The 54,920-nt window shown below is 68.6% G+C and carries 55 protein-coding genes (1 of these 55 running past the window's edge); 25 read left to right on the top strand and 30 right to left on the bottom strand.

Going from position 1 to position 54,920, the window contains the following annotated elements:
* Positions 1-106, bottom strand: the 5' end (the start) of a protein-coding gene (locus QCD75_RS15250; protein ID WP_301230056.1) for a hypothetical protein. 245 nt of this gene lie to the left of the window's left edge; 106 of the gene's 351 nt are visible here — the first part of the coding sequence; it begins with the start codon at positions 104-106; the stop codon falls past the left edge of the window.
* A 12-nt stretch (positions 107-118) separates the two neighbouring features.
* Positions 119-880, bottom strand: a complete 762-nt coding sequence (locus tag QCD75_RS15245) for a FadR/GntR family transcriptional regulator (RefSeq protein WP_301230055.1) — start codon at positions 878-880, stop codon at positions 119-121.
* 222 nt (positions 881-1,102) lie between these two features.
* Here QCD75_RS15245 and QCD75_RS15240 point away from each other — a divergent pair, with 222 nt between their 5' ends.
* From QCD75_RS15240 to QCD75_RS15225, 4 genes are all read left to right on the top strand, one after another.
* Positions 1,103-2,176, top strand: a complete 1,074-nt coding sequence (locus QCD75_RS15240) for an ABC transporter ATP-binding protein (protein ID WP_301230054.1) — start codon at positions 1,103-1,105, stop codon at positions 2,174-2,176.
* A 63-nt stretch (positions 2,177-2,239) separates the two neighbouring features.
* A complete protein-coding gene (locus QCD75_RS15235; protein ID WP_301230052.1) occupies positions 2,240-3,427 on the top strand; it encodes an ABC transporter substrate-binding protein in 1,188 nt (395 codons plus the stop codon).
* Between the two features lie 55 nt (positions 3,428-3,482).
* The gene (locus QCD75_RS15230; RefSeq protein WP_367400659.1) at positions 3,483-4,358 is read left to right on the top strand and encodes an ABC transporter permease; all 876 of its coding nucleotides are present in this window, start codon (positions 3,483-3,485) and stop codon (positions 4,356-4,358) included.
* A gap of 88 nt (positions 4,359-4,446) precedes the next feature.
* Entirely contained in the window at positions 4,447-5,274 is an 828-nt protein-coding gene (locus tag QCD75_RS15225; protein ID WP_301230048.1) for an ABC transporter permease, read from the top strand.
* Here the strand turns inward: QCD75_RS15225 and QCD75_RS15220 are convergent.
* The gene (locus QCD75_RS15220) at positions 5,271-5,951 is read right to left on the bottom strand and encodes a HutD/Ves family protein (RefSeq protein WP_301230046.1); all 681 of its coding nucleotides are present in this window, start codon (positions 5,949-5,951) and stop codon (positions 5,271-5,273) included. The two genes, QCD75_RS15225 and QCD75_RS15220, sit on opposite strands and share 4 nt — an antisense overlap.
* Before the next feature lie 190 nt (positions 5,952-6,141).
* Between QCD75_RS15220 and QCD75_RS15215 the strand changes: the two genes are divergently transcribed.
* The 3 genes from QCD75_RS15215 (at position 6,142) to QCD75_RS15205 (ending at position 8,533) form a co-directional block, all read left to right on the top strand.
* Entirely contained in the window at positions 6,142-6,753 is a 612-nt protein-coding gene (locus tag QCD75_RS15215) for a phosphoribosylanthranilate isomerase (RefSeq protein WP_301230044.1), read from the top strand.
* 45 nt (positions 6,754-6,798) lie between these two features.
* On the top strand, positions 6,799-7,836 hold the full coding sequence (locus tag QCD75_RS15210; protein ID WP_301230042.1) for an LLM class flavin-dependent oxidoreductase: 1,038 nt from the start codon (positions 6,799-6,801) through the stop codon (positions 7,834-7,836).
* Between the two features lie 151 nt (positions 7,837-7,987).
* Complete coding sequence (locus QCD75_RS15205; protein WP_301230040.1) at positions 7,988-8,533, top strand: YceI family protein; 546 nt, start codon at positions 7,988-7,990, stop codon at positions 8,531-8,533.
* A 46-nt stretch (positions 8,534-8,579) separates the two neighbouring features.
* On the opposite strand, the gene QCD75_RS15200 is transcribed toward QCD75_RS15205, so the two are convergent.
* Together QCD75_RS15200 and QCD75_RS15195 are read right to left on the bottom strand one after the other, a co-directional pair.
* Positions 8,580-8,975, bottom strand: coding sequence for a hypothetical protein (locus QCD75_RS15200; RefSeq protein ID WP_301230038.1), 396 nt, complete (start codon positions 8,973-8,975; stop codon positions 8,580-8,582).
* A 22-nt stretch (positions 8,976-8,997) separates the two neighbouring features.
* Positions 8,998-9,156: a hypothetical protein gene (locus tag QCD75_RS15195; protein ID WP_301230036.1), complete on the bottom strand. Its 159-nt coding sequence runs from the start codon at positions 9,154-9,156 to the stop codon at positions 8,998-9,000.
* Positions 9,157-9,288: 132 nt separating this feature from the next.
* Between QCD75_RS15195 and QCD75_RS15190 the strand changes: the two genes are divergently transcribed.
* Together QCD75_RS15190 and QCD75_RS15185 are read left to right on the top strand one after the other, a co-directional pair.
* A complete protein-coding gene (locus QCD75_RS15190) occupies positions 9,289-9,699 on the top strand; it encodes a YccF domain-containing protein (protein ID WP_301230034.1) in 411 nt (136 codons plus the stop codon).
* Positions 9,700-9,724: 25 nt separating this feature from the next.
* Positions 9,725-10,237 (top strand): SRPBCC family protein, encoded by a 513-nt coding sequence (locus QCD75_RS15185; RefSeq protein ID WP_301230032.1) that lies wholly within the window; start codon positions 9,725-9,727, stop codon positions 10,235-10,237.
* Between the two features lie 127 nt (positions 10,238-10,364).
* On the opposite strand, the gene QCD75_RS15180 is transcribed toward QCD75_RS15185, so the two are convergent.
* From QCD75_RS15180 to QCD75_RS15170, 3 genes are all read right to left on the bottom strand, one after another.
* On the bottom strand, positions 10,365-11,234 hold the full coding sequence (locus tag QCD75_RS15180; RefSeq protein ID WP_301230030.1) for a DUF4031 domain-containing protein: 870 nt from the start codon (positions 11,232-11,234) through the stop codon (positions 10,365-10,367).
* Between the two features lie 25 nt (positions 11,235-11,259).
* The gene (locus QCD75_RS15175; RefSeq protein ID WP_301230028.1) at positions 11,260-12,465 is read right to left on the bottom strand and encodes an AI-2E family transporter; all 1,206 of its coding nucleotides are present in this window, start codon (positions 12,463-12,465) and stop codon (positions 11,260-11,262) included.
* An 86-nt stretch (positions 12,466-12,551) separates the two neighbouring features.
* Positions 12,552-13,886, bottom strand: a complete 1,335-nt coding sequence (locus QCD75_RS15170) for an FAD-binding oxidoreductase (RefSeq protein ID WP_301230026.1) — start codon at positions 13,884-13,886, stop codon at positions 12,552-12,554.
* Positions 13,887-14,057: 171 nt separating this feature from the next.
* Between QCD75_RS15170 and QCD75_RS15165 the strand changes: the two genes are divergently transcribed.
* Genes QCD75_RS15165 through QCD75_RS15150 form a run of 4 tightly spaced genes read left to right on the top strand, consistent with a single transcriptional unit; the run spans position 14,058 to position 17,160 of the window.
* Entirely contained in the window at positions 14,058-14,468 is a 411-nt protein-coding gene (locus QCD75_RS15165; protein ID WP_301230024.1) for a TOBE domain-containing protein, read from the top strand.
* Entirely contained in the window at positions 14,465-15,253 is a 789-nt protein-coding gene (gene modA, locus QCD75_RS15160; protein ID WP_301230022.1) for a molybdate ABC transporter substrate-binding protein, read from the top strand. The genes QCD75_RS15165 and modA overlap by 4 nt, the downstream gene beginning before the upstream one ends.
* Before the next feature lie 6 nt (positions 15,254-15,259).
* Positions 15,260-16,114 carry an ABC transporter permease gene (locus QCD75_RS15155; RefSeq protein WP_301230020.1) on the top strand — a complete coding sequence of 285 codons (855 nt, stop codon included), beginning with the start codon at positions 15,260-15,262 and terminating at the stop codon, positions 16,112-16,114.
* Positions 16,111-17,160: a sulfate/molybdate ABC transporter ATP-binding protein gene (locus QCD75_RS15150; protein ID WP_301230018.1), complete on the top strand. Its 1,050-nt coding sequence runs from the start codon at positions 16,111-16,113 to the stop codon at positions 17,158-17,160. The genes QCD75_RS15155 and QCD75_RS15150 overlap by 4 nt, the downstream gene beginning before the upstream one ends.
* Here the strand turns inward: QCD75_RS15150 and QCD75_RS15145 are convergent.
* Positions 17,148-17,672 (bottom strand): carboxymuconolactone decarboxylase family protein, encoded by a 525-nt coding sequence (locus QCD75_RS15145; protein ID WP_301230016.1) that lies wholly within the window; start codon positions 17,670-17,672, stop codon positions 17,148-17,150. The two genes, QCD75_RS15150 and QCD75_RS15145, sit on opposite strands and share 13 nt — an antisense overlap.
* Positions 17,673-18,290: 618 nt before the next feature.
* Here QCD75_RS15145 and clpB point away from each other — a divergent pair.
* Positions 18,291-20,960 (top strand): ATP-dependent chaperone ClpB, encoded by a 2,670-nt coding sequence (gene clpB / locus QCD75_RS15140; protein ID WP_301230014.1) that lies wholly within the window; start codon positions 18,291-18,293, stop codon positions 20,958-20,960.
* 144 nt (positions 20,961-21,104) lie between these two features.
* On the opposite strand, the gene QCD75_RS15135 is transcribed toward clpB, so the two are convergent.
* Entirely contained in the window at positions 21,105-21,830 is a 726-nt protein-coding gene (locus QCD75_RS15135) for a septum formation family protein (RefSeq protein WP_301230012.1), read from the bottom strand.
* A 480-nt stretch (positions 21,831-22,310) separates the two neighbouring features.
* Here QCD75_RS15135 and QCD75_RS15130 point away from each other — a divergent pair, with 480 nt between their 5' ends.
* Both QCD75_RS15130 and QCD75_RS15125 read left to right on the top strand, forming a co-directional pair.
* Positions 22,311-22,544: a DUF3073 domain-containing protein gene (locus QCD75_RS15130; RefSeq protein WP_024364970.1), complete on the top strand. Its 234-nt coding sequence runs from the start codon at positions 22,311-22,313 to the stop codon at positions 22,542-22,544.
* A gap of 119 nt (positions 22,545-22,663) precedes the next feature.
* Positions 22,664-23,446: a VOC family protein gene (locus QCD75_RS15125; RefSeq protein WP_301230010.1), complete on the top strand. Its 783-nt coding sequence runs from the start codon at positions 22,664-22,666 to the stop codon at positions 23,444-23,446.
* A gap of 81 nt (positions 23,447-23,527) precedes the next feature.
* On the opposite strand, the gene purM is transcribed toward QCD75_RS15125, so the two are convergent.
* The 3 genes from purM to QCD75_RS15110 form a co-directional block, all read right to left on the bottom strand.
* Positions 23,528-24,700, bottom strand: coding sequence for a phosphoribosylformylglycinamidine cyclo-ligase (gene purM, locus QCD75_RS15120; RefSeq protein ID WP_301230009.1), 1,173 nt, complete (start codon positions 24,698-24,700; stop codon positions 23,528-23,530).
* Positions 24,697-26,382: an amidophosphoribosyltransferase gene (purF, locus tag QCD75_RS15115; RefSeq protein ID WP_301230007.1), complete on the bottom strand. Its 1,686-nt coding sequence runs from the start codon at positions 26,380-26,382 to the stop codon at positions 24,697-24,699. Before purF ends, purM begins: the two co-directional genes overlap by 4 nt.
* 65 nt (positions 26,383-26,447) lie before the next feature.
* Positions 26,448-26,792: a hypothetical protein gene (locus QCD75_RS15110; protein ID WP_301230005.1), complete on the bottom strand. Its 345-nt coding sequence runs from the start codon at positions 26,790-26,792 to the stop codon at positions 26,448-26,450.
* Positions 26,793-26,894: 102 nt separating this feature from the next.
* Here QCD75_RS15110 and QCD75_RS15105 point away from each other — a divergent pair, with 102 nt between their 5' ends.
* On the top strand, positions 26,895-27,743 hold the full coding sequence (locus QCD75_RS15105; protein ID WP_301230003.1) for a class I SAM-dependent methyltransferase: 849 nt from the start codon (positions 26,895-26,897) through the stop codon (positions 27,741-27,743).
* A gap of 82 nt (positions 27,744-27,825) precedes the next feature.
* Here the strand turns inward: QCD75_RS15105 and bcp are convergent, their stop codons facing one another.
* The 12 genes from bcp to QCD75_RS15045 form a co-directional block, all read right to left on the bottom strand.
* Positions 27,826-28,305, bottom strand: a complete 480-nt coding sequence (gene bcp, locus QCD75_RS15100; RefSeq protein WP_301230001.1) for a thioredoxin-dependent thiol peroxidase — start codon at positions 28,303-28,305, stop codon at positions 27,826-27,828.
* Positions 28,306-28,393: 88 nt separating this feature from the next.
* A complete protein-coding gene (locus QCD75_RS15095; protein ID WP_301229999.1) occupies positions 28,394-28,945 on the bottom strand; it encodes a winged helix-turn-helix domain-containing protein in 552 nt (183 codons plus the stop codon).
* Positions 28,946-28,953: 8 nt separating this feature from the next.
* On the bottom strand, positions 28,954-30,297 hold the full coding sequence (gene allB / locus QCD75_RS15090) for an allantoinase AllB (protein WP_301229997.1): 1,344 nt from the start codon (positions 30,295-30,297) through the stop codon (positions 28,954-28,956).
* Positions 30,290-31,474, bottom strand: a complete 1,185-nt coding sequence (locus QCD75_RS15085; protein WP_301229995.1) for a glycerate kinase — start codon at positions 31,472-31,474, stop codon at positions 30,290-30,292. The genes allB and QCD75_RS15085 overlap by 8 nt, the downstream gene beginning before the upstream one ends.
* A gap of 3 nt (positions 31,475-31,477) precedes the next feature.
* Positions 31,478-33,268 (bottom strand): glyoxylate carboligase, encoded by a 1,791-nt coding sequence (gcl, locus tag QCD75_RS15080; RefSeq protein ID WP_301229993.1) that lies wholly within the window; start codon positions 33,266-33,268, stop codon positions 31,478-31,480.
* A 209-nt stretch (positions 33,269-33,477) separates the two neighbouring features.
* The gene (locus QCD75_RS15075; protein WP_301229991.1) at positions 33,478-34,356 is read right to left on the bottom strand and encodes a 2-hydroxy-3-oxopropionate reductase; all 879 of its coding nucleotides are present in this window, start codon (positions 34,354-34,356) and stop codon (positions 33,478-33,480) included.
* A 65-nt stretch (positions 34,357-34,421) separates the two neighbouring features.
* Positions 34,422-35,222, bottom strand: coding sequence for a hydroxypyruvate isomerase family protein (locus QCD75_RS15070; protein ID WP_301229989.1), 801 nt, complete (start codon positions 35,220-35,222; stop codon positions 34,422-34,424).
* A gap of 227 nt (positions 35,223-35,449) precedes the next feature.
* Positions 35,450-35,611, bottom strand: coding sequence for a glycine zipper domain-containing protein (locus QCD75_RS15065; protein WP_226758904.1), 162 nt, complete (start codon positions 35,609-35,611; stop codon positions 35,450-35,452).
* A gap of 89 nt (positions 35,612-35,700) precedes the next feature.
* Positions 35,701-36,519 (bottom strand): bifunctional allantoicase/(S)-ureidoglycine aminohydrolase, encoded by an 819-nt coding sequence (locus tag QCD75_RS15060; RefSeq protein ID WP_301229987.1) that lies wholly within the window; start codon positions 36,517-36,519, stop codon positions 35,701-35,703.
* Positions 36,520-36,554: 35 nt separating this feature from the next.
* On the bottom strand, positions 36,555-37,835 hold the full coding sequence (locus QCD75_RS15055) for a DUF6986 family protein (RefSeq protein WP_301229985.1): 1,281 nt from the start codon (positions 37,833-37,835) through the stop codon (positions 36,555-36,557).
* Positions 37,836-37,838: 3 nt separating this feature from the next.
* On the bottom strand, positions 37,839-39,437 hold the full coding sequence (gene aceB, locus QCD75_RS15050) for a malate synthase A (protein ID WP_301229983.1): 1,599 nt from the start codon (positions 39,435-39,437) through the stop codon (positions 37,839-37,841).
* 28 nt (positions 39,438-39,465) lie between these two features.
* Entirely contained in the window at positions 39,466-40,872 is a 1,407-nt protein-coding gene (locus QCD75_RS15045; RefSeq protein WP_301229981.1) for an NAD-dependent malic enzyme, read from the bottom strand.
* A 220-nt stretch (positions 40,873-41,092) separates the two neighbouring features.
* Here QCD75_RS15045 and QCD75_RS15040 point away from each other — a divergent pair, with 220 nt between their 5' ends.
* Positions 41,093-41,848: an IclR family transcriptional regulator gene (locus tag QCD75_RS15040; protein ID WP_301229979.1), complete on the top strand. Its 756-nt coding sequence runs from the start codon at positions 41,093-41,095 to the stop codon at positions 41,846-41,848.
* 91 nt (positions 41,849-41,939) lie between these two features.
* Here QCD75_RS15040 and QCD75_RS15035 read toward each other — a convergent pair whose 3' ends face one another.
* Entirely contained in the window at positions 41,940-43,448 is a 1,509-nt protein-coding gene (locus QCD75_RS15035; RefSeq protein WP_301229977.1) for a nucleobase:cation symporter-2 family protein, read from the bottom strand.
* Positions 43,449-43,606: 158 nt separating this feature from the next.
* Complete coding sequence (pucL, locus tag QCD75_RS15030) at positions 43,607-44,515, bottom strand: factor-independent urate hydroxylase (protein ID WP_301229975.1); 909 nt, start codon at positions 44,513-44,515, stop codon at positions 43,607-43,609.
* Between the two features lie 350 nt (positions 44,516-44,865).
* Between pucL and QCD75_RS15025 the strand changes: the two genes are divergently transcribed.
* The 6 genes from QCD75_RS15025 (at position 44,866) to QCD75_RS15000 (ending at position 52,425) form a co-directional block, all read left to right on the top strand.
* Entirely contained in the window at positions 44,866-45,078 is a 213-nt protein-coding gene (locus QCD75_RS15025) for a hypothetical protein (protein ID WP_301229973.1), read from the top strand.
* 295 nt (positions 45,079-45,373) lie between these two features.
* Positions 45,374-45,868 (top strand): nucleoside deaminase, encoded by a 495-nt coding sequence (locus QCD75_RS15020; protein ID WP_301229971.1) that lies wholly within the window; start codon positions 45,374-45,376, stop codon positions 45,866-45,868.
* 181 nt (positions 45,869-46,049) lie between these two features.
* Positions 46,050-47,387, top strand: a complete 1,338-nt coding sequence (locus QCD75_RS15015) for an XdhC family protein (RefSeq protein ID WP_301229969.1) — start codon at positions 46,050-46,052, stop codon at positions 47,385-47,387.
* Positions 47,378-48,376 carry an FAD binding domain-containing protein gene (locus QCD75_RS15010; protein ID WP_301229967.1) on the top strand — a complete coding sequence of 333 codons (999 nt, stop codon included), beginning with the start codon at positions 47,378-47,380 and terminating at the stop codon, positions 48,374-48,376. Before QCD75_RS15015 ends, QCD75_RS15010 begins: the two co-directional genes overlap by 10 nt.
* A 2-nt stretch (positions 48,377-48,378) precedes the next feature.
* Positions 48,379-51,387 (top strand): molybdopterin-dependent oxidoreductase, encoded by a 3,009-nt coding sequence (locus QCD75_RS15005; protein ID WP_301229965.1) that lies wholly within the window; start codon positions 48,379-48,381, stop codon positions 51,385-51,387.
* A 54-nt stretch (positions 51,388-51,441) separates the two neighbouring features.
* A complete protein-coding gene (locus QCD75_RS15000; protein ID WP_301229963.1) occupies positions 51,442-52,425 on the top strand; it encodes an aldo/keto reductase in 984 nt (327 codons plus the stop codon).
* Positions 52,426-52,520: 95 nt separating this feature from the next.
* On the opposite strand, the gene QCD75_RS14995 is transcribed toward QCD75_RS15000, so the two are convergent.
* Positions 52,521-53,042, bottom strand: coding sequence for a DUF488 domain-containing protein (locus QCD75_RS14995; RefSeq protein ID WP_301229961.1), 522 nt, complete (start codon positions 53,040-53,042; stop codon positions 52,521-52,523).
* A 94-nt stretch (positions 53,043-53,136) separates the two neighbouring features.
* Here QCD75_RS14995 and QCD75_RS14990 point away from each other — a divergent pair, with 94 nt between their 5' ends.
* Positions 53,137-53,781, top strand: a complete 645-nt coding sequence (locus QCD75_RS14990; RefSeq protein ID WP_301229959.1) for a uracil-DNA glycosylase — start codon at positions 53,137-53,139, stop codon at positions 53,779-53,781.
* A 152-nt stretch (positions 53,782-53,933) separates the two neighbouring features.
* Here QCD75_RS14990 and nboR read toward each other — a convergent pair whose 3' ends face one another.
* Positions 53,934-54,560: a nicotine blue oxidoreductase gene (gene nboR / locus QCD75_RS14985; protein ID WP_301229958.1), complete on the bottom strand. Its 627-nt coding sequence runs from the start codon at positions 54,558-54,560 to the stop codon at positions 53,934-53,936.
* A 31-nt stretch (positions 54,561-54,591) separates the two neighbouring features.
* On the bottom strand, positions 54,592-54,920 hold a 329-nt coding region (locus QCD75_RS14980), incomplete at its 5' end, for a transketolase-like TK C-terminal-containing protein (RefSeq protein ID WP_441005496.1).

Genomic DNA, 54,920 nt, shown 5'->3' with positions numbered 1-54,920 from the left:
CTGCCGCCCAGGCCGTGAGCCTGTCCTCGATGCCGGTGACGGCGGCATCGATTTCCGCGGCGGCGGCCAGGGCGGTGGCGTCCGCGGCGGTGGTGGCTTCAGACAAAGGGTCTCCGCCTTAGCTCGAGGGAACGGGTGGGATGGAGCGCCTGGACTGCTCATTCAAGAGCCAGTCCGTGGTGGCCACGATCAGGGCCTTCACGGACGCTTCGGCCGCTGCCGGCTGGTGGGACTCGACGGCGGCCGCGACCTCCGCGAGGAGCCCGGCGCTCCCTGTGCGGTATCCGGAGTCGGCGCACGGCAGCAGCGTGAGCGCGCCCAGCTCTGCCTGCAGGCGGATCAGTTCCCGCGCCAGCCGGGCCGAACGGGCAATCGCGGCCACCTCGAGCAAGAACTCGGAGAGGGCCAGCCTCCAGCGCAGCGGATCCGCTTCCTCCGGGGGGATGAACGAACGCAGGGTGGCCATGTCCGTGGCGTCGGAGCGCCGGGCCGCGACGCCGGCGCACGCGGCGGCAATGGCCTGGTAGTGCAGCCCCAGATCACTGATCTGGAGCCGCGTCAGCTCCCGCAACTGGTCCAGCGCGCGTTCCGGGGAGGGAAAGACATCGTCAGCGATGAAGCTTCCGCCGCTGCGGCCCCGCACCGTGCGGATGATCCCGGAAGTCCGCAGCTGCGACAGCGCCTCCCGGGCGGTCACTGCAGAGACGCCAAGCGCCGCGGCGAGTTCCGTTTCATTGGGCAGCCGCTGGCCGCCGGTGAGCAGTCCGGTCTCCACTGCCTGTTCGATTCTCCCGCACACCTCGTCCACCAGGCCCCGGGATTTGATCGGCGTGAACACGGCCGCCAGGCTCCGGGAGGCGCCCTGTGGGGTCGGCAGCATCCGGGCCTCCCTGTCAGTTTCCTGCTTCGTTCCCTGGCATCCAGGAGCAGGCGCTGGGGGCTGCCTGCGCCCGGTAGCTGCCATCCTAATCCGGGCTTTCGAGGGGGTCTATACACAAAACCTATGGAGTAATAGTATTTGGCCCAGCAGCCGGTTGTGTCCTGGGTCACACGCCGCTGTGTCGCATCTAAGACGATCCGGCAACGGAGTTAGGCGCACCCGATGACCGAAACGCTCGCCGCCGGCCGGCCGACGGGAACGGACGCGGTTCCGGCGATCCGGCTGCGGAAACTCACCAAAGTCTTCGGCGACACCGTCGCCGTCAACGCCGTGGACCTGGACATCTGCCAGGGCGAGTTCTTCTCCATGCTCGGTCCGTCAGGATCCGGCAAAACCACGGTCCTGCGCCTGATCGCGGGCTTCGAATTGCCCACCTCCGGAAGCGTCGAGCTCGAGGGCAGGGACGTCACCGGACTGGCACCCTTCGAACGGGACCTCAATACCGTCTTCCAGGACTATGCCCTATTCCCGCACATGTCCCTCGTGGACAACGTCGCCTACGGCCTGCGCGTGCGGGGGATGCCCAGGAAGGAACGCCACGAGCGGGCCCGCGAGGCACTCGATCGCGTGCAGCTGGGGAAGTTCGTCGGCCGCAAACCCGCACAGCTCTCCGGCGGCCAGCGCCAGCGTGTGGCCCTGGCCCGGGCCCTGGTGGTCCAGCCCAAGGTGCTGCTGCTGGATGAGCCACTCGGCGCCCTGGACCTGAAGCTCCGGCAGCAGATGCAGGTGGAACTGAAGGAACTGCAGCGCTCGCTCGGCATCACCTTCATCTTCGTCACCCATGACCAGGAGGAGGCGCTGACCATGAGCGACCGGATCGGCGTCTTCAACAACGGGAGCCTGGAGCAGATCGGCACGGCGCACGAGATCTACGAGCGCCCCGGCGGAGCGTTCGTGGCCAACTTTGTCGGCACCTCCAATATCTTCGACGCCGCCCACGCCCGGAAGCTCTACGGCCGCGCGGAGCAGGTCTGCATCCGGCCGGAGCGGCTGCGCCTGTCCTGGGCCGGGGCCCCGGAACCGCGCCCCGGTGTCACCTCCTGCCCCGGAACGGTCACTGCGCTGGTCTACGTGGGGCACGCCACCCAGGTGCGGGTGCAGCTCGACGACGGTCCCGCCGTCGTCGCGCTCGTCCCGGAGACGCTGCCCGGCGGCGACGCGGAACTGCTGGAACGGCGCGTCACCGTCAGCTGGGACGACGACGCCGCCGTCTGGCTGCCGTCCCACGGCTCCTGAAACCTCGGTCCTGCGTTCAAGCGCGCAAAGCCCGGTTCGCCCACCCAACGAAAGGTAAGGATCATGGCATCAAAGAACAGGGCCTCCCTCGTGGTCGGGGTGGCTGCGGCGGCAGCGCTCGCATTGGCGGGCTGCGGCACCACCGGCGGGGGATCGGCCACCCCGTCGGCGCAACCGGTCAAGACCGAGATCGGCGCCGGTGAAGGCCAGCTGTCCATCCTCGGGTGGCCCGGGTATGTGGAGGACGGCAGTAACGACCCCGCGGTGGACTGGGTGCATCCGTTCGAACAAGAGACCCAGTGCAAGGTCAGCTTCAAGCCGTTCGGCACCTCCGACGAGGCCGTGACGCTCATGCGCACCGGACAGTACGACGTCATCTCGGCGTCGGGGGATGCCTCACTGCGGCTGATCGCAGGCCAGGACGTCCAGCCGGTCAACATGAGCCTGCTGAAGAACTACCCCGATATCTACCCGTTCCTGAAGGACAAAGCCTGGAACACCGTCAACGGCACGAACTATGGAATGCCCCACGGCTGGGGCGCGAATCTGCTGATGTACAGCACGGACAAGGTCACCCCGGCGCCCACCTCCTGGAGCGCGGTGTTTGACGACGCCGCCAAGAACACCGGCAAGGTCACCGCCTACGATTCGCCCATCTACATCGCCGATGCCGCCGTCTACCTGATGGCGCACAAGCCGGAGCTGGGCATCAAGAACCCCTATGCCCTCGACAAGGACCAGCTTGCCGCCGCCGTCGGTCTGCTCAAGCAGCAGCGCACGCACATCGGCGAGTACTGGAGCGACGTCGTGAAGGAGGTCCAGGCCTTCACTTCCGGGAGCACCGTGGTCGGCACCACCTGGCAGGTGGGGGCGAACATCGCCGTGGCCGACGGCGCCAAAGTCGCCACCCTCATTCCGCAGGAGGGTGCCACCGGCTGGTCGGACACCTGGATGATCGGGGCCAAGACCAAGAACCCAAACTGCGCGTACAAGTGGCTCGACTACATCGCCAGTCCCCAGGTGAATGCCCAGGTGGCGGAGTACTTTGGCGAATCCCCGTCCAATGCCAAGGCCTGCGAGCTGACCAAGGACAAGTCGCACTGCGAGACCTACCACTCCGGTGATGCCGCCTACGCCGAAAAGATCTGGTACTGGACAACTCCTGTGGCCGAGTGCCTGGACGGCCGCAAGGACGTCAAATGCACGGATTACTCGGAATGGACGAAGGCCTGGACCGAAATCAAGGGCTGAGATGGTACTCCCGACGCAGCACCCGGCGCCCGGGGCGCCCCGGGCCGCTTCCGCAGTGCCCCCGCCCAAAGCCAACAGGTTCTCGGCGCTGCTGCACCGCTCGCCGAGGCTACGGCTGGCGGGGCTGATCACCGCCCCCGCCGGCTGGCTCGTGCTCGTCTACATCGCCGCCCTGGCGGCGCTGCTGATTACCGCGTTCTGGACCGTGGACACCTTCACCGGCAAGGTGTCCACGGACTGGACGACCGACAACCTGGTGACGGTCCTGACCGATCCGGTCTACCAGCGGATCACCCTGCGGACGCTGTGGATCGCGGTAGCGGTGACTGTGATCGACCTGGTCCTTGCGCTGCCCATGGCGTTCTTCATCGCCAAGGTTGCCAGCGCCCGCTGGCAGAAGCTGCTGGTGGTGGCGGTGCTGATGCCGCTGTGGGCGAGCTATCTGGTCAAGGCCTACGCCTGGCGGAATGTGCTCGCCGACGGCGGGCTGCTGGAGTGGCTGGGGGCGCCGATCGGGCTGCAGTCCCCGGGCTACGGCGAAACGGCAGTGATCCTGACGCTGTCCTACATCTGGCTGCCGTTCATGATCCTGCCGATCTACGCCGGGTTCGACCGGGTACCCGATTCACTGCTGGAGGCCTCCGGGGACCTGGGTGCAAAACCGCTGACCACCGTTCGGCTGGTGATGCTCCCGTTGCTGGTCCCTTCCATCATCGCCGGGACGATCTTCACGTTTTCGCTCTCGCTGGGGGACTACATCACGGCCCAGATTGTGGGTGGCACCACCCAGATGCTCGGCACCGTGGTGTACGCCAACGTTGGAGCCGCAAACAACCTGCCGTTCGCCGCGGCGGTCTCGCTGGTGCCGATCGCGATCATCACGCTCTATCTCTTCATCGTCCGGCGCACCGGCGCCCTGGACAGCCTGTGAACGACGCCCAGCCCGTGGACGCCCGACTGCCGGTGGACACCGGACTGCGCATGGACGCCGGACTGCGCGTGCGGCCGGCAGGAGCACCATGAGACTTTCCCGAAGCGCCAAAGTCATCCTCGGCGTCGTCACCGTGCTGGTTTTCCTCTTTATCTACGTGCCGCTGCTGCTGGTGGTGGTGAACTCCTTCAACGCGGACCGGACCTTTGGCTGGCCGCCGCGGGGGCTGACCCTGGAATGGTGGGGGCGGGCCTTCGATTCCGCTGGCGTCCGTGGGGCCGTGGTGTCCTCGCTCTGGGTGGCGGCCGTCTCGACCATCATTTCGCTGGTGCTGGGGACGCTGCTGGCGCTGGCCCTGTTGCGCTACAAATTCTTCGGCCGGGACGTCATCAGCCTGCTCGTGATCCTGCCGATCGCGCTGCCAGGAATCGTGACCGGCATCGCCCTGAACAACATGTTCACCACCATCCTCGGCGTCTCGCTGAGCCTGTGGACCGTCGTCATCGCGCACGCCACCTTCTGCATGGTGACGGTGTTCAACAATGTCATTGCGCGGCTGCGCCGGATGAACGGCGGGCTGGAGGAGGCGTCCGCCGATCTGGGCGCCGGCGTGTTCACCACGTTCCGGCTGGTCACTTTCCCTCAGCTCCGCTCTGCCCTGCTGGCCGGCGGGCTGCTGGCGTTCGCCCTGAGTTTCGATGAGATCATCGTGACCACCTTCACCATCGGCGCCGGCGACACCACCCTGCCGATCTGGATCCTGCAGAACCTCTTCCGGCCCAATCAGGCGCCCGTGGTCAATGTGGTGGCCGTTGTGCTGATTGTGGTCTCGATTGTGCCGATCTGGCTCGCGCAGCGGCTCTCAGAGGACTCGGTGGGGATCGGCGCTGCTCGCGTGAAGGCGAAGGAAGGCTAGTCCGCGACGCGGTCGATCGATACGACCGCCAGGAAGCCGCGGCCCAGGACTTCCGGCGTGGCACTGTCGGAACCGACGACGGCGTCATAGCGGTCCAGCGTCCTTGGCTCGGCTGCGCCCGTCCCAGCTGCGTTGGCCGGCGGTTTTTCGGCTGCTGAACCGGCCGGCGTGCCCGGCTCGTCGCCTGCGGTACCGGGGCTGACGGTGGCCTGGCCCTGAAGCAGGATCCCCAACTGGCCCTCGAACACCGGGTGCGCCCGCTTCTTCGAGAGTTCAATGATGGAGGTGTAGCCCTTGAAGGCGCCGTTGCGGGTGATGACGTTCAGGTCGCGGATGTCGCCCGTGGGCAATGCCCCGGCCGCAGCGGCGTCGCCGGAGAACCGGAACGGGCGGTACTTCTCGAGCGGGTGCTCGGCCCCGTCGACGCTCAGCAGCAGCAGTTCGCCCTCGACCACGGTGAGCACCCGGTCCATCCCGGGAAACGCCGAAAAATCGCTCGCCTTGGACATCTCGGCGATGCTCACCCGCCAGTCCCAGCCGCCCGCCGAACCAGTGCTGTCCTGACCGGTGCTGCCTTGCGGGGCGGTTGCCGCGGGCTGGCTGGCCAGTTCGCGGGTCACCCCGCCGCCGTTGCGCCAGGGTTGGGCTTTCAGCTCGGCATAGCGGATGATCTCCATCCCTCCACCCTATCCGCCGGCCGGGAACGTAGTCGCGGGGCCATGCCGCTGCCGATGGCGCAGAGGTCCGACTTCGCGCCCATGTTCCGGACAAACATGGGCGCCGAATCTCACCTCGGGGCGGGTGAGGCGCCGGCTTGCCACGGACCTTGCTAACGTCAGAGCCAGGAAACACTGCAGAAGGAGCCGAATGTTCGTCAAGGTATGCGGGCTCAGTACCCCGGAGTCGGTCCGCGCCGCGGCCGAGTCAGGGGCGGACGCCGTCGGCTTCGTCCTCACCCGCAGCCCCCGCGAAGTGACCCCCGGGCGGGTCCGGGAACTCCTGGCCGACGTCCCGGCGGGAATCCCCGCCGTCGGCGTCTTCCGGCATGAGGCCGCGGAAGCCGCCGTCGCGCTGGCCCGCGAGGCCGGACTGGGCTGGGTCCAGCTCCACGGCGACCGGGGCCCGGCAGACGTGCGCACCGTGCACGACGCCGGACTCAAGCTCATCCGCGCCGTCACCATGTCCGCCGCACCCGGGGCGTTCGCGGACTGGGGCGAGGAACTGCTCCTGGTCGACGCCGCCGTGCCCGGCTCCGGCGAGGCCTGGAACTACGCCTCGGTCCGTGACAGGGGGCTGGCCGGGCGCCACTGGCTGCTCGCCGGCGGGCTCGATCCCGGCAACGTCGCCGTCGCCGCTTCGCAGGCCGGCGCCTGGGGTGTGGACGTCTCCTCCGGCGTCGAATCCTCCCGCGGAGTGAAGGACCTGGCCAAAATCCGGGATTTTGTGACGGCGGCCAAATCCGCGGCCGCGAAGCCCTGAACACGGCGCAGGAATGCCGCCGGTCCGCACCGTGTTGCCCCTGACATGAAGCGCATCGGATTCTTGTCCTTCGGACATTGGGGCCCCGGCGAGGGCTCCCGCACCCGGACAGCCCGCGACGCCCTGCTGCAGGGCATCGACCTGGCCGTCGCCGCCGAGGAGCTGGGCGTGGACGGTGCGTACTTCCGTGTGCACCACTTCGCCCGGCAGCAGGCCTCCCCGTTCCCGCTGCTGGCCGCCGTCGCCGCCCGGACCAGCCAGATCGAAATGGGAACCGGCGTGATCGACATGCGCTACGAAAACCCGCTGTACATGGCGGAGGAGGCCGCCGCGACGGACCTGATCAGCGGCGGAAGGCTGCAGCTGGGGATCAGCCGAGGTTCACCCGAACCCGCCCGCGACGGCGCCGCGGCTTTCGGCCACGTGCCGGCCGACGGGGAGACCGGCGCGGACATGGCCCGGCGGCACACCGCGGTGTTCCGCCGCGCCATCTCGGGGGCCGGGATGGCTGAGGCCGAGCCGCGCTACGCGGGCGGCGGATCAGGGCTGCTGCCCGTGCAGCCGCATTCGGCGGGCCTCGGCGAACGGATCTGGTGGGGCGCGGGCTCGCGCGCCACCGCGGTCTGGACCGCGGAACAGGGCATGAACCTGATGAGCTCCACACTGCTGACCGAGGACACCGGTGTGCCCTTCGACCAGCTTCAGGCCGAGCAGATCAGCATGTTCCGCCAAGCCTGGGCCGAAGCCGGCCATCAGCACGAGCCGCGCGTTTCGGTCAGCCGCAGCATCCTGCCGATCGTCGACGATGAGGACCGGAGGTTCTTCGGCCTCAGCGCCCTGCGAGAGAAGCGCGACCAGATCGGGGTGATCGACGGGCTTGTGGCCCGGTTCGGCAGGAGCTACGTCGGCGAGCCTGACGCCATTGCGGGAGAACTGGCCGCCGACGCCGCCGTGCAGGCCGCTGACACCCTGCTGCTCACCGTCCCCAACCAGCTCGGCGTGGATTTCAACGCCAAACTGCTGGGCACCGTGGTCCGGCACATCGCCCCGGCGATCGGCTGGGCACCGAAGCCGGCGGCGTAACCCGGGCGCCGCGGGGGTTCGATAACCCGGGCGCTGCGGGGGTTCGGCAAAGCCCTAGCCGCGCCGCGGCGCCGTGACTAGCATGGCTCCTTGGGGGACCACCCCGATGACGCGGCGGGCCTGGCCCGCCGCCCGCGCGAAGGAGACCGTAGTGACACTGCCCGAAGGTTTGACCCCCGGAGTCTGGACTCTGGACATGTCCCACAGCGAAGTCGGCTTCAGCGTCCGCCACGCCGGCATCAGCAAGGTCCGCGGCCGCTTCAACGAGGCTGCGGCGGAGGCCCGTGTCGGCGATTCCCTCGCCGACTCCAGCCTGCATGCCAGCATCAAGACCGCCAGTTTTGACTCCGGCGATGCCAACCGCGACGCCCACGTCCGCGGCGCCGACTTCTTCGACGTCGAAAAATACCCGGAGATGACCTTCCGCGCCACGGGAATCAAAGGCGATGGCGAGGACTATGTGCTGACCGGCGACCTCACGATCCGCGACGTCACCAAGCCGGTGGATCTGGAAGTCGAGTTCACCGGCATCGCGGTGGACCCGTTCGGTGCCACCCGCGCCGGGTTCAGCGCGGAGGCGGACATCAGCCGCAAGGAATTCGGCCTGACCTGGAACGCCGCGCTCGAAGCCGGCGGGCTGCTGGTCAGTGACAAGGTCAAGATCAGTGTCGAGGCAGCCCTGGTCAAGCGGGCCTAGCAAGCGGCCGGGCGCTTGGAAGACCGGCGTCTGGGAAGACCGCCGCCTAAAAGAGCAGCAGGACGAAGCCGCCGACCGTGGACAGGATCCCCACCCCGGTGAGGATCCAGCCCAGGATCCAGGCCGCATTCTCGTGCTTTGGCGGCGTGAGTCCCCAGCGGGACGGATGGCACACGTCGTAGAAGAGGTCGACGTCGGCCCCGACCACCAGACCCTGCGACTCGGCCGCCGGCAGCAGGGACCGGTGATCGGCGTCGTGGTGGTCCGTCCAGCTGTAGCCCGTGAACCCGCCGGCGCTGATCACTTTGCCGGTGGTTCCGGCCCACAGGCATTGGCGCCGCCGGGATATCCAGCCCCACCCCAGCAGCGGCAGGCCCAGGACAAAACCCACCCACGTCATGACTTCGAGAATGGGGCCCAGAAGATCCCCGATGTTTGTCATCTGTGCGTCCCGGGCTGCGGCGTCAGCGCGTGACGCGTGAGCGGCGCAGGAAGAAGGCGACGCCGGAGCCGGCGAGGACCAGAAGGCCCACGTAGAGCAGGAGCTGCGCAGCCTTCACAGCAACGACGACGGCCAGCAGGACGAGGGCAAGAATCATCGCAAGCTTCAGGAGTGCAGGCATGGTCCAAGTATTATGCCCTTCCGTGCGTTCGCAAAGCTGCCCGCCCTCCGCCAGCGTCACCGGAGGTATTTCAGCAAATGATCAGGGTGAACCCCTAGCCCGGATCGGCGTCCGGCGGGGGAGAATGGTGCCATGAAGACATTGCTGAATATCATCTGGCTGCTCTTTGGCGGACTCTGGCTCGCGCTCGGTTACTTCATGGCCGGGATCATCTGCTGTCTGCTGATCGTCACCATCCCGTGGGGGCTCGCATCGTTCCGGATCGCGAACTATGCGCTCTGGCCCTTCGGGCGCACCGTGGTGGACCGCCCGGGCGGCGCCGGGGTGTTCTCCCTGCTGGGCAACGTCATTTGGCTGCTCGTCGCCGGCATCTGGATCGCGATTGGTCACGTGATCACCGCTTTCGCCATGGCCATCACCATCATTGGCATCCCGCTGGCCATCGCCAACCTCAAGCTCATTCCGGTCTCGCTCATGCCGCTGGGCAAACAGATCGTCCCGAGTGACAAGCCGTTTGCGACCTACCGCAAGGCCTACCACTAGCCCGTTCTTGAGGAGGAGTACCGCAATGTCCGAGCCTGCAACAGTTGTTCCGGCATCGTCCGGCGAGGGTGGGGCGCCCACTCCGCCCGAGGACCTCATGCTGGTCATCACCCGCGAATTCCAGGCCCCCATCGCGCGGGTATGGTCGGCCCTAACGGACCCGGACCAGGCCGTGGAATGGTGGGGGCCGCGCGGCTTCCACACTCCCCGCGGGAGCATCGACGCTGACCTGGAGATCGGCGGCCTCTACCGGGCCTGCATGGTCCAGGACAGCACCGGGGCGGAGCACTGGTGGAGCGGCGTCCACACGGACATCGAACCGCCCAATCTCTTCGTCTTCACCCATGCCTGGGACAAGCCCGACGGCACCCGGGGCTTCGAAACCGAGGTGACTTTCCAGCTGGACGAGGTCGACGGCGGCACCCGGATGACGTTCAGCCAGGGCCCCTTCGACACGATCGACAACCGCGATGGCCAGGGCGTCGGCTGGCGCGAGTCCTTCGACCGGCTGGCCGAACACCTCCGCCGCAGCCCCTGATCCACCGGCAACCCCAAGCAACGCGGGGTCACTTAGCGCCCATCCCGGGGGGATTTATGGGCGCTAAGTGACCCCGCGTTGCTGTCGGAGTACGGCCCGGGCGCCGCCTCCGCCGTGCCGGCGCCGCTCACCCGAGCTCGCGCTGCAGGTTCCGCCGCGCCGCGTCCAGCCACAGCTCCCGGCCCCGCGGGGTGTGGAAGAGCGGATCCAGCTGCAGGAGCTGGCGGACGACGGCGGCGCGTCCGGCGGCGAAGTCGTCGTCGCCGATGTGCGCAAAGTCCTGCCGGACGGCGGCCAGATACCGGGCGTAGGCGGCCGGTTCCCCGCCCAGCACGGAGAGGTCGGCGTCGCTGAGCAGGGCGGCGGCCTCGTCCCCCGCCTCCGCCTGGTGGTCTGCCGTCATCCGCACCAGGCGGGCAACCTCGTCCACCTCGGCCGCGGGAAGGCCCGCGTGCGCCAGCCGGTCCTCGGCGAGCCGGGCCGACTCCTCCTCGTCCTGCCCCGCGATGCCGCGGTACACGGCGTCGTGGAACCAGGCGGCGAGCAGCACGGTGCGCGGCGGAACGGCGGGGCCGGTGAGGAGGTCCAGCGCCTCCAGGACCGCCAGCAGGTGTGTGCGGCCGTGGTATTTCCGGTGCTCCTCGCCCCAGCGGTCCAGCAGGTCCAGGAACAGTCCATCGTGGCCCGGGAGGACGTCATTCCAGCGTGTCAGCAGCGGGAGCTTGAGTGAGCCGCTTCGCCGCCGGGCGGGGATCCGCAGGCCGCTGGCGAGCAGCTTGCGGACCAGGATCCGCCCCTCCACCGGGACGGCCCCGGCCGCCACAAGGGCGCTGTACCGGGCCTCGGCGACGTCGTAATGGTCGCCGTCGAACGCCCGTTCCGGGATGCCCGCCACCGCGGCGAAGGAGTGCAGTTCCTCCAGTGAGGTGTCCGAGATCAGGTGCGAGAAGTGTGTTCCGTGCGCCGGCCAGAGCGGAGGATCAAGGTAGATGGCCATGGGGGAAGTCTAATCCGGCCGTGGATCAGCCCCGGCTGGCATCTCTGGCCACGGTGTCGGGCTGCTCCTCGGACTGCGCCTCGTCCTGCGTCCGGGCGCGGTGCGGGTTGGAGCGCACGCCTTCGCCCTGTTCATTGAGCCGGGTTTCCTGCTCGGCCTCCGCGATGGCCTCGGCAGTGATGGTGCCCGCGGAGTTCCAGGCCTTGATCGCGGCCCAGCCCACGGCCACGAGGGGAACGGCAAGGATCGCGCCGATGATGCCGGCGAGGATGGTGCCGGCGGTGAGGGCCAGCAGGATAACGAGGGCATGGACGTTGAGCGCCTGACCCATCACGACGGGCTGCAGGAAGTTGCCCTCCAGCTGGTTCACGACGATGACAACGATGATGACGATCAGGGCCGCGAGCGGCCCGTTGGCGACCAGCGCGACGAGCGCGGCGAGGATGCCGGCCAGAGTGGCGCCGATCAGCGGGATGAAGGCTCCGATGAAGGTCAGCGCGGCGAGCGGCAGGGCGAGCGGGACGCCCATGATTACCAGCGCGAGGCCGATGAAGAACGAATCGACCAGTGCCACGATGGAGGTTCCGCGCACGTAGCCGCCGAGCACGCTGAGGCTGCGTTCCCCGGCACGGCGTGCCTTCACGAGGTTCTCGCCCTTAAACGCCCGCAGCACGAAGGCCCAGATTCTCTCGCCGTCCTTGAGGAAGAAGAACAGGATCACCGCCATGAGCAAGGCTCCGGTGATGAAGTTTCCGGCCGCGCTGAGTCCGGAGATGGCGCCCGCGCCGACGGTGCTGCTGGTGGCGAAGTCGACGACGGCGTCGCGCGCTTGCTGGATCTGCTGGTCATCGACCGGGATGGGGCCCGTGCGGATGAAGTCATAGACCCGGTCGAAGCCCTCCGTGGCCTTGCTGGAGAGTTCGTCGGCCTGGCTCATCACGGCGAAGACGATGCCGGCGATCACTGCCCCGAACGCGAGAAGCAGCGCCAGGAACGAGAAGGTCGTGGCGGCCGTGCCGGGCCAGCCGCGGCGGCGCAGCCAGTGGACGAAGGGCGCGATCGCGGCGGCCAGGATCAGGGCCAGCAGCGCCGGAATCACCACGAGCCGCACCTGGATCAGGGCATAGACCACCACCACTGCGAGGACCAGCAGCAGGAGGACCTGCGCGGTCCTGATGCTGGCGCGGCCCAGGCTGTCGCTCCAGGGGGTTGTCGCTTCCGGACTGGCCATGCTGTTTTGTCTCCCGCTGTCGGATGGTCATGTTTCTTACCAACCGTCTCACAGCCGGAGGTGCAAGCCCGGGGGACAGGCCGCGGTCAGGACGCGGCCGGCAGGATGTTCTGGTTGCCGCGGAAGATGTTTTCCGGATCGAACTCCCGTTTCACCCGGGCCAGCCGGTTGTAGTTCTCCTCGCCGAAGGCTGACCGGACCCGCTCCTGGCCCTCGTCACCGATGAAGTTCAGCCACACGCCGCCGGTCGCGTAGGGCGAGATGTTCTGCCGGAACCTTTTGACCCAGGTCCTCGCGTCCTGCCCGCACTGGGGAGTGTCGCCCAGACCGAAGGGATGGGTCACCCAGCTGGCGTTCCGGTTCAGCAGCGGAGTGGTGGCCGCGCCGGCGCCTCCCACCGCGCCGCCCCAGTGGACCAGCAGCTGCTGGGAACTGGGACCCGGCAGGTTGCGGGCCGAGTCGATGATCACGTCGAGGGCATCATCGGAAAGCTCGTTGTGGTAGTCCGCGCTCCAGTAGTTGTACTTGCCCGGCGGGTCGTCGAGGGAGCACTGGAAATCGGCATAGCTGGTGTCCCCGAGGAGTTCCACGGCCGGGCCCAGCGCGCGGTAGGGCTTGGCGTGTTCGGCACCCTCCGCGGTGTCCCCGGCGTACACGTAGACGACGCCGGCCGCCATCTTGCCGACCATCTCCGGAGGCACGAAGGGTTCGGGCGGGGCAGTGAGGAATGCCATGGTTGCGGACTCCTCGTTGGGCGCCGCGAGTGCCAGTTCCCGGTAGCCGCGGCTTACCTCGGCAGCCGCATCGCCCGGCCACAGCATCAGGCCCGCGTGGACCGTCGGTCCGAGCCGGTGCAGGCCAAAGGTGAAGGACGTGGCGACGCCGAAGTTCCCGCCGCCGCCGTGCAGTGCCCAGAACAGTTCGGGGTTTTCCGTCGCGCTGGCCGTCACCTGGTCCCCGTCGGCGGTGACCAGGTCCACGGATATCAGGTCATCACAGGCAAAGCCGAAGGCCCGCTCCAGCCAGCCGGAGCCGCCGCCGAGGGTGAAGCCGGCAAGACCCGTGGTGGAGACCCGGCCGCCGGTGAGGGCAAGTCCGTGCTCCTGGGTGGCCCGGTCAAACTCCCCGCACGTCAGGCCGGCGCCGGCCGTGACCGTGCGCGCTTCGGGGTCCACCCTGGCGGATTTCATCGGGCGCACGTCCACTACGAGGCCGCCGTCGTTCATTGACATGCCGGCCACGGAGTGCCCGCCGGCGCGGATCGCGACGGCAAGGTGGTTGTCCTTCGCGTGGCGCAGGGCCCCGGCGACCTCGGCGGGGGTGCTGCAGGGGGCGATTACCGCCGGCCGGCGGTCGATCATGGCGTTGAACAGTGTCCTGGACTCGTCATAGCCAGGGTCAACAGGTGTAATCCACTTCACGGCGGTGCTCCTCGGCGACCGCGGCTCCACCCCTCCCAGGAATTTTAAGTCCGACGGCGGTGCCGGGGCTAGGGGACACGGCTACGGACCGGCAGGGCCCGGAGCATCAGGGGTCCGAATCTGCGGACTCAGCAAGGCCAAAGCACCGCAAATGCGGATTATAGTTTCCCTATGCCTAATATCCGCGTTTCCGAGGCCGCCCGGCTGCTGGGTGTCAGCGATGACACGATCCGGCGCTGGACCGAGAACGGAAGCCTCACCCCGCTCAGGGACGACGCCGGGCGGCTCGCTGTGGACGGGCTGGAACTCGCCCGGCTCGCCCGGGAGCAGGCCCAGCTTCCGGATGACCCGGCCAAAGCGGGGAGCTCGGCCCGCAACCGCTTCGTGGGGCTCGTCACCGCCATCACGGCCGACACCGTGATGGCGCAGGTGGAACTGCAGTGCGGGCCGTTCCGGGTGGTGTCGCTGATGAGCAGCGAGGCCGTGCGCGAACTCGGCCTGGAACTTGGTTCGGTTGCGACCGCCGTCGTCAAAGCCACCACGGTGATCATCGAAACCCCCAAAGGCAAGGGCGCCATATGAGGGCCGTCCGGAGGGCAGCTGCCCTGCTGGCTGCCGGAACGCTGACCGCGGCGCTCGCCGCCTGCGGCCCGGCCTCCGGCGACGGCGGCGCGGCCTCCGGAGACTCCGGGGCCAAGACCGTCACCGTCTTCGCCGCAGCCTCCCTCAAGGCCCCCTTCACCGCGCTCGCCAAGCAGTTCGAGGCAACGCACCCGGGAACCACCGTGACCCTCAGTTTCGCGGGCTCCTCCGACCTCGCCACCCAGATCAGCCAGGGCGCACCGGCGGATGTCTTTGCCTCCGCCGACGCCAAAAACATGGCCAAGGTCTCCGACGCCTCGCTGGTGGAGGGATCGCCCCGGGACTTCGCCAGCAACGTGCTGACCATCGCCGTCCCGCCCGGCAACCCCGCCGCCATCACCTCCTTTGCCGACCTGGCCCGGCCAGGCGTCAAGACCGTCGTCTGCGCGGCGCAGGTGCCGTGCGGCGCGGCCGCAAAGACGGTCGAGAAGGAAACCGGCACCACGCTTAAGCCGGTCAGTGAGGAATCATCCGTGACCGACGTCCTGGGCAAAGTCATCTCGGGAGAGGCCGACGCCGGGCTGGTCTACGTCACAGACGTCAAGACCGCCGGCTCCAAGGTGAAGGAAATCCCCTTCGCCGAGTCCGCCAAGGCCGTCAACACCTATCCGGTCGCAGCGCTGCGGACCGGCAGGAACAAGGACCTTGCGGCCGCCTTCATCGCGGCGGTCACGGGACCCGAAGGCCGGCAGCTCCTCCTCGACGCCGGCTTTGGCACCCCCTAGGACCGCATGAATCGCCGGAAAGACAGCGCGTACAGCGGGATTCCCCGGTGGGTGGTGGCCATTGCCGCCGCCGGGGCACTGTTTGTGCTGCTCCCGCTCGCGGCCATGGTTGCCAGGGTCAACTGGCCGCAGTTCATCCCGCTGGTCACGTCCGAAGCGTCCCTCACCGCCCTCGGCCTGAGCCTCCGCACCGCCGCCGCGAGCACGGTGCTGTGCGTGCTTTTCGGGGTGCCGCTGGCGCTGGTGCTGGCCCGCGGCGACTTCCGGGGCCAGCGGCTGCTGCGGTCCTTCGTCCTGCTGCCGCTCGTCCTGCCGCCGGTCGTGGGCGGCATCGCGCTGCTCTACGCCTTCGGCCGCCAGGGCCTGCTGGGCAGGAGCCTCGAAATCGCGGGCATCCAGATCGCGTTCTCGACGACGGCGGTGGTACTCGCCCAGACGTTCGTGGCCCTGCCGTTCCTCGTGGTCAGTCTCGAAGGCGCCCTCCGGTCGGCCGGAAGCCGGTACGAGGCCGTCGCCGCAACCCTCGGCGCGCGCCCCACCACCGTGCTGCGCCGGGTCACCCTGCCCCTGGTCCTGCCGGGGCTCGCGTCCGGTGCCGTGCTCTCCTTCGCGAGGAGCCTGGGCGAATTCGGCGCCACGCTCACCTTCGCCGGAAGCCTGCCGGGCGTCACCCGCACGCTGCCGCTGGAAATCTACCTGCAGCGCGAGACCGACGCCGACGCCGCCGTCGCCCTGTCCCTGCTGCTGGTCGTGGTGGCGGTCGTCGTCGTCGGGCTCTCCTACCGGGGTCCCGCACCGGCCGGCTCCGGCAGCGCCCGCAGTGCCGGCAGCGCTGGCAATCATGGGAGCGTGGCGCCATGACGTTCACTGTCGACGCCGCCCTTGCCGCCCGCCGCTTCGAGGTCTCCCTGAGCCTGGCGCCCGGCGAGACAGTCGCCGTGCTCGGGCCGAACGGGGCCGGGAAATCCACGCTGCTCGCCGTGATCGCCGGGCTGCTCCGCCCGGACACCGGCCGGGCCGAAATGAACGGCCGGGTCCTGTTCGAGCTCGGCGCGGGCGTGCACACCTGGACCGCGCCGCACCGCCGCGGGACCGCCCTGCTGGCCCAGGATCCGCTGCTCTTCCCGCACCTGAGCGCCCTCGAAAACGTCGCCTTCGGACCCCGCAGCGTGGGAGTGCCCAAACGGGAGGCCCGCGAGACCGCCCGGCACTGGCTGGCCGAGGTCGACGCCGCCGACCTCGCCGCCCGGCGGCCAGGGGAACTGTCCGGCGGTCAGGCGCAGCGCGTGGCGGCCGCCCGAGCCCTGGCCGTCAACCCGGAGGTCCTGCTGCTCGATGAACCGCTGTCCGCGCTCGACATCCACGCAGCTCCGCTGCTGCGCCGGCTGCTCAAGCGGGTGCTCGCCGGGCGGCGCGCCATCATCGTCACCCACGACGTCCTGGATGCCTACATGCTCGCGGACCGGGTGATCGTGATGGAGGACGGCCGGATCATCGAAGACGGGCCCACCCGCGACGTCCTCCGGCGGCCGCGCAGCCGGTTCGCTGCCGGACTGGCCGGACTGAACCTGGTGTCGGGGACCGTGACGGCCGCCGGGATCCGGTCCGCCGAGGGCCTTGAGTTCGCAGGCCAGCACGACGGACCGCTCGACGCCGGGCAGGCCGGCGTGGCGGCGTTCCCGCCGTCGGCCGTGTCGGTGTTCCTGGGCGAGGCGCACGGCAGCCCGCGGAATTCGTTCCGCGTCACCGTCACGGACCTGGAGCCGCACGGGGACCAGATCCGGGTCCGCGCCGGCGAACTGTCCGCGGACGTGACCCCTGCCGCTTCCGCGGACCTCGGGCTGGCCCCCGGGCTCGCGGTCTATTTTGTGGTCAAGGCGGCGGCGGTGTCGATCTACCCGGCCTGACGGCGGCCGGAGGTGCCCGGCTCCCCGCGGTCCTTGCGGATGGGGTGCTGGCTCACGATCGAGACCCGGTTGAAGGCATTCATGGCGATGACCAGCCAGCTGATGGCAGAGAATTCCCCGTCCGTCAGGTGTCTCCTGGCGGCGGCGCCGTCGTGCTCGCGAGCGCGGGCGTCCGAGATGTTGGTGATGGCCTCGGCGAGGGTGAGGGCGGCGCGTTCCTTCTCGGTGAAGAGGTCCGTGTCCCGCCAGGCCGGGAGGACGGCAAGGCGCTGCGCCGATTCGCCGTTCTTCACGGCGTCCCCCACGTGCAGGTCCAGGCAGTACGCGCAGCCGTTGATCTGGGAGATGCGGACATTCAGCAGCTCAATCAGCGTCCGGTCCAGGCCGGCCTCGTCGGCGGCCTCCTTGGCCTTCAGGCCGAGGCCGTTGAGTGCCCGCCAGGCGGCCGGGTGCTCCTTGTCCAGAAAAACGGACCCAGTGGTGTGGTGCTGCGCTGCCGCTGTCTCATCCATGATCAAAAGAGTACCCACGGGAAACCCTAAATCGGCACGTGACAAAGTTGTCATGTGTGTGACAAGATGCATGAACAGCGAAATTCCCTCCTGGAGCGGCCCCCTTGGCCGCTCCAGGAGCTGGTCCGCCGACATCGGACCGGCACCCATCGTTCGACGGTCGGCTCCGTGGGGGAGCCGACCGTCGAAATGGTTTAACGGGATGATTCAGCCTCGGGCCCGCCCCGCACCGCCGCGGGACATGCCCAGTCCCGCGCCTGGGCATCGGACATACTGGCATTATGTCCAGCGTCCCGCGCGCCCGGAGGGCATGTCCGCTCCTGGGGCCGGCACTGCGGGGACATGCCCATTGGGCGGATCCAGCCCCGGAGGGCATGTCCAGTCCCCGGCCCGAGCAATGGACATACTGGCATTATGTCCAGTGGCCCGCGCGCCCGGAGGGCATGTCCCGCAGGGGTGGGGGCGCGGGAAGTTTGGGGTAACCGAGGTGCCTGCGGGGGACTCCGGCCCTAGACAGCCGTTTCGCTGTCGGCAAACATGGAGCCAAAGGGACTCAATACAAAGTTGAGCGGAGTACACTCAACTTTAAGACCAGTATGTTCCCGGAAGGAGCTCTCTTTGGACGCCAAATTCACCACCAAGAGCCAGGAGGCGCTGGCGGCAGCCGCCATGAACGCCTCGACGGCGGGCAATCCCCAGCTCGAACCCGCGCACCTGCTCAAGGCGCTGATGGACCAGCGTGAAGGCGTTGCCGTGGCGCTCCTCCGGGCCACCGGATCGGACCCGGATTCGGTCAGCGTCCAGGCCAGCACGGCCATCAAGGCCCTCCCGTCCACCTCCGGCAGTTCAGTGCAGCAGCCGCAGCTGTCCCGCACCGCCCTGCAGGCCATCAAGAATGCCCAGAATGAAGCCGAGCGAATCGGCGACAGCTTCGTCTCCACCGAGCACCTGCTCCTCGGGCTGGCGTCCGGCAGTGACACCGTCGGCAAGCTGATGCGTGACGCCGGGGCCTCCCACGAGGCCCTGCTCGCTGCCCTGCCGGGGGTCCGGGGCGACCGCAAGGTGGACACCGCAGACCCCGAAAACACCTTCCAGGCGCTGGAAAAGTATGGCACCGACCTCACGGCCATCGCCCGCTCCGGCAAGCTGGACCCGGTGATCGGCCGCGACGCCGAAATCCGCCGCATCATCCAGGTGCTGAGCCGCCGGACCAAGAACAACCCCGTCATCATCGGCGAGCCCGGCGTCGGCAAGACCGCCGTCGTCGAAGGCCTTGCCCAGCGGATCGTTGCCGGCGACGTCCCCGAGAGCCTGCGCGGCAAGACCCTGATCGCCCTGGACCTCGCCTCCATGGTGGCCGGCGCCAAGTACCGAGGCGAATTCGAGGAGCGGCTCAAGGCCGTCCTGGAGGAGATCAAGGGCTCCGAGGGCCAGATCGTCACCTTCATCGACGAGATCCACACCGTGGTCGGGGCCGGCGCGTCCGGGGACAGTTCCATGGACGCCGGCAACATGCTCAAGCCCATGCTGGCCCGCGGCGAGCTCCGGCTGATCGGTGCCACCACCCTGGACGAGTACCGCGAAAACATCGAGAAGGACCCGGCGCTGGAACGCCGCTTCCAGCAGGTCTTCGTCGGGGAGCCGAGCGTGGAGGACACCATCGGCATCCTGCGCGGACTCAAGGAACGCTACGAGGCGCACCACAAGGTCGCCATCGCCGACTCCGCCCTGGTGGCCGCGGCGACACTCTCGAACCGCTACATCTCCGGCCGGCAGCTGCCGGACAAGGCCATCGACCTCGTCGACGAGGCCGCCTCCCGGCTGCGGATGGAGATCGATTCCGCCCCGGAGGAAATCGACCAGCTGCGCCGCTCCGTGGACCGCCTCACCATGGAGGAGCTGGCCCTGGCCAACGAGACCGATCCCGCGTCGGTGGAACGGCTGGCCGCGATCCGGGCGGACATGGCCGACAAGAAGGAAGAACTGGCCGGGCTCAACGCACGCTGGGAAGCCGAGAAAGCCGGCCTGAACCGCGTCGGCGACCTCAAGGCCCGGATCGACGAACTGCGCTCCGCCGCCGAAAAATCCCAGCGTGAAGGCGACCTCGAGGCGGCTTCGAGGATCCTCTATGGCGAACTTCCCGCCCTGGAGCGGGAACTCAACGAGGCTGCCGAAGCGGAGTCCGCCCGGGTGGCCGGCGGCGGCGCCAAGCAGGACCTTATGGTGGCCGAAGAGGTCACCGCCGATGACATCGCCGAGGTGATTTCGGCCTGGACCGGCATCCCCGCCGGCCGCATGCTGCAGGGCGAGAGCCAGAAGCTGCTGGAGATGGAACACGTGCTGGGCGAGCGGCTGATCGGCCAGACCAAGGCTGTCACCGCGGTCTCCGACGCCGTCCGCCGCGCCCGGGCCGGGATCAGCGACCCCAACCGGCCCACCGGTTCCTTCCTGTTCCTCGGCCCCACCGGCGTCGGCAAGACCGAGCTGGCGAAGGCCCTGGCCGACTTCCTGTTCGACGACGAACGAGCCATGGTGCGAATCGACATGTCGGAGTACTCGGAGAAGCACTCCGTGGCCCGCCTCGTCGGGGCGCCCCCCGGCTACGTCGGCTATGAGGAAGGCGGCCAGCTCACCGAGGCCGTCCGCCGCCGCCCGTACTCCGTGCTGCTGCTGGACGAGGTGGAGAAGGCCCACCCCGAGGTGTTCGACATCCTCCTGCAGGTGCTCGACGACGGCCGCCTCACCGACGGCCAGGGCCGCACCGTGGACTTCCGCAACGTGATCCTGGTCCTGACCTCCAACCTGGGCAGCCAGTTCCTGGTCGACCCGGCCCTGGACCCGAACGCCAAGCGCGAGGCCGTGATGGCCACCGTGCACGCGTCCTTCAAGCCCGAGTTCCTGAACCGGCTCGATGAAGTGGTGCTGTTCGACCCGCTGACCGTCGAGGAGCTGTCCCGGATCGTGGAGCTGCAGGTCAAGGAACTCGGCGAACGCCTCAAGGGGCGCCGGCTCAACCTGGAAGTGACCGAGGGCGCCCGCGCCTGGCTCGCGGTGACGGGCTTCGACCCGGCCTACGGTGCCCGGCCGCTGCGCCGGCTGGTCCAGCGCGAAATTGGGGACCGGCTGGCCAAGGCCATCCTGGCCGGCGAGATCACGGACGGCGACACCGTGGTTGTGGACACCGCCCCTGACCTCACGGAGCTCACCCTGGGCGGTGCCGAAAGGTCGGGCCGGCCCGACGGCGCCGCCTCCACCGGCAGCGGGCTCTCCGTCCGCCGCAAGGAGTAAGGCCCCCAGCCTCAAACGGAAACTGCCAGCCGGACTTTGGTCCGGCTGGCAGTTCTGTGTGTGTGGGGCCCGTTGCCCTCGCTGCCCGCAGGTTCCGGTGGGGGCCTGCGGCACCGGAGGCCCCCAAGGCCCTGCGGGAAGTCCCTAAGGAATCAGCGATTCCATGATGACGTTCCCGCTGTCCGCGGTGACGTAGCAGTCGACGCGGCGGTCGCCGTTGTCCCAGCTCGTGGAGCTCGGGTAGGCGTTGCGCTGCTTCAGGTCGTAGTTGGTGGCGGCAGCAGCCAGTTGCGCATTGCGGCAGGTCTCGCGGCCCTTGTCCTTCAGCGCGGGCAGGCCGGGATAAGCGTCCGACTGCTGGTAATGGTGGATGGCGATCAGCTGTGCCGAGTGCCCCGCGGTGCAATCCACGATGGTGGACTGCGGCGCCTCCGGATCGAAGTCCTTGAAGCAGTCGCCGAGCTGGAAGTCCAGCGGGCCCACCCCCTCCAGCGGAAGCGGCCCGCGGCTCGCGGGGGCCGCCGGCGTCGTGGCCGCCGCGGGTGAGGCGCCCGCGTCAGGCTGCTTGCTGCCGCCGCCCAGCGACGTCAACCACCAGATCAGCAGCCCCATAACGACGACGGCGGCAACCGCGCCACCGATTCTCGCGGGGCTTTGCCGGCGTACCAGACCAGCCAGCTGCGATGCCTTTTCCGAAGCCGCGCTGCCAGCACCCGCCAGGGCGACGCCGGCGGACCCCAAGGCAACCTGGGCACGCCGGGGACCCTCGGCTCTACGGGCATCCCGGTCACTCCGGCGCTGGCGCGGGCCGGGCTGCCCGGCGTCGGGCCGGCTGACCGGCGGCTCGGACGGGCGGGCGGGCTGCGTCACAGGCTGTGTTGCGCCCTGGGCAGCCGCCGGTACGACCGGCGTCGCGGACGTCGGCGGCGTCGACGGTTTCGGCGGAACGGCAGACGGCTCGAAAGCCGGGACTGCCGGTACAGCCGGGGCGGCAGGGACGGACCGTTCTCCGGGTGCGCCGGCAGCGGAAACCCCGGGCCCGCCGCCGGGCCTTTCGTTCTCTTCGGTCACTGAGAATTCACCACTTCCGTGCATCTTTTTCGCGGCTGGGCGCCCGCCGGAGGGACCCGTTTCCGGAAGTCCACTACGGAACTCTATCTAAGATGCCGGGCGGGCTGCACGCCGCCGGGGGTTGCGGGGTGCGCCACACTGTCCACGGCGGCCGCTGCGGGGAGCAGTTACTGCTGAAAGCATGTAATCTAGGTGTACGACAAATTGACCAAACATTCCGGGGCCTCACTAACGCCAATGGTGACCACCTCCGGTCCGAGTACAAAAGGGGGTCACGCCATGGGGCGCGGCCGTCAAAAGGCAAAAGCTACCAAGCAGGCTCGGGATATTAAGTACTATTCCCCGAACACTGACTACACTGCGCTTCAGCGTGAGCTCAAAAGCTCTGAGGTTCGTGCACCGAGTCGGTTCTCGAATGAGCCTGTAGAGCCGGATTATTCGGCCTATGTGGATAAGTACGCGGACGATGTGGAAGAGGACGACGACGAGGTAGATTCCCGTCGGATAGGTTAGTCGACACTTCTTTCCGGCATGCTCTTCCGTTAGCGGATTGCCGACCACATGATTTCAGGCCCGCCGGCCGCTCCCTCTCGGGGAGCGGACGGCGGGTTTTCTGCTCCGGAAGGGCTGCCATGACCATTCGCACGGGGTACACCGACGGCGAGATCTGCTGGACGGACCTGCAGACCAGTGACGTGGGGGCGGCCAAGGCCTTCTACGCCGCCGTGTTCGGCTGGCGCTACGAGGACCTGCCCACCCCCGACGGGCGCAGCTACGCGCAGGCTTTCCTGGGCGGGGACCTGGTCACCGTGATCGCGCCGCAGAACCCGCAGCAGCAGGCCGCCGGAGCGCCGGGGCAGTGGAACGTGTACTTCGCGTCCTCCGATGCGCGGGAGCTCGCCGACGGACTGGTCCATGCCGGCGGCAGCCTGGAGTTCGGCCCCGAGCCGGTGGGCGGAACCGGGGTGATGGTCTTCTTCGCCCCGTCCGGAGGAGGCACCACCGGCGCGTGGCAGGCCGGGAGCCACTTCGGTGCCGGCCGCAGCGGGGAACCGGGTGCCCTGGCCTGGGCCGAACTGCTGACGCCCGAGCCGCAGTCCGCCGTCGGGTTCTTCCAGCAGTTGTTCGGGCATGACGTCACGGAGTATCCGCAGGACGACGGCGGCAGGTACACCACGCTGATGGTGGACGGCGCGGAGGTGGCCGGGATCGCCGCAGTCCCCGCGGGAGCCGAGGGCACGCTCAAACCGGGGTGGCAGGTGTACTTCGGGGTGTCCAGCGTCGCCGAAGCGGTCGCGGCGGCGGTGGCTGCCGGCGGCAGAGTCCTGATTGAACCGGACGAGGTCGACGAAGCCGGCACCATCGCCACCCTTGAGGATCCGCAGGGCAGCGTGTTCAGCATCCTGGAGGTCTGAGCCCGGGTAGCAGATTGAGCTTAAACAGATCGAGTGCTCCCCAACCGCCGTTTTGGACAGGTGGGGAGCCCTCGATGAGGTTTAGGCGTAGGCGTTGACCAGCCGGACGGCGCCGCCGTCGACGCCCTTGGCGCCCTGGACATAGTCCGGGCCGGTCTTGATGATCGAATCCGAGTTCTGCTCCACGGTGCCCATGACCCAGGCCGGCAGTCCGCGTTCGTTGAGGCGGTTCACCGCGGCGTCGGCAGCCTCGGGCGAGACGATCGCGACCATGCCCACGCCAAGGTTCAGCGTGCGCTCCAGGTCGGCCAGCGGGACGTTGCCCAGTTCGGCGACGAGCCGGAAGATGGCCGGGAGTTGCCAGGTGGCGCGGTCCACGGTGGCCAGCAGGCCCTGCGGCAGGACGCGGGCCAGGTTGGCGGCGAGGCCGCCACCGGTCACGTGGCTGAAGCCGTGCACGGCCTGGCCGGCGGCGGAGCCGCTCACCGGGAAGGTGCGCGCCAGGTCCAGGCAGTCGGCGGCGTAGACGCGGGTCGGTTCCAGGAGTTCCTCGCCCAGCGTGCGGCTGAATTCGGAGACGTGGCGGTCCAGGGCCCAGCCAGCGTGGTTGATGACGCGGCGGACCAAGGAGTAGCCGTTGGAATGCAGGCCCGAGGAGGCCATGCCGATCACCACGTCGCCGGCGCGGACACGGTCCGGGCCCAGCAGGTCGGCGGCTTCGACAACACCGGTGGCGGCACCGGCGACGTCGTACTCATGCTCGCCCAGCAGGCCCGGATGCTCGGCGGTTTCGCCGCCCACCAGGGCTGTGCCGGCGACGGAGCAGGCGGCCGCGATGCCGCGGACGATGTCCGCGATGCGCTCCGGGACGACCTTGCCGCAGGCGATGTAGTCGGTCATGTACAGCGGCTCGGCGCCCACCACCACGATGTCATCGACCACCATGCCGACGAGGTCGAAGCCGATGGTGTCGTGGATGTCCATGGCCTGTGCGATGGCGACCTTGGTGCCGACGCCGTCGGTGGAGGTGGCCAGCAGCGGGCGCTTGTAGGTGAGCAGCCTCGAGACGTCATAGAGGCCGGCGAAGCCGCCGACGCCGCCGATCACCGAGGAGTTGTGGGTGGCCTTGACGGCATCCTTCATGAGTTCGACGGCGCGGTCGCCCGCCTCGACGTCGACGCCGGCGGAGGCGTAGGTGATGCCGACGGTGTTCTGGGCGGCGTTCATGTCAGCGGCCGGGGAGGCGGAAGTCATACGGGCTCTTTCTTGTCGGCAGCAATGGAACGATCAATGCGATCGTCATCGGTGAGCAGTTCTTCGAATTCGGCGTCCGGGCCCGGGTCGCAGCCGGTGGCACCGGCCTTTTCGGCGGGATCCTCGTCGGGGCTGATGGCGGCGGCAGCCTCGGCAGCGGTTTCCGACGCGGCGGCGCCGAGGGCGGCGTCTCCGGCAGCGGCGGGGAGGCCGCCGAGATCGGTGCGTTCGAGCAGGTTCTTGCCCAGCTTGTCAGCGCCAGGCAGCTCGATCGGGTACTGGCCGGTGAAGCAGGCGGTGCACAGGCGTTCGCGCGGCTGCTGGGTGGCGCCGATCATGCCGTCTTCGGAGATGTAGGCCAGCGAGTCGGCGCCGATCGCTTGGGTGATTTCTTCGACGGTGGCGCCGTTGGCAATCAGTTCCGCGCGGGAGGCGAAGTCGATGCCATAGAAACACGGCCACTTCACCGGCGGGGACGAAATCTTGATATGGACGCTGGCGGCGCCGGCTTCGCGGAGCATCCGGACGATCGCGCGCTGCGTGTTGCCGCGGACGATCGAGTCGTCCACCACCACTACCCGCTTGCCGCGGATCACCGATTCGAGGGCGTTGAGCTTGAGCCGGATGCCCAGCTGGCGCAGCGTCTGTGAGGGCTGGATGAAGGTGCGGCCAACGTAGGAGTTCTTCACGAAACCATGCGCAAAGGGGATGCCGGATTCCTCGGCGTAGCCCACAGCCGCGGGGGTGCCCGATTCCGGGACCGGGATGACGATGTCCGCTTCCTGGGTGTTCTCGCGGGCCAGTTGGCGGCCCATCTCCACACGGGACTCGTACACGGAGCGTCCGGCAATGGAGGCGTCCGGGCGGGCGAGGTAGACATATTCGAAGACGCAGCCGGCCGGCGTCGCCTCGGCGAAGCGCTGGGAGCGTACGCCGTCCTCGTCGATCGCGATGAACTCGCCGGGCTCGATTTCGCGGATGAAGCTGGCGCCGACCGTGGCGAGGGCGGACTGCTCGGATGCGACCACCCAGCCGCGCTCCAGCCGGCCCAGGCAGAGCGGGCGGATTCCGTAGGTATCGCGGGCTGCGTAGAGGGTGCCTTCATCCATGAAGACAAAGCAGAAGCCGCCCTTGATCTTGGGCAGCAGCTCCATGGCGGTCTGTTCGAGCGACTTGCCCTCTTCGCCCTCCAGCAGGGCCGTGACGAGGGCGGTGTCCGAGGTGTTCCCTTGCTTCATTTCGCCGCTGAGCTGGCCGCCGTTGCGGCCCTCGATCATGGCCTTGAGCTCGGCGGTGTTGGTGAGGTTGCCGTTGTGGGCCAGGGCGACAGTACCTGTGGCGGTGGCGCCCAGGGTGGGCTGCGCATTGGCCCAATGGCTGGCACCGGTAGTGGAATAGCGGCAGTGGCCGACGGCCAGGTGCCCGGTCAGGGTGTTGAGCGTGGTCTCGTCGAAGACCTGGGAAACGAGGCCCATGTCCTTGTAGACGTTGATCCGCTTGCCGTCACTGGTTGCTATACCAGCCGACTCCTGACCGCGGTGCTGTAGTGCATACAGCCCGTAATAGGTGAGTTTTGCAACCTCTTCGCCGGGAGCCCAGACCCCAAAGACGCCGCAAGCGTCCTGAGGGCCTTTTTCGCCAGGGAGGAGATCATGAGAAAGTTTTCCATCGCCGCGTGCCACTGGTCGATTATCTCACGTTGTGCGCTGGGACTTTCCCGGCGGCCGGTTTATGACCTGTGGCCGGCTCAGGCCCCCGGCTGGTCCCCGGTGCCGGGCACAGAATCGGGTACGGATTCGACGACGGCGCGCTTGGCCCGGCGGACACTGACCCGGTCCAGGACGAGCGCCGCGACGCCGCCGAGGATGACGCCGCCCGCGCCGCACATGATCATGAAAAAGCCGAAAACGGCGCTGGCATCATAGCTTTCATCGCCCGGGAGTCCGTAGGCGAGGAAGGCAGCCACGGCGAAGCCCAGGAGCCCGCCCAGGACCAGGAACGGCACGTACTTCGGCGCCCGGCGCACGGTGATTTCGCGCCGTTCGGGGACGTGCTGCTCGCCTGCGGTGCCGGGGTTTTCGGGGGTAGACATGCCGTTAAGCCTACTGCCCCGGGCAGCCATTGCTCCCGCCGGGGAGGCGGGAGCACACTAGTGGTTGGGGGAGGGTGCGGTCCGGGCGTGAGGAGTCGCACCATGTCAGTCACAGCGGACAGCATCCGTGACCAGCAGCGCATCATCTGGGACCAGTTCGCAGCAGGCTGGCAGAAATGGGATGCGGAACTGCTCGGCTGGCACGGTCCGTTCGGCGACGCCCTTATTGAGGAGGCGCGGCTGCAGCCGGGTGCCTCGGTGCTGGACGTTGCGTCAGGGACGGGCGAGCCCGGGCTCACGGCGGCGGCCCTGGTGCCGGACGGCCAGGTGGTCCTGACTGACATTTCCGCCGGGATGCTCAAGGTGGCCGAGCTCAAGGCGCAGGCCAGGGGCCTTCACAACGTCCGGTTCGAGGTCTGCGATGCCGCCGCGCTGCCGTTGGAAGATGAATCCTTCGACGCTGTGTTTTGCCGCTTCGGATTCATGTTCTTCCCCGCGATGGCGCCGGCGCTCCGGGAGATGGTCCGGACGGCCAGGCCCGGGGCGCGGATAACCGCCGCCGTGTGGGGCCGGGCCGCGGAAAACCCGTGGGCAAGCCTGATCCTGGGCACGCTGGCCCACCACACGGAACTCCCGCCGCCGCCCCCGGGGACACCGGGGTTGTTCCGGTATGCAGCGGCAGGACTGATGACCAGCAGGTTCCGCGAGGCCGGCCTCGTCGACGTCAGCGAACGGAAAGTCAGCACGGACCTGGTGCACGAATCCCCGGATCGCTACTGGGAGTTCATGACCGACATTGCGACCACCGTTGCGATGGGCCTGGCCAGCTCGGACGCGGAATCCCGGGAGCTGATACGTTCCGAGGTCTTCCAGCTGCTCGGCCGCTACGAGCACAACGGCGCCATCCGGCTCCGCTCCTCGGCCACCATCGTGGCAGGGACGCGGGCATAGCCGGTTTCCGCCGCGTTTTCGGACAGGCGCGGCTCGGATCCGGGGTGCGCGCGTCCGAAAGCGCCGCGGAATCGCAAGGCGGCTAGACGCCGAGCTCTTCCTTCAGCGCGGCGACGTGGCCCTGCGCCTTGACCTGGTACTGCGCCAGGGTCACCTTGCCCTCGGGGTCGAGGACCACGGTGGAGCGGACGATCGCTTCGGTGACCTCGCCGTTGACGAGTTTCTCGCCCCAGGCGCCGTAGGCCAGCGCCACGGCATGGTCTTCGTCGGCGAGCAGCGGGAATGTCAGGGCGAAGTCGCCGGTGAACCGGGCCAGTGCCCCGGGGGCGTCGGGGGAGATGCCCAGCACCTCATAGCCGGAACCCTGCAGGGAGGCCAGGCTGTCGCGGAAATCGCAGGCCTCGGTGGTGCAGCCCGGGGTGGCGGCCTTGGGGTAGAAGTACACGATGACGTTTTTGCCGCGGTAATCGGCCAGCGAAACCTTCTGTCCTGCGGCGTCCGGAAGCGTGAATTCCGGGGCAGGGGTTCCGGGCTGGAGCTTGACGGTGGGGTTGGTGCTCATGGGGATCCTTCGGGGTGGGGGGTCTTGGGGGCTGTCGGTGGAGCTCGCTCTGGGGACAAAGAGGGGCTGCTGATGCACAACCCCTGGTTCAGATGCTGTATTCCGCCGGCCCGCGCACTTTGGTATGAAGTCCGGGCACAAACTGGTAGCCGCCGCCACGCACGGTGGTGATGGCGTGCCGCCCGCCGCGCAGCTTGCGCCGCACGCGCCCCACGTAGACGTCGATGGAGCGGGAGGCCGCCGCGGGCGAGTCGAACGATTCAAGGAACAGCCGCAGCTCTTCCCGGCCCACGATGCGGGAGCAATTCTCCACCAGGTACCGCAGCAGCCTGAATTCCACGCCGGTCAGCGGCACCCGCTGCCCGTCCAGTCGCACCTCACCCGCAGCAAGGTCGACGCTCACGAGGCTGGCGGAACCGGCCGGTGGCGCAGCTTCGGGGGTGGGCCAGCTGTGGACTTCGGCCTCCGGGACAAGTCTCAGGGCGCGTTCCAGCAGCAGCCGGGCGGCGCGGGCCAGCTCGGCGTCACCTGTTTCCTGGCCGCCGGGAGTCACCCAAACGGCCAGACCGTGCGCCCTCAGCCGCGGCCCGAAGGTCGGCCCCGGATATATGCCTCTCGGGGAATGGGCTTCGGTTGCCATGGCGGCCGTCAGACTCCGCCGCGGCGGAGCAGCCTTCCGCCGGGGGTCCGGCCGTCGATCTCCTGTCCGCGCAGGAAGGTTCTGCGGACCACGCCGGAGAGTGCCTTGCCGTCGTAGGGGGTGATGGGGTTCTTGTGCTTGAGTTTGGAAACATCGACCACGAAAGCCTCGTCGGGGGCGAAGACGGAGAAGTCGGCGTCGTATCCCAGGGCCAGCTGGCCCTTGGTGTTCAGCCGGGCGAGTTCGGCGGGCTTCCGCGCCATCCAGGACACCACCTGTTCCAGCGGGATGCCGCGGTGCCGGGCCTCCGTCCAGATCAGGGACAGGCCCAGCTGGAGCGAGGAGACCCCGCCCCAGGCCACGGCGAAGTCGCCGTTGTCCAGGTCCTTGAGGTCCAGGGTGGACGGGGAGTGGTCCGAGACGATGCAGTCGATGGTGCCGTCCTGAAGGCCCTGCCAGAGCAGCTCCCGGTTGGAGGCCTCGCGGATGGGCGGGCAGCACTTGTACGCGGTGGCCCCGTTGGGGATTTCCTCGGCCATCAGGGTGAGGTAATGCGGGCAGGTCTCCACGGTGAGGTTGACGCCGTCGCGCTTGGCGCTGGCGATCATGGGCAGCGCGTCCGAGGATGACAGGTGCAGGATGTGGGCGCGGGCACCGGTCCAGCGGGCACGTTCAATCACCTCGGCGATGGCTTTGTTCTCGGCGCCGCGCGGCCGGGACGCCAGGAATTTTGCGTACTGGTCGCCGCCCGGATGCGGGGCCCGGTCGATCGCACGGGAATCCTCGGCATGGACGATCATGAGCGAATCGAAGGACTTGAGTTCGGCCATGTCCTCCTCCATCTCGTCCGCGTCCAGGTGCGGGAACTCGTCCACACCGGAGTGCAGCAGGAAACACTTGAAGCCGAAGACGCCCTCGTCATGCAGCGGCCGGAGGGCCGCCTTGTTGCCGGGAATGGCTCCGCCCCAGAACCCGACGTCAATGAACGCCTGTTCCTCGGCTACCTCGCGTTTGAGTTTGAGGCCTTCCACCGTGGTGGTGGGCGGGATGGAATTGAGCGGCATGTCGATGATGGTGGTCACGCCGCCGGCGGCAGCGGCCCGGGTGGCGGAGGCGAAGCCCTCCCAGTCGGTGCGGCCGGGCTCGTTGACGTGGACGTGGGTGTCCACCAGGCCGGGAAGCAGGGTTTCGTCGTCGGCGAGCTCAATGACTCGCGCGCCGGACAGGCAGTTGCCGAGCGGTTCGAGGGCAACAATCGTGCCGCCGCGCACTCCCACTTCGCGCGGCGCGATCCCGGCCGTGGTGAGGACGCGCTGCCCCCGGATGACGAGGTCAAAGGTTTCTTCAGGCATTCAGGCGCTCCTTGCTCACTGCCGCGGGTTCTCCGGCCGTTGCCGCCAGCTGCAGGCCGATGTTCCGCCCCAGGCGTTCCAGCAGCGCTGCCGCCTGCGCTATACATGTGTCTACATTGCTTTCGAGCTCGGTCAAAGCGTGCACCTCGCGGAAGCCGGATTCGGCGAGCTCCTCCGCGCCCAGCGTGGTGCGTCCGCAGACGGCGATGACCGGGACGCCTGCCCGTGCGGCCGCCCGCGCGACTCCGATCGGCGTCTTGCCCAGCAGGCTTTGCTGATCCAGGCTTCCTTCGCCGGTGATCACCAGGTCCGCGCCTGCCAGGCGCTCTGCCAGGTCAGTGAATTCGAGGACGACGTCGATGCCCGGCCGGCGCGTGGCCGCCAGCGCGGCGATGGCGGCGTAGCCCACCCCGCCGGCTGCCCCGGCGCCGGGGGACTGTGCGGCTTTGACCGCCCGCGGCCCGATTTCCGCCGTAAGCACGTCCACGAAGCGGGCCAGCGCGGCGTCGAGGGCATCCACGTCCGCGGGGCCGGCGCCCTTCTGCGGTCCGAAGATCGCGGCGGCGCCCTCGGGGCCAAGCAGCGGGTTGTCGACGTCGCTGGCCAGCACAAAGCGGGCTTCCTCCAGCCGGGGGTCGAAGCCCGCGAAGTCGATCCGCTCCAGCCGCGACAGCGCCGCGCCGCCGTGGGGAAGTTCGTTGCCCTGGCTGTCGAGGAACCGGGCGCCGAGCCCCTGCAGGACGCCGGCCCCGCCGTCGGTGTTCGCGCTGCCGCCCACACCGAGGATGATCTGCCGGCAGCCTGCATCCAGGGCCGCGCGGATCAGTTCCCCGGTGCCCAGGCTGGTGGCGCCCGTGGCGCTGGCGGAGTCGGGGCCGGCACCGGGCAGGAGCGCGAGCCCGGAGGCGGCCGCCATCTCGATGACCGCCTCCCGGCCGCGGACCGCGAAGTCCGCTGTCACCGGCTGCCCGGTGGGTCCGCTGACGACGGCGCTGCGGCGGGTGAAGCCGGAGCCGACGGCGGCATCCAGGGTCCCCTCGCCGCCGTCGGCCACCGGAATCAGGAGAACATCCAGGTTGGACCCGGTTGCCGCCTGCAGTCCTGCTGCCAGGTGCCGCGCGACGTCCGGCGCGGAGAGCGATCCTTTGAACTTGTCCGGAGCTATGACAATGCGCATTTCTTAGCCCTGCAGGGCCAGGATGGCGGTGGGGGCGTCCCCGCGGGTCTCAGCCAGTGCCTCGAACTCGTTGACGGCGTTGATTTCCACACCCATGGAGATATTGGTGATCTTCTCCAGGATTACTTCCACCACCACGGGAACCCGGAACTCGCCCATCAGGGCCTGGGCCTTGTCGAAGGCGGAGGCCAGGTCGCTGGGGTCCTCCACCCGGATGGCCTTGCAGCCCAGGCCCTCGGCCACCTTGATGTGGTCCACGCCGTAGCCGCTGGCGGTCGCGGAGAGATCCGTGGAGTTGATGTTCTCGAACGCCAGGGACACGTTCTGCTCCATGCTGAAGCCGCGCTGGGACTGGCGGATCAGGCCCAGGTAGGAGTTGTTGACCACCACGTGGATGTAGGGCAGGTTGAACTGCGCGCCGACGGCCAGTTCCTCGATCATGAACTGGAAATCGTAGTCACCGGACAGCGCGACGACGGTCGCCCCCGGCTTGCCGCGCACCACACCCAGGGCGGCCGGGGCTGTCCAGCCCAGCGGACCGGCCTGGCCGGCGTTGATCCACTTGCGCGGCCCGAACACGTGCAGCATCTGGGCGCCGGCGATCTGCGACAGGCCGATCGTGGAGACGTAGGTGGTGTCCTTGCCGAACGCTTTGTTCATCTCCTCGTACACGCGCTGCGGCTTGATCGGGATGTTCTCGAAGTGCGTTTTGCGGTGCAGGGTGGCCTTGCGTTCCGCGCAGTCGGCGGCCCAGCCGGAATAGTCCGGCAGGGTGCCCGCGGCCTGGCGTTCGCGGGCCAGTTCCACGAGGCCCGCCAGGGCGGCCCCGGCGTCGGAGGCGATGCCCAGGTCCGGGGAGAACACGCGGCCGATCTGGGTGGGCTCGATGTCGATGTGCACGAACGTGCGGCCGGCCGTGTAGGTGTCCAGGCCGCCGGTGTGGCGGTTGGCCCAGCGGTTGCCGATGCCGATGACGAAGTCGGACGCCAGCAGGGTCTCATTGCCGTACCGGTGCGAGGTCTGCAGGCCGGCCATGCCCGCCATCAGCGGGTGGTCGTCGGGGATCGCGCCCCAGCCCATCAGGGTGGGAATGACCGGCACGCCCAGCAGCTCGGCCAGCTCCACCAGTTCGGCGGATGCGCCGGCGTTGATGATGCCGCCGCCGGCCACGATCAGCGGGTGCTTCGCCGCGGTCAGCAGGTCCAGCGCCTTTTCCAGCTGCCGGCGGCTGGCGCGCGGCTTCTCGACGGCCAGGGGTTCGTAGGCGTCGATGTCGAACTCGATCTCGGCCAGCTGGACATCGATGGGCAGATCCAGGAGCACCGGGCCCGGGCGGCCGGAGCGCATTAGCTGGAAGGCCTTCTGGAAGGCACCCGGAACCTGGCCCGGTTCCCGGACGGTCATGGCCATCTTGGTGACGGGCTTGGCGATGGACTCGATGTCCACGGCCTGGAAGTCCTCCTTGTGCAGTTTGGCCACCGGGGCCTGGCCGGTGAGGCAGAGCATGGGGACGGAATCGGCCCAGGCCGCGTACAGCCCGGTGATCATGTCGGTGCCGGCAGGCCCGGAGGTGCCGATGCAGATGCCGATGTTCCCGTCCTGGGCCCGGCTGTAGCCGTCCGCCATGTGGCTGGCGCCTTCAACGTGGCGGGCCAGGGTGTGGCGGATGCCGCCGTGGTTCCGCATGGCGGAGTAGAACGGGTTGATGGCCGCCCCTGGCAGGCCGAACGCCTCGGTGGCGCCCTCCTTTTCCAGGATGGCGACGGCAGCGTCAACGGTGCGCATCTTAGGCATGGGGTTCTCCTTGGAAATCTGTTTTTGGGTGTGCGGAAGGAAGGCCCGCGAACGGTCGCGGGGCACTTTGGGGGTGCCGGCGTCGTAAATCACGACGGCGGCCGGCGTGTCCGTGTCGAAGGGCCCCCGGACGGCGGTGGCTGGGATGGTTGGGGCCGGGTCGGGCGGTGTGGCCGGGGTGGACCGGGCGGTTGCCCGGGCCGCGTTGCTTACTGGCGGCCGCTGAGCTGCAGGACCTGCTTGAAGAGCCCGGAGTGGTCCAGCCCGCCGTCGCCCTGGTTGACGCTGGCAGCGACGAGTTGCGCGACGACGGCGCCCAGGGGTATGGCGACGCTGGCTTCGCGGGCGGCCGAGGTGACGATGCCGAGGTCTTTGTGGTGCAGGGACAGGCGGAAGCCGGGGTCGAAGTTGCGGTCCAGCATCTTCTGGCCCTTCTGGTCCAGGACCTTGGAGCCGGCGAGTCCGCCGCCAAGGACCTTGAGGGCCGCGTCCGTGTCGACTCCGTAGGCCTCGAGGAAGGCGATGGCCTCGGCCAGGACCTCGATGTTGACGGCGACGATCAGCTGGTTGGCTGCCTTGACGGTCTGGCCGGAGCCGGACGGGCCCACGTGGACGATGGTCTTGCCCACCGCGGTGAGGACATCCTGGGCGGCCTCGAAATCCGCCGCTTCGCCGCCCACCATGATGGACAGGGCGGCATCGATGGCGCCCTGTTCACCGCCGGAGACCGGGGCATCCAGGGCCCGGAGGCCGGCTGCCCTCGCGTCGCCGGCAAGCCGCTTGGCAACGTCCGGGCGGATGCTGCTGGCATCAACCCACAGGGCGCCACGTTTGGCGGTGGCGAACACCCCGTCGGGGCCGCTGACGACGCCCTCGACGTCGGGGGAGTCCGGCACCATGGTGAGAACGACGTCGGCGTCCTTGACGGCGTCGGCAATGCTGGCCGCGCCGACGCCGCCTGCGGAGACCAGCTTGTCGATCTTGTCCTGGCTGCGGTTAAAGCCGGTGACGTTGTGGCCGGCGTTGACCAGGTTGATGGCCATGGGCAGGCCCATGATTCCGAGTCCGATGACTGCAACGTTGCTCATGATGGTTCCTTCACTGAAGTTTGGCGGTGGCGCGACTGGTTCGCACCGGAGGCGGAGAGGAATGGTCAGCGGGCCGCGCGCTGGCGGATGGCCCAGGCGAAGGCGGTTTCCGCAGGCGCCTTGTATTCGAGGCCGATGTAGCCGTCGTAGCCGAGTTGGCGGCTGCGGGCGATCCACTCGCCGAGGGGCAGCTCACCGGTTCCGGGAGCCCCGCGGCCGGGGTTGTCGGCGATCTGGATGTGGCCGAAGTCTTTGGCGTGCTTTTCGATGACGGCGGCAACGTCGTCGCCGTTGACCGACAGGTGGTAGAAGTCGGCGAGGAGCTTGATGTTCGCCGCACCGGTCTCCTCCTTCACCCGGGAGATGACCTGAACGGCGTCCGCGGCCTTGAGGAGCGGGTAGCGCGGGGCGCCGCTGACCGGTTCGAGCAGTACGTTGCCGCCGATCCGGGCGACCCCCTCGGCCGCGGCGGCGAGGTTCCGGACCGCCAGTTCGTCCTGCGCCTCAGGCGTGTGTCCGTCCTGCCGGTTGCCGTAGAGGGCGTTGAAGGATCTGCAGCCGAGCCGACCGCCGATGCCGGCCACCACGTCGATGTTGTCCTTGAACTCCGAGTTGCGGCCCATCCAGGACACCAGGCCGCGGTCGCCGCCGGGCATGTCGCCCGCGTTGAAGTTGAGGCCGGTGAGCTGGACCCCGGCGTCGGTGATGGCCTGCTCGAAGCGGGTGAGCTCGGCGTCCCCGGGGACCGAGGCCGCGAAGGGCCACCAGAACTCGACGGCGTCGAAGCCGGCGGCTTTCGCCGCGGCGGGCCGCTCGAGGAGGGGCAGCTCGGTCAGCAGGATGGAGCAGTTCACGGTGTACGTCATGGTGGGTTCTTTCCGCTGTGGGTGGGAGCTGGAGCCAGAGTCTATGTCGTCCGGCCTAGTTTCCACTTTATGGAATAAAGATTCTGCTTTATGAAAAGTTTAGAGAAGGTAGGGTGCCAGAGTCAAGGGGTGCGTTAAGGCGATATGCGGCTGCAGGCGATCGCGCGGGACCTGCCTGTTCGGGCACAGCCATCTGCCCCGGGTGGTGTGTCGGTAGGGGGATTTCTCTACCCCTTGGAGGGATCCTTCCGGGCCGCCAGGCCCACGAGCGCCCCGACGCCAATGCCGATCAACAGGCCCGTGAACGGCTTGTCCGCGGTGGCAACTCCGATGGCAAGGCCGAGCGCGGCGCCAATGAGCATTCCGATCCACAGCGATTCGTATTTCACAGCCTCAGGCTAGCAAGCGCCGCTAAGACCCAGAACCACCGCCAGGGGCCCGGCCGCCAGGCGGCGCGGGCCCACTGCCTCGGCCGTGCTCAGGTGAGGCGGATCTGCCGGTTGACGTCCTTGTAGAGCAGGTAGCGGAACGGGCCCGGTCCGCCGGCATAGCAGGCCTGCGGGCAGAAGGCGCGGAGCCACATGAAGTCACCGGCCTCGACTTCCACCCAGTCGTCGTTGAGCCGGTAGACGGCCTTGCCCTCGAGGACAAAGAGGCCGTGTTCCATCACGTGGGTTTCGGCGAACGGGATGGAGCCGCCGGGCTGGAACGTGACGATGTTGACGTGCATGTCGTGCGCCATATCGTCCGGGTCGACGAAGCGCGTGGTGGCCCAGGCGCCGTTGGTGCCCGGCATGGGCCGGGGCTCGACGTCCTGATCGCGGGTCACAAAGGACTTCGCCGTGAAGCCGTCCAGCGGCTCATAGGCCTTGCGGATCCACTGGAAACTGGCAGCCTCCCCGGGGGCGGCATCGTTGGAGACTTTCCAGTCCGAGCCCGCGGCGAGGTAGGCGTAGCCGCCGGCCCCCAAGTGGTGGATCTCGCCGTCGAGCGTCAGCGTGAGTGCGCCTTTGGTGAGGAAGATGACGCCCTCGACGCCGGTCTCTGCCTCGGGCTTGTCGCTGCCGCCGCCCGGGGCCACTTCAACGATCAGCTGCGAGAAGGTCGTGGCGAAGCCGGCGATGGGCCGGGCGATGATCCAGGCACGGGTTTTGGTCCAGCCGGGGAGGTTGCTGGTGACAATGTCGCGCAGCACGCCTTTGGGGATGACGGTGTAGGCCTCTTTGACGACGGCGCGGTCGGTGAGGAGCTGGGTCTGCGGCGGCAGGCCGCCTTCGGGGGAAAAATAGTTGCTCATGGGGTGCGCTCCTTTGTGAAGAGGTCAGTCAACGGTCAGTGGTTGGGGGAGCCGGCAGGCTGGGCCAGCCGGGGGTGGGCCAGTGTGGTCAGTTGGGGCAGCCCAAGGCCGGTGAGTTGGCGGACTTCCTCCGTTCCGGCGGCCCCGCACTGGACGCCGCGCAGCACGAAGGCCGCGAGGGCCCTGGCGGTGGCGGGTTCGTCCATGACGCTGCCCTCGATCCGCTCCACATAGTTGCGGAGCCGCGCGGCTGCGGCGGGAAGGCCCTGCCGGTAGAACGCGTAGGTGGCGGCGAAGCGGCTGGGCAGCTGGGCGGGGTGGAGATCCCAGCCCTGGTAGTACCCGCGTTCCAGCGAGCGGCGGACCAGCCGGCCGTGTAGCCGCCAGGCGTCCAGCACCCCGTCGCCGACGGGGATGACATTGGTGGAGCCGTCGGAAAGCCGGATGCCGGTACCGGCGACGGCAAGCTGCATCACCTCTTTGGCGTAGTCGGCCACCGGGTGTTCCATCGACTGGTATTCCGCGGAGATCTGCAGCGATGCCGAGTAGTCGTAGGTCCCGTAGTGCAGGGCGCTGATCCGTCCGGGGACGGCGTGCGGCAGTTGCGCCACCGGGGACGTGCCGTCCGGGCCCAGGATCAGCTGCGGCGTCTCGACCTGGACCTCAAAGCGCAGACGGCCTGCGGGCAGCGAGTGGATTTCCTCCAGCCGGGACACGGCGAAGTCCATTGCCTGCACCTGCGCCACGGTGGTGACCTTGGGCAGGGTGAGGACGAGTCCTTCCGGCAGCTCGCCGGCGGCAGCCAGGCCGGAGACAAACAGGTCCAGGGTGCGCAGGCCGCGGGCGCGGGTGGGCGCCTCGAAGCACTTGAACCGGATCCCGATGAATGGCGGGGCGCTGCCGTCCGCCACTGCAGCGGCGACGGCTGCCGCGGCGGCGACGGCGGCCGCGTCTTCGGCATCGTCACCGCGGTCCCCGTAGCCGTCCTCGAAGTCCAGCCGGAGATCCTCGATCGGTTCGCTGCCCAGCTTCGCGGCGACGCGGGTTGCCACGGCGTGGGCAAGCTCGGGGTCCTGGCCGAGCAGGGTGCCGAGCCGCTCCAGTCCGCCGTGGGCGTCGGCCGCGGCCAGCGCCCGGGCGCCCCAGTCGGCGGCGAAGCCCGGCGTGAAGCGGTCGGCCGGGACATAGACGGTGTGCACTGGCTGGCGGGTGCCGTCGTCTCCCGGGTAGTTCCGCTCCAGCAGCTCATCCGTTGCCGCTAGCTGGGCGTCGATGTGTGTAAGGTCCTTGGCACTCAAGGAAGCGTTGATGCCCATTTATCAGCCCACCAGTTCATAGGCCGGCGTGGTGAGGAAGTCCGTGTACTCCTCTGAAAGGCAGATATCCCCGATGAGCTTGCTGGCGGGGAGGTAGTGCTTTGCGAACGCTTCCTCGCCCACCTCGCCGCGGAGCCTCCCGGTTTCCTCGGCGAGGATTCCGGACACCAGCTCGCGGGTTACGGTCCGGCCGGTGTCAGTGAGGACCACCCGGTTGCGGATCTGCTGCCAGACCTGCGAGCGGGAGATCTCCGCTGTCGCGGCGTCCTCCATCAGGTTCTGGATGGCGACGGCGCCGTTTCCCGAGATCCACACCGCGGTGTAGGCGACGGCGACGTAGAGGTTCAGGCGCAGGCCCGCCTCGGTGACGGTACCGCCGGCGGACGGGATGTCCAGGAGCTGGTCCACGGTGACCGAGACTTCCGGGCGCTGCTTGTCCAGCTGGTTCGGCCGCTCGCCCAGGACCGCGTCGAAGACGTCCCGGCAGACCGGGACGAGGTCCGGGTGGGCAACCCAGGATCCGTCAAAGCCGTCGTTCGCCTCGCGGGTCTTGTCCGCGCGCACCTTCTCGAAGGCCTGGGCTGTCACCTCCGGTTCGCGGCGGTTGGGGATCACAGCCGCCATGCCGCCCATCGCGAAGGCGCCGCGGTGGTGGCAGGTCTTGACCAGCAGGTCCGTGTAGGCGCGCATAAACGGCGCGGTCATGGCTACGGTGGCGCGGTCCGGCAGCACAAAGCGCGGGCCGGCGTCGCGGAAGTACTTGATGATGCTGAACAGGTAATCCCAGCGCCCGGCGTTCAGGCCGGAGGCGTGGTCGCGGAGTTCGTAGAGGATCTCATCCATCTCGAACGCGGCCGGGATGGTCTCGATCAGGACGGTGGCGCGGATGCTGCCTTGCGGGATGCCGAGGTAGTCCTGGGCGAAGACGAAGATCTCGTTCCAGAGGCGGGCCTCGAGGTGGCTCTCCATTTTGGGCAGGTAGTAATACGGGCCCTGGCCATTCGCCAGCAGCTGCCTGGCGGTGTGGAAGAAGTGCAGGCCGAAGTCCACCAGCGCGCCCACCGCCGGTTGCCCGTTAATGAGCAGGTGGCGCTCGTCCAGGTGCCAGCCGCGCGGGCGCGCCACGACCACGGCCAGCGGGGCATCGGTCCGGAGCGTGTATTCCTTCCCTTCCGGGGAGGTGTACGCCAGGGTGCCATTTGCTGCGTCGCGGAGGTTCAGGAGTGCGTCAATCACGTTGGACCAGGTGGGGGTGCTGGCGTCCTCGAGGTCGGCCAGCCAGACTTTCGCCCCGGAGTTCAAGGCATTTATCGCCATCTTGGCCGGCGAAGCGGGGCCGGTCATTTCCACGCGGCGGTCCTGCAGCGCTGCCGGGGCGGCGGCAACTCTCCAGTCGCCCTCCCGGATGTCGCGGGTCTCCGGCAGGAAATCAAGCTTCCCGGTCCGGGCCACGTGCTCGCGCTTCACCAGGCGGGCCTTGAGCAGGTCGGTGCGGGTGGCGGCGAAGTGCTGGTGCAGCTCAGCTATGAATGCCAATGCTTCCGGATTCAGAATTTCTTCGGCGCGGGCGATCGGGTGCTGGTCTGTGACTATGAGGGCCATTGTCCGGGTCCTTTCCTTAGGCTGTGAATCAGGCTTTCGCGGCTACGGCGGAGGCGGCGTGGGCTGCGCCGGCGACGGCAGCGGCGACATCGGCGGCAACATGGGGGTCGAAGACGCTGGGGATGATGTAGCTGGCATTGAGCTCATCGTCGGCCACCCGGTTCGCGATCGCCTCGGCGGCGGCCACGAGCATCCCGGGGGTGATGTCGGCTGCCCCCGCGTCCAGCAGCCCGCGGAAGAACCCGGGGAAGGCCAGGACGTTGTTGATCTGGTTGGGGAAATCGCTGCGGCCGGTGGCCACCACAGCTGCGTGCCGTGAGGCGATGACCGGGTCGATTTCCGGCGTGGGGTTGGCCATGGCGAACACAATAGCGTCCTCGGCCATGGATGCCACCTGCTCTTCGCCGATCACATGCGGCGCGCTGACACCGACAAAGACGTCGGCCCCCTTGAGCGCCTCATGCAGGGAGCCGGAGAATCCCTCCTCGTTGGTGTTGGCCGCGATCCAGGAGCGGTGCTCGTCGCTGTATTCCCCGCCGGAGTGGATGGCACCCGAGCGGCCGGCGGCAATGATGTGCTGGGCGCCCTGCGCCTTGAGCAGCTGGATGATGGCGGAGCCGGCGGCGCCGACGCCCGAAACCACGATCCGGACCTCGCCGAGCTTCTTGTCCACCACGCGCAGGGCATTGGCCAGGGCAGCCAGCGTGACGATGGCGGTTCCGTGCTGGTCGTCATGGAAGACCGGGATGTCCAATTCCGCACGGAGGCGGTTTTCAATTTCGAAGCAGCGCGGTGCGGCGATGTCCTCGAGGTTGACGCCGCCGTAGACCGGGGCGAGCGCCTTGACGATCATGATGATTTCCTCGGTGTCCTGGGTGTCCAGGCAGACCGGCCAGGCGTCCACGTTGGCGAACTGCTTGAACAGGGCCGCCTTGCCTTCCATGACCGGCAGGGCGGCGGCCGGGCCGATGTTGCCCAGGCCCAGGACGGCGGAACCGTCGGTGACGACGGCGATGGTGTTGCGCTTGATGGTCAGGTTCCGGGCGGCCTCGGGGTTTTCCGCGATGGCCAGGCAGACCCGCGCCACGCCGGGGGTGTAGGCCCGGGAGAGATCATCGCGGTTCCGCAGCGCGACCTTCGGGACAACCTCCAGCTTGCCGCCGAGGTGCATCAGGAAGGTGCGGTCGGAGACGTTGCGGACGGTGACGCCGTCGAGCGCGTTGAGCGCGTCCTTGACGCGTGCGGCGTGGTCGTCATCGGTGGTGTTGCAGGTGACGTCGACGACGAGGGTCTCATGGTGGGACTCGGTGACGTCCAGGGCGGTGATCGCGGCGCCGGCGGCACCGACGGCGGCGGCCAGTTCGCTGGTGGCGGTGAAGCTTGACGGTGCCTCCACACGCAGGGTGATCGAGTTTCCGGGGCTCGGATTCGCCATTGAATTTCCTCCTAGTCGGCCCGCGGGCGGGCTTTCGTTGCAATCAAGTTATTTCGTATTATGGATATTAATATCTACCTTGTGGAAATACAAGCCCCGAATGTTGGCTGCGCGGGCTGCGTCGACGGTGCGATGGCGGTGCGGTATCTTAGGTCTACTAAGCTCTTTTTCACGATGCGGATAAAAGTTGTCGTCAGCAACCCCTCAGGAGACCAAAGTTATGGCGGAAAAAACCACCGGAGGCGTGCAGTCGGTTGAGCGCGTTTTCGAACTTCTGGAACTGATTACTGATGCCGGCGGCGACGTCACCCTCAGCGAGCTTTCGGCCTCCACCGATCTGCCGCTGCCCACCATCCACCGGCTGCTCCGCACCCTGGTCAATCTGGGATACATCCGGCAGCTGCCGAACCGCCGCTATGCCCTGGGGCCGCGCCTGATCCGCCTCGGCGAGGCAGCGAACAAGCAGCTGGGGGCTCTCGCCCGTCCGCAGCTCCAGTCCCTCGTGGAACGGCTCGGGGAAACCGCCAACATGGCCGTGCTGGACTCGGACATGGTCATGTATGTGGCCCAGGTCCCGTCGCTGCATTCGATGCGGATGATCACCGAGGTGGGTCGCCGCGGCTTCATGCACGCCACCGGAATGGGCAAAGCGATTCTTGCCCAGCTGGACGACGAGACCGTGCGTGGCATCGTTGCCCGGAAGGGCATGCCCACCCCCACCCCTAAGAGCATCGGCGATGTCGAGGCCCTCCTGGCGGACCTGAAGCTGATCCGGGACCGCGGCTACTCCATCGACGAGGAGGAGCAGGAGGTCGGCGTCCGCTGCTTCGCCATTGCCATCCCCAATGCGCCGACCCCTGCGGCGATTTCCGTCTCAGGGCCCGTGTCCCGGGTGGACGAGGCCTTCGCGGACCGCGCCGTGCCGCTGCTGCGCGAGGCGGCCCTGGCGATCTCCCGGGACCTCAACAAGACCTAAGCTGCAGCTGTCCCGACCCGGCCTGCGCGGCCGGCTGCGGCCCCTTTCCCGCCCCGGGAATGGGGCCGCAACTGTCATAGTGGTGGTGCCGTCAGTGGTCGGAGCTCGATGCCGACTCCACCGGGACTTCCTTGCCGTCGCAGTCGATCAGCTTGCCGCCCTCGAAGCGGTCGCCGTCGGCCAGCGGCTTCAGGTCGTCCTCGCGGATGACCCGTCCGGTTCCGGCCACAAAGACCGACTGGTTCTCCGAATTGCCTGCTTTCATGTGGTTGAAGAGCAGATTCAGCGCGATCGCCATCACAGCGGCGGAGCTGATGCCGGAGTGGAATATCGTGCTGAACCAGGACGGGAACTTGTCATAGAACGTCGGGGCCGCGATCGGGATCATGCCGAAGCCGATCGAGGCGGCGACGATGATCAGGTTCATGTTGTTCCGGTACTCGACCTTGGCCAGGGTGCGGATACCGCTGGCGGCAACGGTGCCGAACAGCACGATGCCTGCTCCGCCGAGAACCGCCGTGGGCACGGCGGCCACGACGCGGCCCAGGACGGGCAGCAGGCCCAGCAGCACGAGGATGACGCCGCCGGCGGCGACGACGTAGCGGCTCCTGATCTTCGTGACGGCAACCAGCCCGACGTTCTGGGCGAACGCGCTCTGGGTGAAGGACCCGAATATGGGCGCCAGCAGGCTGGATCCCATGTCGGCCCGCAGGCCTGCGGCGATCCTTTTGGAGTCCACTTTGGTTCCGACAATCTCGCCAACGGCGAGGATGTCGGCCATGGTCTCTGTCAGGATCACCAGGACCACAATCACCATGGAGATGATTGCCGCGATTTCGAAGGTGGGCATACCCAGGTGGAACGGCGTTGGAAACGCCACGATCGGGCCGTCCGCGACTTTGGAGAAGTTGGCCATCCCGGTCACGACGGCGATAATCGTTCCGCCCACCATGGCCAGCAGGATGGAGAGCCGGGAAATGGTGGCACTGCCGACCTTGCTGAATACGAGCACCAGGGCCAGCGTGATCCCGGCGAGCCCGATGTTCGCCATGCTGCCGTAGTCGTCGGCCTTTTTGTTGCCGCCCATGGCCCAGTTGGCGGCCACCGGCATCAGGGTCAGTCCGATCGTGGTGATCACCGTACCGGTCACGACGGGCGGGAAGAACCGGACAATCTTTGAAAAGACCGGGGCGATGAGGAGCCCGATCGCTGCGGAGACGATGACCGCCCCAAAAACGGCCGGAAGGCCGCCGCCGCCGGTGACAATTGCCACCATGGTTGCCACGCTGGCGAACGATACGCCCTGCACCAGGGGCAGTTGCGATCCGAAGAACGGAAGGCCCAGGGTCTGGAGGAGGGTTGCCAGCCCGCCCATAAAGAGTGCGGCCGCGATCAGGATCCCGATATCCGAGGGGGAGAGGCCGGCGGCCTGACCGACGATCAGGGGGACCGCAATAATGCCGCCGTACATGGTCAGGACATGTTGGAATCCGTACGCGAAGCTGCTGGCAAGGGAGAGCCTTTCGTCCTCGGGACGGCGGGCCGAAGGGATGGGGCTTCCGGGCTGTCGGCTGGCAGCAGCCTTCTTTTTCATGTTCATGGCAGACTTTCTTGGTTCATGGCAGACGTCTTTGTCTGGCTAACGGTGTCTGGCTAACAGATGTGGCTTGGTGGGGTGATGCCTGCCGGTTCCAGTGTCGTCGCCCGTGCTGGCGGCGGCACTGGAACCGGCGGCTCTCGGAACCGGCGGCGGAGGTCCTAGCAGAAGCCGGCGATGCCGGACCAGGCGGCCTCGGCCGGTATGGCGTCTTCGCGCTGGACCGTCGCCTCGATCAGGCCGTACGGGCGGTCAGCGGCGAAGAAGACCTCGTTGGGGTTGTCAAGGCCGAAGGGTGAGAGGTCCACCAGGAAGTGGTGCTTGTTGGGCATCGAGAACTTGATTTCGTCGATCTCGCTGTGTGCTTCCAGGACCTTGGCGCCCATGTCGAACAGGGTCTGCTGCAGGGCGTGCGAGTACTTCTCGGTGAAGCCCTCCAGCAGGAGGGCCTTGACGTCCTCGTAGCTCTTGTTGAAGTCGAGGGAGCTGAAGTCCGTGCCGGCGTTGAAGCGCCAGCGGGCGGAAACGTCGGTGGCGAGGATCCGGTCAGTGGTTTCCGGCAGGGTGGTGTACTTGTCCCGCGGGTAGCCGACGAAGCCTGACTGGGTGGATTTGAGGACGGTGAGGTCCTTGAGCCCGGAGATGAGGTGCTGCTCGGCGCCGTCGCGGACCAGCACCGCGGTCCGGACTTCCTGGCCGTTGCGGACAAAGGAGTGGTCGTGCGCTGCGCCGTGGGCCTGGATGCGGTCCCAGCTGTAGGACTCGGCCGCCCAGCGGCCGCCGCTCACCCAGTCGAAGCTTGAGGTGAAGTGCTCTCCGAGCCGGAGGAGGAACGCCTCCGGGGAGCCGATGCCCTCCCGGGCGAAGGCGTAGATGGTGTTCTTCTGCGTGTCCGTGGCCACCACGTGGCTGTTGTCGCCTTCGAGGTGGGCCGCGGCGAAGTCGCCGCGGAGCTGCGAGGTGACGTTGAGGTCTTCGATCTCGTGGCGCTCCGTGTCGCGGGTGATCTTGACGACGCGAACTTCGGCTTTACCGTACTGGTTCTGTCCGAGGACGATCTTGTTGTTCATGGAGGGGTTCCCAACTTCCGGTATGTGGAGTCAAACTTCCACATAGAAATTTCGGACGCGTTTCGCGTTCGTTTCTTTCTCCGCCGGCCCATAAAAAAGAGCCGACGTCAGTTGACGCCAGCTCATTACAACCCTGCCTGCTGCTCCCAGGTTACGTGACCTACGCCACGAATTACTTTCAAGGCTAACTCAGCCCGGCGGTGCTGTAAATCACAATCCGAACTTTCCGATTGTGACCGGGGCGCCGCGTGACCGGGGTCGCAGACCCTTGACCGGACTCCGGCATGCCCCTAACGTTTCCGTATAACAAGAACTGAATTTCGTATTGTGAAATAACGAAGGAGCATAAAATGCAACAGCAAGCGCCCGCCACGCAGGGTACCGAGCCGCCGCAGGCAGTGGACGAGCTCTATCTGCCCCGCGGCGGCACCGATCCCGACTTCTATTTCCCGGCCAACCGTGGGCACCGGCCCGGACGGGTTTCGCGCTGGGTCAACCGGCTGCGGGCGGCCAGGTCCAACCGGCTGCCAGCTTCAGCGCCGCGCCCGGATGCTCCACAATAGGTCCGGCAGCTTCCGGGCCCGGTCCCGCCTGCCCCAACCTGCCCGGGCGTGCATTGTGACGACTCGGAAATCTGGATTTCACATCACGAAACTATGCTTCCAGAAGACGCTGGCGCGGCACTCGATCCGCTGCTAGTCTCGCTGGTGTCAAAGGCGGGCACCCGGGGACCCGGGGGCTATCTACCAGGCGCAACTGAACCTTCATCGCACACGCTGAAGCCTGGTAACCGACGCAGCTGACGCATTACGTTGGGCCACGGGGTACTGGCTTCCACAGGCACAAGGGAGTCGCATCATGGCTGTCACCGTCACGGACCAGACGCATCTTGCCCGGTCCATCGAGCTGGCCACGGCCAACGTCCTGAACAGCGGGGGGCCTTTCGGGGCCGTCATCGTCACCGCGGACGGCCAGGCATTCGACGGCGTCAACCGGGTCACCGCCACCAACGACCCCACCGCCCATGCCGAGGTCACAGCCATCCGCCGGGCCTGCACCGAACTAGGCACCTTCGAGCTCAGCGGGGCCACGCTCTACACCAGCTGCGAACCGTGCCCCATGTGCCTGGCCTCCGCCCTCTGGGCCCGCGTGGACCGCGTCATTTTTGCCGCCGACCGCCACGACGCCGCCTCCGTCGGGTTCGACGACGCCGTGTTTTACGAGTACTTCGAGAACAACCAGCCAGAGGCTGTCCTGCCCGTGCGCAAGCTGGAGCTTGACGGCCCGGAAGCGCCTCCTGTACTGCAGCCGTTCAACACCTGGAACAGCCTGCAGACCCGGATCGGCTACTAGGACCCGTGGCCGGCGTGCGGGTTTCGCTGCGCTTACGGACAATCGCGGCGCGGATCCCGGGCGCGGCAGTCCGAAACCGCAGCGGATTTCCGGTGGACCCGGCCGGGGCGGCGCTTCCCCCGGCCAGTGATACGAACGAGAATGTGCACACCAACGCCGCACGCGGAAAGGGGGTGCAGCCGTGCTGGATCTGATGCCCGCGCTGGCAGCCCGGCGGCCGGCAGCCGCCGGTGAGCGCTGCGCCGTGGCCACAGTTGTCGGTGCCGGCGGTTCCGTGCCGCGCCCGGTGGGAACCTCCATGCTGGTGTCCGAGTCCAGCGACGTCCTGGGCAGCCTGTCCGGCGGCTGCGTCGAGGGCGCCGTCGTGGCTGCGGCCTTTGAGGTGATGGCCGACGGCGGCCCGCGCCGGGAGTTCTTTGGCTACAGCGCCGAGGACGCGTTCGCCGTCGGACTCACCTGCGGCGGTGAGCCGGAAATCCACATCGAACTGCTGCCCGACGCCGGCGGGGGCCTCCGCCTGGACAGCCTGCAGGCACTGGACGCGCACGATCCCGCCGCCGGACTGGCGCTCATCCGCCGGCTGGATGACCATTCCCGGGCAGGTTCCGGCTCCCCGGGAGGTGCCGGCGCCGTCATCACCCCGGACCCGGGCAGCTACCAGGTGGCGCAGTCCGGGGCCGTGGCCGCAATGCTGGGGGTTGCCGGGGACGGGGAACATCCGCTGCTGCTGGCGGCCGCTGCCCAGCTGGAGCCCCTGCTTCGCGGCGGCCGGACCGGGCTGGTCCGGCTTGCCACGCCGGAGGGCTGCCTTGCCGGCACAGCCGTGCCACAAAACGCCCGCACCAGGCCGGGGCCGATCACCCTGCTGGTGGAGAGCCGGCTGCCGGCGGCCCGGATGCTGGTGTTCGGCGCCAACGACTTCGGCGCGGCCCTGCTGCCTGCCGCCCGGCTGCTCGGCTACCACGTCACTTTGTGCGACGCCCGGCCCGCCTTCGCAAGCCAGTCACGCTTTGCCGGCGCGGACCAGGTGGTCACCGCCTGGCCGCACCGCTATCTGGCCGCCGAAGCCGCCGCCGGCCGCGTCGATGCCCGGACCGTCGTGTGCGTGTTCACCCACGATCCCAAGTTCGACATCCCCCTGCTGCAGACCGCGCTGGGCCTGGACCTGGCCTACGTCGGGGCCCTGGGATCGCGGCGGAGCCACGTCCAGCGTGTCGATTTACTTCTTGCGGCGGGGGTCACTGCCGTCGACCTGTCCCGGCTGCATTCGCCGATCGGGCTGGACCTGGGAGCGGTCACCCCGGCCGAAGTGGCGGTGTCCATCACCGCGGAACTGGTGGCCAGCCGTACCCGGTCCGCCCGCGGGCTGTCCCTGAAACACGGGAGCGGACCGATCCACCAGCGCGCCGGCCAGGGCAGTACCGCCGCCCCTCCGGCCGGCACACTGCCGGTCCGCACGCTGCCGGCCCGCACCCCTCAGGCCCGCACCCCGCAGAACCAGGAGATGCCATGGACATGAACACCATCGAGGCCGTGGTCCGCACCGAGGACCCGGCCGACTGGCGCGCCGGCGACGCCTGGCTGGCCGGCGGCACCGTGCTGTTTTCCTACGGCAGCTTCGCCTTTGGCAAGGACCCGCTGAGGCGGCTGCTGGACCTCGGCTCGACCGGCTGGCCGGCCGTCACCGTGTCCGATGCCGGGATCGAGCTCGCGGCCACCTGCACCGTCGCGGAACTCTATGCGCTTCCCGCCGGTGACACCGGCCGCTCGCACGCGGCCGGCTGGCCCGCCCTGGAGCTGGTCCGGCCCTGCTGTGACTCCTTCGTGGCCTCGTTCAAGGTCTGGAACATGTCCACCGTGGGCGGCAACCTCTGCACGTCCCTGCCGGCCGGACCCATGACCTCGCTCTGCGCGGCCCTGGACGGTGTGGCCACGGTGCTCGGACCGGGCGGCGCCAGCCGCACCGTCCCGGTCGCGGACTTCGTCACCGGGGACGGACGCAACTGCCTGGCACCCGGCGAGCTGCTCCGCAAGATCCAGCTGCCGGCGTCGGCCCTTGCCTCCCGGGTGGCCTTCCGCCGGCTGTCGCTCAGCAACCTGGGCCGGTCGGGGGTGCTGCTGATCGGCAGGCTCGACGCCGACGGCAGCCTGGTCCTGACGGTCACCGCTGCCACCACACGCCCCGTGCAGCTGCGCTTCGCCGCGCCGGACGGCGCCGCGACGTCGCAGGCGGCCCTGGTCGAAGCCCTAGACGCCGCCATTCCGGACGGGCTCTACCACGATGACATCCACGGCCTGCCCGCCTGGCGGAAGGACATGACCTACCGGCTGGCGGAGGAAATCAGGGACGAACTGGCATCCCCGGCCGGGGTCCCGCCGGTCCGCGTGTCCGGGGACTTCTGGCCCCCGCAGGGTGCGGCGGCCCGCCCACGGCACACCGTTACACCGCAGGCTGCGCCACGGCAGGCTGCGCCACAGCAGGGTATGCCGGAGCAGGAAGGGGCCTGAGCATGTCCAACCGGACCGACCGGGCCATCGAAATCAACGGCGTCCCGGCCGAGGCGGAACCCCGTCCCGGCCAGTGCCTGCGCACCTTCCTGCGCGAACAGGGCACCTTCGGCGTCAAAAAGGGCTGCGACGGCGGCGACTGCGGCGCCTGCACGGTCCACGTGGACGGCACTCCTGTGCACAGCTGCATCTACCCGGCCGTCCGGGCCGGGGGCCACGCCGTCACCACCGTCGAGGGGCTTGCCCGCACCTCCGGAGCCTCCGGGGGGAGCGAAACGATCGGGACGGCCTCCGGGGGGAGCGAAACGATCGGGACGGCCTCCGGCGCGGCGGCCCCGGACCGGGCTGCCTCCCGCGGGGGCGACACAGACCCGACGGCGCCCTCCGGCGCCCTCCATCCGATGCAGCAGCAGTTCCTGGACCGGCAGGGATTCCAATGCGGATTCTGCACCGCCGGTATGGTGATGACGGCGGCCACCTTCGACGAGGCGCAGAAGGCGGACCTGCCGCGGAACCTCAAGGGGAACCTGTGCCGCTGCACCGGCTACCGGGCCATTGCGGACGCAGTCTGCGGCGAGGCCGCGTACGGCGAATCCAGCCACCCGGACCCCGCGGTGCCGGGGTCCGGGACGACCGGCGAAGGCCAGCCCGATCCGCGTTCCGGCCGGCTCGGCGACGACGTCCCGGCGCCCGCCGGCCGGGCGATCGTAACCGGCGCGGCGCGCTTCACCCTGGACGTGCCGGCGTCGGAGCTTCCGGGGCTGCTGCACCTGAAGCTGCTGCGCTCCCCGCACTCCCACGCCCGCGTGCTGTCCATCGACGCCACCGAAGCCCTGCGGATTCCCGGCGTGGCGGCGGTCTTCACCCACGAGGACTCGCCCGCGCAGCTGTTTTCCACCGCGCAGCACGAGCTCTATACCGACGACCCGGACGACACCCGGGTCCTGGACGACGTCGTCCGGTTCGTCGGGCAGCGGATCGCCGCTGTCGCCGCCGACACCGTCGCCGCGGCGGAAGCCGGCGTCCGGGCGCTGAAAGTGGAGTACCAGGTGCTGGACGCCGTGTTCACGCCGCAGGACGCGATGCGCCCCGGCGCCCCGCTGGTCCACGGGGACAAGGACGCCGCCACCACACGCATCGTCCGGCCGGAACGGAACGTCGTGGCCGAGCTGCACTCCGAACTCGGCGACGTCGCGGCGGCCTTCGCGGCAGCGGACTTCATCCACGAGCGCACCTACCGCACGCAGCGCGTGCAGCACACTGCACTGGAGACCCACGCCGCCATCGCCTCGATCGACGGCGGCGGCCGGCTCCAGATCCGCACCTCCAGCCAGGTGCCCTTCCTGGTCCGGCGCACCCTGGGCCGGGTCTTCGGCCTGCCGGGGGACAGGATCCGGGTCGTGGCGGGACGGGTCGGCGGCGGCTTCGGCGGCAAACAGGAAGTCCTCACCGAGGACATCGTCGCCCTCGCCGCGCTGAAACTGCGGCGCCCGGTGCAGCTCGAATTCACCCGCACCGAGCAGTTCACGGCCTCCACCACCCGGCACCCGTTCACCATCCGGCTCAAGGCCGCCGCCAGCCAGGCGGGCCAGCTGACCGCCCTGCAGCTGGACGTGCTGACCAACGCCGGAGCCTACGGCAACCATTCCGTGGGAGTGATGTTTCACGGCTGCGGCGAATCCCTGGCCGTCTACAACTGCGCCAACAAGAAGGTCGACGCGCACGCGGTCTACACCCACACCGTGCCCTCCGGCGCCTTCCGCGGCTACGGGCTGAGCCAGATGATCTTCGCGATCGAGTCCGCCGTCGACGAGCTCGCCGCCGGGATCGGCATGGACCCGATGGAATTCCGCCGCCGCAACATGGTCCGCGAGGGTGACGACATGCTCTCCACCCACCCGGACCCGGAAGAGGACGTGCTCTACGGCAGCTACGGGCTGGACCAGTGCACGCGCCTGGTGCAGGACGCCTTGGAGCGCGGCCGGGAACGCTACCGGGCCGCCGGACTCGACGACCTCGGCCCGGATTGGGTCACCGGGGAGGGCTCGGCACTGTCCATGATCGCCACCGTCCCGCCGCGCGGCCACTTCGCGCACTCCCGGCTCCGGCTTCTGCCCGACGGGACCTACCAGGTGGACGTGGGGACCGCGGAATTCGGCAATGGCACCACCACGGTGCATGCCCAGCTCGCCGCCACTGCGCTGTCCACCACCGCGGGCCGGATCACGGTCCGGCAGTCCGACACCGACCTCGTGGAACACGATTCCGGCGCGTTCGGCTCGGCCGGGACGGTGGTGGCCGGGAAAGCCACCCTGGCCGCGGCCGAGGAACTGGCCGTGCGGATCCGTGCCTTCGCCGCACGCATCCGGCAGGTCCAGTCCTCCGGGTGCGTGCTGGAGGACGACGCCGTCGCCTGCGAGGGAACCCGGGTGCCGCTGGCGGAACTGCACGCCGCCGCCGCGGCGGCCGGCGTCGAACTTTCCGCGGAGGGGCACTGGGGCGGGACGCCGCGGTCGGTGGCGTTCAACGTCCACGGTTTCCGGGTGGCCGTGAACACCGGGACGGGGGAGTTGCGGATCCTGCAGAGTGTGCAGGCCGCCGACGCCGGCGTGGTGGTCAACCCGCGGCAGTGCCGAGGGCAGATCGAGGGCGGCATTGCGCAGGCGCTCGGTGCGGCGCTGTATGAGGAGGTCCGGGTGGACGACGCCGGGCGGGTCACCACGGACATCCTCCGGCAGTACCACATCCCGTCCTTCGCGGACGTGCCGCGCAGCGAGGTGTACTTCGCCGACACGATCGACAAGCTGGGCCCGCTGGGGGCGAAATCCATGAGCGAGAGCCCGTTCAACCCGGTGGCGCCGGCACTGGCCAACGCCATCCGGAACGCCACGGGGGTCCGGTTCGCGGAGCTGCCCATCGCCCGGGACAAAATCTACCTGGCCCTGAAGGAAGCCGGCCTCACCCCCCTCCCGCCACTAGCAACGCGGGGTCAGGTACGGCCCATGTTGTAGGGTTTCTTGGGCCGTAGCTGACCCCGCGTTTGGGTTCCGGCCTATAGTCGGATGATGGAACAGCGAATCTTAGGCAAGACCGGACGGAACGTCTCCATTGTCGGGCTGGGGACCTGGCAGCTGGGCGCGGACTGGGGCAATGTGGATCCCGCGCAGGCGCAGGCCATCCTGGCCGCCTCCGCGGACGCCGGTGTCACGTTCTTCGACACCGCGGACGTCTACGGCGACGGCCGCAGCGAACAGGCCATCGGCGCATTCCTGGCCGGCAACCCGGGCCTGGACATCACGGTGGCCACGAAGATGGGCCGCCGGGCGGAGCAGCTGCCGGAGAACTACAACCTCCCCAACTTCCGCGCGTGGACCGACCGGTCCCGGCGCAACCTGGGCGTCGAGCAGCTGGACCTGGTCCAACTGCACTGCCCGCCCACCGCCGTGTACAGCAGCGCCGAAGTCTACGACGCCCTGGACACGCTCGTGGCCGAGGGGGCCATCCGGAACTACGGCGTCAGCGTGGAGCGGACCGACGAAGCTCTCGAGGCCATGCGCCACGAAGGCACGGCCACCGTGCAGATCATCCTCAACGCCTTCCGGCTCAAGCCGCTGGACGCGGTGCTGCCCGCGGCGCAGGCTGCCGGCGTCGGGATCATCGCCCGGGTGCCGCTCGCCTCGGGGCTGCTGTCCGGCAAGTACACCGCGGACACGTCCTTCGCCGCGGACGACCACCGGAACTACAACCGCACCGGCTCGGCGTTCGACGTCGGGGAGACCTTCTCCGGCGTGGATTTCGGGCAGGGCCTCAAAGCGGTGGCCGAGTTCGAGGAACTGGTGCCCGACGGCGTCAGCACCGCCCAGGCGGCCATCGCCTGGATCGCGGCGCAGGACGGTGTCAGCACGGTGATCCCCGGCGCGCGGAACCCGGACCAGGCCCGCGCCAACGCCGAAGCGGCGGGGGTCAGCGGGATCGACGCAACGTTCGACGTCGGCGTCCACGAAATCTACGACCGCTACTTCCGCGAATCGATCCACCCCCGCTGGTAGCCCCTCCCCCAAACCAACGCGGGGTCAGATCCGGCCCATGTTGACGTGATCCATGGGCCGGATCTGACCCCGCGTTGTGGTGGGAGTGCCGGACGCTAGCCCGGATACCAGACCCGCTCTCCCTCAACGCGTGCGAAGGAGGTGAGGGTGTGGGGTCTGGCCGACTTTTCCGTCATGATGTCCAGCACCTCGACGTTCCGGACCAGGAGCGCGTCACCGATCAGCGAGCGGTGGCAACGCCACGGGACGGCCTCCGCGCACATGATCGCCAGATTGTTGCTCCGCCCGCGCGCCACCAGCTCGGCGATGGCTGTGGAAAATTCCCCGGTCTGCATATAGTCGGCGTAGCCCCGGAACGACGCGTTCCGCCAGGCGCCGTTGGGGCTGTCCTTTCGGGCGTGCCGCAGGCCGCCAAGGGATGCCATCCGCCGGTAGGTGATCCCGCTGGCCCGCACGCTCGCCGCCAGGGCATCCGCGTTGAACTGCGGGTTGTGCCGCGACTTCGGGACGGTGCGCACATCGACCAGCTTCCTGACGCCGTGGGCCTTCAGGATGCCGATGAACTCGTCGATCGGATGCGTGGAGTGCCCCACCGTGAAGATGGTCATGTCCGTCATGTCCCCATGCTAAAGCGGCGCGGCAGCCTGTGCCGGCGGCGAAGCGGCCCGGATAGTCTGAGTGACCTATGAGCTGCCAAGGAACGGGCACCGAATGACTTCATCTTTCATCGAGGGCTTTATTGACCGGCTCGCGGCTGTGGAAACAGGGCCGGCGTGCAACAACTTCTTCGACCACACCGTGCCCGGCAATTCCCTGCGCCAGCGGAACCTGGCGATCTACCTGCGCGAAATGCTGGACCGCTCCCCGAAAGTGCTGCTGCTGGGGGAAGCCCCCGGCTTCAGGGGCATGGGGATCACCGGAGTTCCCTTTACCAACCGCACGATGTTCCAGGGCCCCGCCAACAGCTTCGGGCTGTTCGGGCCGGGCAAGGGATACGTGCTGCCGGCGGAAGCTGCGGGCGTCGCGGCCGAACCGACGGCCACGGTGATGTGGGAGGTGCTGGCCGAACTGGAGTTCCTGCCGCTGCTCTGGAGTGCCTGCCCCTGGCATACCCACGTGCCCGGTCGGCCGCTGTCCAACCGCACTCCCACCGCCGCCGAAGCGGCGCTGGGAACCCCGTTTTGGCAGGCTCTGGCGGAGGAGTTCTCCATCGAAACGGTGGCGGCTGTGGGCAACGTCGCGCACCGGAGCCTGCAGCGGAGCGGCCTGGACGTCCCAAAAATCAGGCATCCCGCCCATGGCGGCCGGGCCGGTTTCAAGCTTGGGCTGGAAGAGCTGCTCGCCCCCTCCCGCTAAACCACAACGCGGGGTCAGATCCGGCCCATGTTGGGGCGCTTTTTGGGCCATATCTGACCCCGCGTTGTGGTTTCCTGTGCTGTGCTGTGCTGTGCTGTGCTGTGCTGTGCTGTGGTGGGTGGTGTACGGCGGCGGGCGACGGCGGCTGGGGCCTAGCCGAGGAGGTGCAGTTGGTCGGGGGTGTCGAGGTCCTCGCCGCCGGAGAGGTCGCTGCAGTCCACGAGGTCGATCAGCTCCGGGTGGGCCTGGAGGAAGAAGCGTGCCCCGGCGTCGCCCGTTGCCGATTCCGCGGCTGCAGCGCGCAGGCCGGCATCCAGGAGCAGCGGATGTCCACGGCGCAGCGCACCCTCCGGCCCGCCGTAGGCGGCCGCCGTCACCCGGCCCGGCCGGTGGGAGGCCAGCATCCGGGCGACGGTCTCAGCTGTCAGCCCCGGCTGGTCCACCAGCGCGATGAGCACATGGTCCCCAGGGGTCGCCGCGCCAACTCCGAGCCGGAACGAGCTGCCCATTCCGGTGTCCCAGTCCGGGTTCTCGATGACCCGGTGCAGGCTGAGGTCAGTGCCTGCCCGGACCGTTGCCGCGTTGGCGCCGAGCACAACCACCACTTCCCGGCAGCCGCCTGCGAGCAGCACGTCGGCCACAACTTCCACGAGGGTGCGGCCGCGGAACGGGAGCAGCGCCTTGGGCCCGCGGCCCAGCCGGGTTCCGGCGCCCGCGGCCAGCAGCACCGCCGTCGTGCCTGGAGTCGGGCTCGGGCTCAGGGCTCCGCGGTCGCTCATCTGCCCACCCTAACGCCCCGGACGCCGCGGGTCAGGCATCGCCTCCCGCTCCGCCGGTGGTCCCGGCGTTGACGTCCAGGAGCTTGTAGCGGTCCATCGCGTAGGCGGGCACGCCGCCGTCGACCTCCCCACGCGAGGCCAGCAGCTGCAGGGTCTTCACCACAATGGAGTGGGTGTCGTTCTTGAAGAAGCGGCGGGCTGCGGCTCGGGTGTCGGAGAAGCCGAAGCCGTCGGCGCCGAGCGAGGCGAACTGGTGTGGCAGGAACTGGCGGATCTGGTCCGGGACGGCCTTCATGTAGTCGGTGACGGCCACGATCGGGCCGGTGGCGCCGGCGAGCTGCTGGGCCACGAACGGGACGC

Source organism: Arthrobacter sp. PsM3 (assembly GCF_030433895.1).
Lineage (GTDB): Bacteria > Actinomycetota > Actinomycetes > Actinomycetales > Micrococcaceae > Arthrobacter.
The sequence above is the reverse complement of the archived record's forward strand: the minus strand, read 5'-3'. Positions and strand labels throughout refer to the sequence as shown.

Excerpts from the sequence above, each read along its gene's own strand:
- QCD75_RS14990 (WP_301229959.1), top strand. The coding sequence starts at position 53,137 with ATGACTTCATCTTTCATCGAGGGCTTTATTGACCGGCTCGCGGCTGTG.
- QCD75_RS15130 (WP_024364970.1), top strand. The coding sequence starts at position 22,311 with ATGGGGCGCGGCCGTCAAAAGGCAAAAGCTACCAAGCAGGCTCGGGAT.
- QCD75_RS15240 (WP_301230054.1), top strand. The coding sequence starts at position 1,103 with ATGACCGAAACGCTCGCCGCCGGCCGGCCGACGGGAACGGACGCGGTT.
- QCD75_RS15155 (WP_301230020.1), top strand. The coding sequence starts at position 15,260 with ATGAATCGCCGGAAAGACAGCGCGTACAGCGGGATTCCCCGGTGGGTG.
- allB (WP_301229997.1), bottom strand. The coding sequence starts at position 30,297 with ATGCCTGAAGAAACCTTTGACCTCGTCATCCGGGGGCAGCGCGTCCTC.
- QCD75_RS15020 (WP_301229971.1), top strand. The coding sequence starts at position 45,374 with ATGGCTGTCACCGTCACGGACCAGACGCATCTTGCCCGGTCCATCGAG.
- modA (WP_301230022.1), top strand. The coding sequence starts at position 14,465 with ATGAGGGCCGTCCGGAGGGCAGCTGCCCTGCTGGCTGCCGGAACGCTG.
- aceB (WP_301229983.1), bottom strand. The coding sequence starts at position 39,437 with ATGGCCCTCATAGTCACAGACCAGCACCCGATCGCCCGCGCCGAAGAA.
- QCD75_RS15105 (WP_301230003.1), top strand. The coding sequence starts at position 26,895 with ATGTCAGTCACAGCGGACAGCATCCGTGACCAGCAGCGCATCATCTGG.
- QCD75_RS15175 (WP_301230028.1), bottom strand. The coding sequence starts at position 12,465 with ATGGCCAGTCCGGAAGCGACAACCCCCTGGAGCGACAGCCTGGGCCGC.
- QCD75_RS15190 (WP_301230034.1), top strand. The coding sequence starts at position 9,289 with ATGAAGACATTGCTGAATATCATCTGGCTGCTCTTTGGCGGACTCTGG.
- QCD75_RS14995 (WP_301229961.1), bottom strand. The coding sequence starts at position 53,042 with ATGACGGACATGACCATCTTCACGGTGGGGCACTCCACGCATCCGATC.
- QCD75_RS15060 (WP_301229987.1), bottom strand. The coding sequence starts at position 36,519 with ATGAGCAACTATTTTTCCCCCGAAGGCGGCCTGCCGCCGCAGACCCAG.
- QCD75_RS15055 (WP_301229985.1), bottom strand. The coding sequence starts at position 37,835 with ATGGGCATCAACGCTTCCTTGAGTGCCAAGGACCTTACACACATCGAC.
- QCD75_RS15045 (WP_301229981.1), bottom strand. The coding sequence starts at position 40,872 with ATGGCGAATCCGAGCCCCGGAAACTCGATCACCCTGCGTGTGGAGGCA.
- QCD75_RS15040 (WP_301229979.1), top strand. The coding sequence starts at position 41,093 with ATGGCGGAAAAAACCACCGGAGGCGTGCAGTCGGTTGAGCGCGTTTTC.
- purM (WP_301230009.1), bottom strand. The coding sequence starts at position 24,700 with ATGACTTCCGCCTCCCCGGCCGCTGACATGAACGCCGCCCAGAACACC.
- QCD75_RS15200 (WP_301230038.1), bottom strand. The coding sequence starts at position 8,975 with ATGACAAACATCGGGGATCTTCTGGGCCCCATTCTCGAAGTCATGACG.
- QCD75_RS15145 (WP_301230016.1), bottom strand. The coding sequence starts at position 17,672 with ATGGATGAGACAGCGGCAGCGCAGCACCACACCACTGGGTCCGTTTTT.
- QCD75_RS15005 (WP_301229965.1), top strand. The coding sequence starts at position 48,379 with ATGTCCAACCGGACCGACCGGGCCATCGAAATCAACGGCGTCCCGGCC.
- QCD75_RS15070 (WP_301229989.1), bottom strand. The coding sequence starts at position 35,222 with ATGACGTACACCGTGAACTGCTCCATCCTGCTGACCGAGCTGCCCCTC.
- QCD75_RS15210 (WP_301230042.1), top strand. The coding sequence starts at position 6,799 with ATGAAGCGCATCGGATTCTTGTCCTTCGGACATTGGGGCCCCGGCGAG.
- QCD75_RS15215 (WP_301230044.1), top strand. The coding sequence starts at position 6,142 with ATGTTCGTCAAGGTATGCGGGCTCAGTACCCCGGAGTCGGTCCGCGCC.
- QCD75_RS15110 (WP_301230005.1), bottom strand. The coding sequence starts at position 26,792 with ATGTCTACCCCCGAAAACCCCGGCACCGCAGGCGAGCAGCACGTCCCC.
- QCD75_RS15235 (WP_301230052.1), top strand. The coding sequence starts at position 2,240 with ATGGCATCAAAGAACAGGGCCTCCCTCGTGGTCGGGGTGGCTGCGGCG.
- QCD75_RS15125 (WP_301230010.1), top strand. The coding sequence starts at position 22,664 with ATGACCATTCGCACGGGGTACACCGACGGCGAGATCTGCTGGACGGAC.
- QCD75_RS15150 (WP_301230018.1), top strand. The coding sequence starts at position 16,111 with ATGACGTTCACTGTCGACGCCGCCCTTGCCGCCCGCCGCTTCGAGGTC.
- nboR (WP_301229958.1), bottom strand. The coding sequence starts at position 54,560 with ATGAGCGACCGCGGAGCCCTGAGCCCGAGCCCGACTCCAGGCACGACG.
- QCD75_RS15000 (WP_301229963.1), top strand. The coding sequence starts at position 51,442 with ATGGAACAGCGAATCTTAGGCAAGACCGGACGGAACGTCTCCATTGTC.
- QCD75_RS15085 (WP_301229995.1), bottom strand. The coding sequence starts at position 31,474 with ATGCGCATTGTCATAGCTCCGGACAAGTTCAAAGGATCGCTCTCCGCG.
- QCD75_RS15025 (WP_301229973.1), top strand. The coding sequence starts at position 44,866 with ATGCAACAGCAAGCGCCCGCCACGCAGGGTACCGAGCCGCCGCAGGCA.
- bcp (WP_301230001.1), bottom strand. The coding sequence starts at position 28,305 with ATGAGCACCAACCCCACCGTCAAGCTCCAGCCCGGAACCCCTGCCCCG.
- QCD75_RS15075 (WP_301229991.1), bottom strand. The coding sequence starts at position 34,356 with ATGAGCAACGTTGCAGTCATCGGACTCGGAATCATGGGCCTGCCCATG.
- QCD75_RS15245 (WP_301230055.1), bottom strand. The coding sequence starts at position 880 with ATGCTGCCGACCCCACAGGGCGCCTCCCGGAGCCTGGCGGCCGTGTTC.
- QCD75_RS15220 (WP_301230046.1), bottom strand. The coding sequence starts at position 5,951 with ATGGAGATCATCCGCTATGCCGAGCTGAAAGCCCAACCCTGGCGCAAC.
- QCD75_RS15180 (WP_301230030.1), bottom strand. The coding sequence starts at position 11,234 with ATGGCCATCTACCTTGATCCTCCGCTCTGGCCGGCGCACGGAACACAC.
- gcl (WP_301229993.1), bottom strand. The coding sequence starts at position 33,268 with ATGCCTAAGATGCGCACCGTTGACGCTGCCGTCGCCATCCTGGAAAAG.
- QCD75_RS15195 (WP_301230036.1), bottom strand. The coding sequence starts at position 9,156 with ATGCCTGCACTCCTGAAGCTTGCGATGATTCTTGCCCTCGTCCTGCTG.
- QCD75_RS15035 (WP_301229977.1), bottom strand. The coding sequence starts at position 43,448 with ATGAACATGAAAAAGAAGGCTGCTGCCAGCCGACAGCCCGGAAGCCCC.
- QCD75_RS15095 (WP_301229999.1), bottom strand. The coding sequence starts at position 28,945 with ATGGCAACCGAAGCCCATTCCCCGAGAGGCATATATCCGGGGCCGACC.
- QCD75_RS15225 (WP_301230048.1), top strand. The coding sequence starts at position 4,447 with ATGAGACTTTCCCGAAGCGCCAAAGTCATCCTCGGCGTCGTCACCGTG.
- QCD75_RS15010 (WP_301229967.1), top strand. The coding sequence starts at position 47,378 with ATGGACATGAACACCATCGAGGCCGTGGTCCGCACCGAGGACCCGGCC.
- QCD75_RS15185 (WP_301230032.1), top strand. The coding sequence starts at position 9,725 with ATGTCCGAGCCTGCAACAGTTGTTCCGGCATCGTCCGGCGAGGGTGGG.
- QCD75_RS15165 (WP_301230024.1), top strand. The coding sequence starts at position 14,058 with ATGCCTAATATCCGCGTTTCCGAGGCCGCCCGGCTGCTGGGTGTCAGC.
- pucL (WP_301229975.1), bottom strand. The coding sequence starts at position 44,515 with ATGAACAACAAGATCGTCCTCGGACAGAACCAGTACGGTAAAGCCGAA.